The organism is Rathayibacter sp. RFBD1, assembly GCF_002932915.1.
Taxonomy (GTDB): domain Bacteria; phylum Actinomycetota; class Actinomycetes; order Actinomycetales; family Microbacteriaceae; genus Rathayibacter.
In genome coordinates, this window is the sequence record NZ_PSWQ01000024.1 from 1 (window position 1) to 56,013 (window position 56,013).

Here is a 56,013-nt window from a genome sequence, read left to right on the forward strand (position 1 = left end):
GACCGACGGCAGGATCCTCGCCGACCGGCTGCTGTCGCGGCTGATCAAGTAGCGAGCCGGGCAGGGACCGGCTCGCTACTTGATCAGCCGCGACAGCAGCCGGTCGGCGAGGATCCTGCCGTCGGTCTGGCAGGTGGAGCAGTACTGGAGCGTGGAGTCGTGGAAGACCACCTGGCGGATCGTGTCGCCGCAGACGGGGCACGCCTCTCCTATGCGGCCGTGGACGCGCATGCCGAGCTTCTTCTCGCGCTTGAGGTCGGCCGCGTGCAGGCCCTCGGCGCGGGCGAGCGCCTCCTCGAGGGTGTAGCGGAGAGCCGCGTAGAGGCGGCCCAGCTCGTCGGCGGTGAGCGCGGCGGGCTTGAAGGGCGACATGCGCGCCACGTGGAGGATCTCGTCCGAGTAGGCGTTGCCGATGCCGGCGATGCGGGACTGGTCGCGGAGGACGCCCTTCACCTGCGCCCGGCCCGCCGTGGCGAGGATCGCGCCGAGGATCTCCTCGGTGAACTCCGGGTCCAGCGGATCGGGACCCAGCCGGGCGACTCCCGGGACGTCGAGCGGATCGGCGACGATCGAGAGCGCGAGGCTCTTCTTGGTGCCGGCCTCCGTCACGTCGAACCCCGACCCGTCGTCGAGGACGAGCCGCGCGGCGAGCGGTCCCCGGCCGGGCTTCGCCGGCGCCGTCGGCCGCTCGGGCCGCCAGCGGACCCAGCCGGCGCGGGCGAGGTGCAGGAGGACGTGGGCCTCGCCGACTGCGAGGTCGAGGAACTTGCCGTGCCGCGACACTCCGAGGACGGTCTCGCCGGAGAGAGCCGACGGCGGGATGGCCACGGTCTTGAGGGCGGAGATCGCGAACACGTCGAGCCGCTCGAGGACGCGTCCGCCCAGGCGCGCGTCGAGATCGAGAGCGAGGGCCTGGACCTCGGGGAGTTCGGGCATGCGACCACCCTGGCCCGCGGTTCCCGCACCGTCCACCCCTGGCGGAGGGGACGGCAGCGGGTCAGTCGCCGAAGCGCGTCGCCGCGACCTTCCGCAGGAACAGCTCGTGGAACCGGTAGTCGCCGGTGATCTCGGGATGGAACGCCGTCCCGAGGAGGTTGCCCTGCTCGACCGCGACCACCCGCCCGTCGGCGACGCTGGCGAGAGCGGTCGCCCGCTCCCCCAGCTCCTCCACGACCGGTGCGCGGATGAAGACCGCGTGCACCGGCGGATCGCCGATGGCCGGCACGTCGAGATCGGTCTCGAAGGAGTCGAGCTGGTTGCCGAACGCGTTCCTCCGGACCGACACGTCCAGGCCGCCGAAGCTGCTCTGGCCGTCGATGTGGTCGAGGACCCGGTCGGCGAGCATGATCAGCCCGGCGCACGTCCCGTAGACGGGCATCCCCGCACTGATCGCCTCGACGACCGGCTCCGCGAGGCCGAAGAGTCGCGACAGCTTGTCCATCACCGTGGACTCGCCGCCCGGGATGACCAGCCCCGCGACGGTGGCCAGCTCCTCCGGGCGGCGCACCAGCACCACCTCGGCACCCAGCTCGCGCAGGACGTGCGCGTGCTCGCGGAAGTCGCCCTGCAGCGCGAGGACGCCGACGCGGAGCCCCTCGAGGGACTCCCGCGTCGGTCCTGCGCCGGCGAGCGGCGCGTCGGCGCTACCAGCCACGCTCGGCGAGGCGGTGCGGCGCGGGCACGTCGGCCACGTTGATGCCGACCATCGCCTCGCCCAGGCCGCGCGAGGCCTCCGCGACGACCTTCGCATCGTCGAAGAAGGTGGTCGCCTTCACGATCGCGGCCGCGCGCTTGGCGGGCTCGCCCGACTTGAAGACGCCGGAGCCGACGAACACGCCGTCGGCGCCCAGCTGCATCATCAGCGCCGCGTCGGCCGGGGTCGCGACCCCGCCGGCGGTGAAGAGGACGACGGGGAGCTTGCCGGTCCGGGCGATCTCGACGACCAGGTCGTAGGGGGCCTGCAGCTCCTTCGCGGCGACGTAGAGCTCGTCCTTGGTCATCGCCTTCAGGCGGTTGACCTCGCCGGAGATCGTGCGGATGTGCTTGGTCGCCTCGGAGACGTCGCCGGTGCCGGCCTCGCCCTTCGAGCGGATCATCGCTGCGCCCTCGGTGATGCGGCGCAGCGCCTCGCCCAGGTTGGTCGCTCCGCAGACGAAGGGGACGGTGAAGTTCCACTTGTCGATGTGGTTCACGTAGTCGGCGGGCGAGAGGACCTCGGACTCGTCGATGTAGTCGACGCCGAGCTCCTGCAGGATCTGCGCCTCGACGAAGTGGCCGATGCGCGCCTTCGCCATGACGGGGATCGACACGGCGGAGACGATGCCGTCGATCAGGTCGGGGTCGCTCATGCGTGCGACGCCGCCCTGCGAGCGGATGTCGGCGGGGACGCGCTCGAGCGCCATGACGGCGACCGCGCCGGCGTCCTCCGCGATGCGGGCCTGATCGGCGTCGACGACGTCCATGATGACGCCGCCCTTGAGCATCTCGGCGAGACCGCGCTTGACGCGGCTCGAGCCGAACTGCTCGGGAGCGGACGAGGACGGAGTGGTGGTGTCGGTCATGTTCGCGAGTCCTGTTCTGTGCGGCGACTTCCGCCGACGGCAGCTCCGAGTCTACGAGACGGCGCCCGCCGTCCGCGGCGCTGGACAGGGGGCCGGGCGGCGGTCTAGAGGCTCGGCCAGGCCGCCGCGAGGCTCGCCCGCACGTCGCCGAGCAGCTGCGGGAGCGCCTTCGTGCGGGCGATGATCGGGAAGAAGTTCGCGTCGGTCGCCCAGCGCGGAACCACGTGCTGGTGCAGGTGCGCGGCGATCCCCGCTCCCGCGACCGCGCCCTGGTTCATCCCGAGGTTGAAGCCGTCGTTGTTCGAGACCGAGCGGACGACGCGCATCGCCGTCTGCGTGAGCGCTCCGATCTCGGCCACTTCCTCGGGAGTGGCCTCGTCGTAGAGCGGGATGTGCCGGTACGGGCAGACCAGGAGGTGGCCGGAGTTGTACGGGAACAGGTTCAGCAGGACGTAGGCGTGCTCCCCGCGGGCGACGATGAGGGCCTCCTCGTCGCTCAGCGTCGGCGCCACGCAGAAGGGGCAGTCGTCGGCTCCGGGCTGCCCCTTCTGGATGTAGACCATCCGGTGCGGCGTCCACAGGCGCTGGAACTCGTCGGGAACCCCGGCGAGGTGCGCCGAGCCCTCCGCTCCCTCGGGCACGTTGCCGTCGCTCACGCTCAGACCTGCGCCTTCGAGGCGACGGCCTCGCGGATGCGCGCGACGGCGTCGGCGACCGGGATCCCGTTCTCCTGCGTGCCGTCGCGGAAGCGGAAGCTGACGGCTCCGGCGTCGCGGTCCTTCTCCCCCACGATCATCTGGAAGGGCACCTTCTGCAGCGTGGCGTTGCGGATCTTCTTCTGCATCCGGTCGCTGGAGTAGTCGATCTCGGCGCGGATGCCCGACCGCTTGAGCTCGCCGACGACCTCCTCGAGGTAGGGCAGGTACTCGTCGGCGATCGGAATGCCCACGACCTGGACCGGCGACAGCCAGACCGGGAACGCCCCGGCGTAGTGCTCGGTGAGGATCGCGAAGAAGCGCTCGATGGAGCCGAAGAGCGCGCGGTGGATCATCACGGGCCGCTTCTTCGAGCCGTCCGAGGCCGTGTACTCGAGCTCGAAGCGCTCGGGCTGGTTGAAGTCGAGCTGGATGGTCGACATCTGCCAGGTGCGGCCGATGGCGTCGCGCGCCTGCACCGAGATCTTCGGACCGTAGAACGCCGCTCCTCCCGGATCCGGCACCAGCTCGAGACCGGAGGCGACGGCGACCGCGCGCAGCGACTCGATCGCCTCCTCCCACTGCTCGGGCGCACCGACGAACTTCGGGTTGCCCTCCTCGTTCGTGGACAGCTCGAGGTAGAAGTCGTCGAGGCCGTAGTCGCGCAGCACCTGCAGCACGAACTCGAGGTTGCGGGTCAGCTCGGCCGACACGTCCTCCTGCGCGACGTAGATGTGGGCGTCGTCCTGGGTCAGGCCGCGCACGCGGGTGAGGCCCTGCAGGGTGCCGCTCTTCTCGTAGCGGTACACGGTGCCGAACTCGGCCAGGCGCAGCGGGAGCTCGCGGTAGCTGCGGCCGCGCGAGCGGAAGATCAGGTTGTGGAACGGGCAGTTCATGGGCTTGAGGTAGTAGTCCTGGCCCTGGCGGGTGACGTTGCCGTCCTCGTCCTGCAGCTCGTCGAGGTGCATCGGGGGGAACATCCCCTCGGAGTACCACTGCAGGTGCCCGCTCGTGAGGAACAGGTCGCCCTTGGTGATGTGCGGCGTGTAGACGAGCTCGTAGTCGTGGGCGAGCAGCTGCTCGCGCATGTACTGCTCGATCTCGTAGCGGATGATCCCGCCCTTGGGGTGGAAGACCGCGAGGCCGGAGCCGATCTCGTCCGGGAAGGAGAACAGGTCGAGCTCGTGGCCGAGCTTGCGGTGGTCGCGGCGCGCCGCCTCCTCGAGGCGGGCCTGGTGCTCGCGAAGCTCGTCCTTCGTGGGCCACGCGGTGCCGTAGACGCGCTGCAGCTGCGGGTTCTTCTCCGAGCCGCGCCAGTAGGCGGCAGCGTTGCGGGTCAGGGCGTAGCCGTTGCCGATCATGCGGGTGTTGGGCAGATGCGGGCCGCGGCAGAGGTCCTTCCAGACCGTCTCGCCGGAACGCGGGTCGACGTTGTCGTAGATGGTGAGCTCGGCGCCGCCGACCTCGACGCTCTCGTCCTCGGCTCCCCCGCCCTTGATCCCGATCAGCTCGAGCTTGTAGGGCTCGCCGGCGAGCTCGGCGCGCGCCTCCTCCTCGGAGACGACGCGGCGCACGAACCGCTGGCCCTGGCGGACGATGCGGTCCATCGCCTTCTCGAGCGCCTTCATCGCCTCGGGCGTGAAGGGCTCCTCGACGTCGAAGTCGTAGTAGAAGCCGTCGGTGACGGGCGGGCCGATGCCCAGCTTCGCCTCCGGGTTGATCTGCTGCACCGCCTGTGCGAGCACGTGGGCCGCGGAGTGGCGGAGGATGTTCAGCCCGTCCGGCGAGGAGATGAGCACCGGCTCGATGCGGTCGCCCGGCACGACGTCGGCGGCGAGGTCCTTGAGCTCCCCGTTGACGCGGATCGCGACCACGGCCCGGTCGGTGAAGTGCGTGAATCCCGTGCCCGCCTCGGTGACGACCGAGTGGGACTCGTTCTCTGCGGGATTCGACGGTTCGTTCGACACGTGCGGGCACTCCTCGGGCTCGGTTGACCCCTCGACTGTAGTCGGCGGCGGCCTCTACCCGAGCGCGTCGCGCACGCGGGCGTCGAGCGCGCGCAGAGCGGAGGCGAGCTCGTCCCGGTCGGCGCCGGGGAGCACGAGCGAGCTGCGCTCGAGCTGGTGCAGGAGGACCTCCTCCAGGCCGGGCGGCAGGGAGTCCACGGCGAGCGCCCCCTCGAGTGCGGCGAGCACGGCGACGACGGCCACCGCGTCGCGTGCCGCGAGTCTGCGTGCGCTGATCTCCATGCGTCTCCGTCCGTGTCGTCCGACCCCGTCACCCTGCCGACAGGACGTGCCCCGGAGAGGGGCGCGGGGGCGACCGGTGCGCAATCCGTCCAGGTGGCATCCTGGTCCGATGGGTGCCGGTCCTGCGCTGCAGCGCTTCACGCGCTCCGGGGCCGACCTGGAGGAGGCGCGGCGCTTCTACTCGGACGGCTACGGCGGGTCGGGATTCCGGACGGAACCGGTCGAGCGGCCCTTCTCCTTCCGCTACGACGTCTCCGGGAGCGAGGGCGTGAGCCTGCGGACGTCTGTGTTCCGGGGCTCCGTGTCCGGGGGGCTGCGTCCGGCGGGCGAGTACGTCGTCTCGTGGTTCCTCTCCGGCACGAGCGTGGTGGACCCGGAGGGCGATCGGATCGTCCACCTGCCGGGGCGGCCGGTCGTGTTCCCCAGCGCGCGTCCGTTCGAGTTCGTCAGCCGCGACTTCCAGCAGCGGCTCGTGCACGTGGCCGCCGGCCTCCTCGAGCAGGTCGCGTCCGAGGCCGGCGACGGCGTGCCGCTGCCGCTCGTCTTCGACCACCGCTCGATCGCCTCCGCGTCGGCACTCCCGGGCTGGTGGCGGGCGGTCGACGACTTCGCGGGCGTCCTCCGGTCGGGCCGCGAGGCGACCGCGCTGCAGCTCGTGGCGGCCGAGCGCGGCGTCGCTCTGCACCTGCTCGCGACCTTCGCGCACCGGCCGGTCGTCGTTCCGGCGCAGGTGCTGCGGCCGGGGCTCGAGCACCTGCTGCGTGCCGCCGAGTTCCTGCACGCGTTCGCCGCGTCGCCCGTCACCGTGTCCGACATCGCGACAGCGGCGGGGCTCACTCCGCGGGCGCTGCAGGCCGCGTTCCGGAGGCACTTCGGCGACACTCCGCTCGGCTACCTGCGCGGCGTGCGTCTCGACCGGGCGCGCGTCGAGCTGCGCGAGGGCGCTCCGGGCGAGGAGACCGTGCGCGCCGTCGCCGCGCGCTGGGGCTTCCTCAACCAGGGCCGCTTCTCGGGGGCGTACCACCGCCGCTTCGGCGAGTACCCGGTGGAGACCCTGCGCCGCTGACGCTCAGGCGCCGAGAGCGAGATCGCGGGCGTAGCAGACCGAGTGCTCGGACCCGATGTAGGCGCCGAACGGCGGGATGGCGTGGTAGCCCTCCCGGAGGTAGAACCGCATCGCGTCGGGCTGGAGCGTCCCGGTCTCCAGCACCAGGCGCGTCGTGCCCAGAGCGGCCGCCCGCGCCTCGAGCGCGCGCAGGACGGCCGTGGCCGCTCCGGTGCCGCGGGCGGCGCGGTCGGCGAACATCCGCTTCACCTCGATCGCCCCCGGTCCGAGGACGTCGTCGTCGAGAGGCCGCAGTCCGCCGCAGGCCACCGCCGTGCCGCTCGCGTCGCGGGCGACGAGGAATACGGGCACGTCGTCGGCCGAGGGCGGCGTGCCGGGCTCGTGGTCGTCGTTGCCGTAGCGCTCGTCGAGCTCGCGCCGCTGCGCGTCGCGCAGACGCTCGGCGTCCGGGTGGGTCCACGCCACCTCGTCGATGGTCCAGCTCATGAGGGCTCCTCCCGGCCGCGCGACGGGCACGGCCGAGGCCATTCTGCCGCGCCCGCCCCCTCCGGCCGGCCCGGTGGCAACCCCTTCCGCGCCGGGCCGCAGCGGGCGTCGACTGGAGGCCCACCGACGAAAGGACTCACCGTGCTCTCCGACTCCCCCATCGGCCCCGTTCTGCTCTCCCGCGACCTCGCCGCCTCCCGCGCCTTCTATGCCGGCTCCCTGGGACTGGAGGTCCTCGAGGAGAGCGAGTCGGCGATCGCCTACTCCTGCGGCGGCACCCGGCTCACCGTCACCGCCAGCACCACGGGCTCGAAGGACGAGCAGACCAAGGCCGCCTGGCGGGTGGCCGACCTGCGCGCCGAGCTGGACGCGCTGGCGACTCGGGGCGTGGCTCCGGAGGACTACGACAGCGACGAGCTGCGCACCGAGAACGGCGTGGCCGACCGCGGCAGCGTCTGGGCGGCCTGGATCCTCGATCCCGACGGGAACGCGCTCGGCATCGAGCAGCCCAAGAGCTGATCGGCGCCGCTCTAGACTCGCCCCATGCCCGACGACTCCGCTCCGCTGCCCGCGCCCGGGTGGTACCCGCACCCGGCCGACCTCGGCTCGGAGCTCTACTGGGACGGCACGGCGTGGACCGACCGGTCCCGTCCGTCCTCCTCGGCGCCCGCTCCCGCCTACGGCACGCCCCCGGGCGCTCCGGAGCAGGAGCTGTACGCCTATCCGTCCGCCCCGTCCTCCGCGGCGGGCCGCAACCCCATGGCGATCGCGAGCCTCGTGCTCGGCGTCCTGAGCCTGCTGATCAATCCGCTGCTGATCCCCTCGATCCTCGCCATCGTCTTCTCGGCGAAGGGCCGGGCGGCCGCACCGCTCGTCGGAGGCGGTCGCGGGCTCGCGACGGCCGGACTCGTCACCGGGATCCTCGGTCTGGTGTCGGGCGTCTTCACCATCGTCGGCAACCTCTCGGCCGGGGTCCCCGGCCTGGCCGGCTGACCGGGGTGCCGCGGCCCTCGACGCCCCGATGACCGCGCGCCGGAGCGCTCCCTGGCTCCTCGTCGTGGCGGTCGCCCTGGTCGCGCTGGTCCTGCGCGGTCCGATCGTCGCCGTCGCGCCCATCATCGACGCGGTGCGCGAGGACCTCGCGCTGTCCGCGGGCCAGGCGGGGATCCTCACCAGCATCCCCGTGCTCTGCTTCGCCCTGGCGACTCCGCTCGCCCTCCTGGTGATCCGCCGCGCGGGACCCGACGCCGCCGTGACCGTCACGGTGATCGGCGTCGCGCTCGGCACGATCGTCCGATCGATCGGCGACGTGGGACCGGCCGTGGCGGGCACCATCCTGATCGGCGTCTCCATCACGATCGGCAACGTCGTCCTCCCCGTCGTGATCCGGCGGGACGTCGCTCCCGAGCGCGTCGACCTCACGACGGGCGTCTACACCGCAGCCCTCAACGTCGGCTCGACGATCACCTCGCTCGGCACCGCTCCGCTCGCCCTGGCGCTCGGCTGGCGCGGCGCCCTGCTCGTCTGGCTCGCCCTCAACGCCCTCGCTCTGGCCGGCTGGCTCGTGGCCGTGGGGCCTCGGGCGGCCCTGCGTCCGACTCCCCGCCCGGCCCGCGCCGACCGCGCACCGGCCGCACCGGCTCCGCGGATCTTCCGGAGCGCGACCGTGCTGGCGCTCGCGCTCTGCTTCTCGAGCCAGGCGTTCTCGTACTACGGAGTGACGGCGTGGCTCCCCTCGCTGCTCGTCGACCGCAACGGCTTCTCGATCGCGACCGCGGGCGCGAGCGCCTCCGTGTTCCAGCTCGCCGCGGTCGCCGGCGCCCTCGGCGTCCCGCTCCTGGTCCGGAGGCTCGGACCGCTGGGGAGCATCGTGCTCGTCGGCCTCCTCTGGTGCACGGTGCCGGCGGGGCTGCTGCTCGCGCCGCAGCTCTGGGCGCTCTGGTGCGTGCTGGGCGGCGCGGCCCAGGGCGGAGGATTCACGGTGGTCTTCGTGCTCGTCGTGCGGCTCTCCCGCTCCGACGCCCACGCGTCGCGGCTCTCGGCCACGGTGCAGGGGATCGGCTACGCCGTGGCCGCCACCGCCCCGACCGTCATCGGCTTCGCGCACGACGCGAGCGGCGGTTGGGAGGCTCCCCTGCTGACCGTCCTCGCCGCGACCTGCTCCTTCCTCCTCTTCGGCACCCTCGCCGCCGCGCGCCAGCGCCGGGCCTGACCCGCGACACGACCGGCCGCGCCGTCAAGGGGGCCGTCCGACGACTGTCGGCCCCGTAGCGTGTCCGCATGGCCGAGCAGAGCACGACCCGCGAGAAGACAGCGCCCGATCCCGACGATTCCCGGAAGCCCGACGACGTCACCGACATCACCAAGCGCTCCTGGTTCTACGTCCTCAAGAAGACGGCCCGCGAGTTCGGCGCCGACCAGTGCACCGACCTCGCCGCCGCGCTCACCTACTACGCCGTGCTCGCGCTCTTCCCCGCCCTGCTCGCGATCGTGTCGGTGCTGGGGCTCTTCGGCCAGGCGCAGGCCACCACCGATCTGGTCCTCGACCTGATCGGGAACCTCGCGTCGAGCGAGGTCGTCGACCTGCTGCGCGACCCGATCCAGGCGCTGACCAGCTCCTCCGCCGCGGGTCTCGCCTTCGTCACCGGTGTCGTCGGAGCGATCTGGTCCGCCTCCGGCTACGTCGGCGCCTTCGGCCGCGCGATGAACCGCGTCTACCAGATCGACGAGGGGCGCCCCTTCTGGAAGCTCCGCCCGACGATGCTCGGCGTGACCGTGGTGACGGTCGTCCTGATCGTGATCGCGGCGCTCATCCTCGTGCTCAGCGGACCGGTCGCGACCGCCGTCGGCGACGTCGTGGGCCTCGGCCCCGCCGCCCTCACCGTGTGGAACATCGCGAAATGGCCGGTGCTCGTGGTCATCGCGATCGTGATCGTCGCGATCCTGTACTACTGGGCGCCCAACATCCGCCAGCCGAAGTTCCGCTGGATCAGCATCGGATCGATCGTCGCCCTGGCGATCTGGCTGATCGCCTCGACCGGCTTCGCGTTCTACGTGGCCAACTTCTCCAACTACAACAAGACCTACGGCTCGCTCGGCGCGGTGATCGTCTTCCTCCTCTGGATCTGGATCACCAACATCGCCCTGCTCTTCGGCGCGGAGTTCGACGCCGAGCTCGAGCGCGGACGCGAGCTGCAGGCGGGCATCGAGGCGGAGGAGACCATCCAGCTCCCCCCGCGCGACACCGCCGCGAGCGACAAGAAGGCGGCCGTGCACGAGAAGGACGTCCGCGACGGACGCTGGCTGCGCCTGGCGAGCGAGAACCGCAGCGACGAGGGCGCGGCCCAGGACGACGAGGCCGCGAAGAAGAAGTGACTCAGGACTCGGACGACCAGAGCGCGCGGTAGTAGGCCGCTCGCTCGTCGTCCGGATCCGCTCCGTACTCCGCGAGGAGCAGCGGGGTGTGGCCGGGGCCGTAGTTCCAGCCGAGGCTGACCGCGGCGACCGCCAGATCCGCCCAGCGGTCGCCCACGCCCAGGTCGCCGACGTCGACCGTGCCGCTCCAGCGTCCGTCGTCGTCGACGAGCGTGTTCGGAGCGCACGCGTCGCCGTGCACCACGACGGGGTCCACGAGCTCCGGAGCCGCGCCGAGCGCCGACGGCCGGCGCGCGAACCAGGAGTCGCCGCGCAGCTCCTCGGGCACCGCGTCGACGGGGAGCGCGTGGACCGCCCGCAGGCCGGCCGCGATCGCGCGGACGGCCTCCTCCGGCCGGGCTGTCCACTTCGGATCGACGGCGCTCCGCCCGGGCAGCGGTGCGGTGAGGAGCCACTGCCCCTCCTCGTCCTCGCCCGCCTCCAGGATCCGGGGCGCGTCGATCCGCCCCTCCAGCCAGCGCAGACGCGCGATCTCGCGACGGAGGTCGACGCCTGTGGACCGGGGATTCCACTTCAGGTACCCGGCGTCCACGCGGAAGGTCAGCCCGTCGAGCTCGTTGCGCCAGACGAGCGCCGGATCGGTGCCGCCGTTCAGGCGCCTCGCCGGCGACGGGATCCGGACGCCCTCGAGCGAGGACTGCCGTGCGAGGTCCGGACCGCTCATGCCCTCAGGGTAGGCGCCCCGATCCTGAGAGGATCCGCATGCCGCGGACCGCGCCACCCGCCTCCTCCGAGCAGAGCGCCCTTACCCTGACGGGCGTGCCGGAGCAGCCGCCCGGCGCGATCCGGTGACGAGGGAGCCCCCGTGACGCAGAGCGACGACGACCGCGGGCCCGTGCAGCCCGACTTCTCGAAGGAGCAGGAGGGCTACCGTCCCGGCCTCAAGCCCCGGCAGCTGCAGATGATCGCCATCGGCGGCGCGATCGGCACCGGCCTCTTCCTCGGCGCCGGCGGCCGACTCGCCACCGCCGGTCCCTCGCTCGTCGTCGTGTACGCGGTCTGCGGCGTCTTCGCCTACCTGATCCTCCGCGCGCTCGGCGAGCTGGTCCTGCACCGGCCGAGCTCGGGCTCCTTCATCTCCTACGCCCGCGAGTTCCTGGGCGAGAAGGCCGCCTTCGTCGCCGGCTGGATGTACTTCCTGAACTGGGCGATGACCGCGATCGCCGACGTCACCGCGGTGGCCCTGTACGTGAAGTACTGGTCGCTCTTCTCCTCCGTGCCCCAGTGGCTCCTCGCACTCATCGCCCTGGTCGTCGTGCTCTCGCTGAACCTCGTCTCGGTCAAGGTCTTCGGGGAGCTGGAGTTCTGGTTCGCGCTGATCAAGGTCACGGCGCTGGTGGTCTTCCTGGTGATCGGCGTCGTCGTGCTCGCCGCGGGCTGGCCGCTGCAGTCCGGCGGCGTCGCCGTGGACCCCGGGATCAGCCTCTGGAACGACAACGGCGGCATCCTGCCCGCCGGCCTGATCGCCAGCGTCCTGGTCGTCCAGGGCGTGGTGTTCGCCTACTCCGGAGTCGAGCTGGTCGGCACGGCGGCGGGCGAGACCGCGGAGCCGGCGAAGGTCATCCCGCGCGCGATCAACTCGGTCATCCTGCGCATCGCCGTCTTCTACGTCGGCTCGGTGCTGCTGCTGACGCTGCTGCTGCCCTACACGGCCTACTCGAAGGGCGAGAGCCCGTTCGTCACGTTCTTCAGCTCGCTGGGCGACGGCTCCTCGGGCGAGATCGCCGGATCGATCATGAACTTCGTCGTGCTGACGGCCGCGCTCTCCAGCATCAACGCCGGGCTCTACTCGACCGGCCGCATCCTCCGCTCCATGGCGCTCAACGGCTCCGCCCCCGCCTTCACCGGCCGGATGAACAAGCAGGGCGTCCCCTACGGCGGCATCCTGCTCACGGCGAGCATCACCCTGATCGGGATCGTGCTGAACCTCTTCGTGCCGTCCGAGGCCTTCGAGATCGTCCTCAACGTCTCGGCGCTGGGCATCGTCACGGGCTGGGGCATGATCGTCCTCTGCCAGATGCAGCTGCAGCGCTGGGCGGCCCAGGGGCGCCTGGAGCGCCCGTCCTTCCGGATGCCCGGCGCCCCGGTGACCTCGTGGCTCACCCTGGCGTTCCTGGTGATCGTGGTGGTCCTCATCGCCGTCGACTTCCCGACCGGCACCTGGACCGTGGGGATCGTCGCGGTGGTCGGCGTGCCCACCCTGATCGTGGGCTGGCACGTCGCGAAGCCGCGCATCCTGGCGATCGCGTCCGCCCGGGACGGCTTCACCGGCGCCCACCCCGTGATCGCCGCCCGTCCGGCCTCCGAGGCCAAGCGCGACGGGAACGAGCGGCGCCGCGAGTAGGGCGGGTCAGCGCCGGCGGAGGTAGCGCAGGAGCAGCGTGTCGCCGGCGCTGAGCACGTGCGCCAGGTGCTGCGGGCGCGGTCCGGGGACGTCGCCGCGGGCGAGCCTCCCGGAGTCCCCCGCCTCGAGCGTCGGAGCGACGGTCAGGCAGAGCTCGTCGACGGCGTCCGCGGCGAGGAGGGTCCCGAGCAGCGACGGACCGCCCTCGCAGTGGATCCTGCCGAGCCCCCGCTCCGCGAGCTGCGCCCGCATCCGCGTCGCGTCGAGCTCTGCGTCGCCGCAGACGAGCACGTCGGCGACCTCGGCGAGCTCCGCGCGGCGGCGGGCCGACGAGGAGCCGGTGGTCACGACGATCGGACGCACCGGCGCCTCGGTGAAGATCCGCGAAGCGGGATCGAGGTCGAGCGACCCCGAGACGATCGCGAAGACGGGCTGCGGGGCGAGCCCGGTGCCGAGCCGGGCCCGCACGGACTCGTCGCTCAGCACCATCGGGCCGTAGCCCTCGGTCCGCACCGTGCCGGCCGCGACGAGCACGACGTCGGTGAGCCGGCGGAGCAGGTCGAACACGCGCAGGTCCGCCGCGCCCCCGAGATCGCCCGAGACGCCGTCACGGGTGACCGCTCCGTCGACGCTCGCGACGAAGTTGACCCGGAGCCACTCCTCGCCCGCCCCGTCCGCGTAGAGGGCCAGCAGAGCCTCGTCGGACAGGTCCTGCCCGGCCGGCGACAGGCCGTCGATGCGGGCGCTCACGCCGCCGGCTCCACGTTGTGGCGGAGGAAGGCGGGCGCCCGCCAGCCCAGCACCGCCTCCGTCATCCGCACGGCGTCCACCGCCTGGCGCACGTCGTGCATGCGCACGATCCGCGCACCGTTCAGGATGCAGATCACCGCGGCGGCGAGGGAGCCCTCGAGGCGCTCCCCCTGCGGCCGGTCCAGCGCCTCGCCGATGAAGTCCTTGTTGGACACCGCGGCGAGCACCGGGAAGCCGAGCGCGGCCACCTCGCCCAGCCGGCGGGTGAGCTCGAGCGTGTGCAGGGTGTTCTTGTTCAGGTCGTGACCCGGATCGACGATGATCCTCCCGGCAGGCACTCCACCCGAGAGCGCGCGATCGACGCGGCTCCGCAGATGGTCGACCACGGTCGCCACGACGTCGTCGTACTCGGGTCTCTCCGGCTCGCTGCGGGGGGCGCCCACGCTGTGGGTGATGACGAGCTGGGCGGAGGAGGAGGCGACGACCTCGAGCATCCGGGGGTCGTGCAGCCCGCTCGTGTCGTTGATGACGGAGGCGCCCGCGGCGATGCTCGCGCGCGCGACCTCGGCGCTCGTCGTGTCCACCGAGACGACCACGTCGCTCCGCTCCGCGATGCCCGCCACGACGGGGACCACCCGGTCGAGCTCCTCCTGGAGCGTGACGGCGGGGCCGCGGCCGAACGGCACTCCGCCGATGTCGACCCAGTCGGCGCCGAGCTCCGCGGCGCGCACGGCGGCCGCGATGGCGCTGTCCAGGGCGAAGGTGGAGCCCTTGTCGTAGAAGGAGTCGGGCGTGCGGTTCACGACCGCCATCACGGCCACCTGCCGCTCGAAGTCGAACTCTCGTCCGCCGATGTGCCGCGTGGTCATGGGCGCGTCCCTCCCGCTCGGAGCGCCGGGAGAAGGCCGGCGCCGCTCACCCTAGACGAGCGGAGTCGGCGGAGGCTGGAGCGGGCCGCCCTCGAGCAGCGCCTGGAAGAGGACGTGGTCCTGCCACTCCCCGGCGATCCGCAGATAGCGCCGCGCGACGCCGATCCGCTCGAACCCGTTGCGCTGCAGCACGGTCTGCGATCCGACGTTGTGGAGGAGCGTCCCGGCCTGCACGCGGTGCAGCCCCAGATCCTCCCGCGCGGTGCGCAGGACGGCTCCGACCGCGCGGGTCATCACGCCGCGGCCCTCCAGATCGCTGTCGAGCCAGTAGCCGAGCTCGCCGCTGTCGAAGGCGCCGCGGACGATGTTCGCGAGGGTCAGCCGACCGACGATCACGCCGCCCGAGTCGAGGACGAGCGGGAGCACGCTGCCGGCCCGGTGCGCGGCGAGCGCGTCCGCGACGGCGTCGGTCTGGCCCCCCGCCTCGAAGAAGCGGGTCGAGCGCGTCGGCTCCCAGGGCGCGAGGTGCCGGCGGTTGCGCCGGTACGCGGCGGCGAGGGCCGGTCCGTCGTGCCGCGAGACGAGCCGCAGGAGGGTGCCCTGGTCGTCGACGGGGATCGGGGCGGGCATCCTGCGAGGGTAGCGCCGGAGCCGGGAACGACAGAACCCCCGGCCAGGGGCCGGGGGTTCTCGTGGTGGGCGATACTGGGATCGAACCAGTGACCTCTTCCGTGTCAGGGAAGCGCGCTACCGCTGCGCCAATCGCCCGTTGCTCCGTGCGGAGCGCCTCGTTCGGTGAACGATCGAGGTGGATACGGGATTCGAACCCGTGTATACGGCTTTGCAGGCCGCTGCCTCGCCTCTCGGCCAATCCACCGTGTACGGGATTCGGTGTCGGCGGCCCGAGGGCCGACCAGGTGGGAGGCACCCGAGGGTGCCGTCCCGATGACGCCGGTCCGAGGACCGGTGTTCGAGCGGATGACGAGATTCGAACTCGCGACCCTCACCTTGGCAAGGTGATGCGCTACCGCTGCGCCACATCCGCATGTAGGTCGTACTGATGTTGCCGTCTTGCGTGTCGTGCTGTCGTGCTGTCTGTCCGGCGCTTTCGCTGCCCGGCTCGACCTAGAAGAATGTATACGACAGCGGCGCCGGAATCCAAATCGAGCGGACGCCGATCCCGCCGCTCGGAGTCCGATCCGCGTCTTTCCGCGCGAAACCGGCTCGTCGCCGTCCGTTCACCCGGGCGTGGCGGGCGTCGGCGGTGCATCCGGGCCCCGCGGATCCGCTACGATCGTCTCTCGGGTCGTCCAGCACGTCCCCCTGGGCGATTGGCGCAGTTGGTAGCGCGCTTCCTTCACACGGAAGAGGTCATCGGTTCGAGTCCGGTATCGCCCACCCTCACCCCCGGTCCGTGCTCACGCACTCGGCCGGGGGTTCTCTCGTCCCGCCGCGGCCGTCCTCCGTCGTCGCAGCGCCCAGTCGAAGGAGCCGACCCGCGATGATGGGCCGCTCGCACGCCGTCTCCGGTGCGCTCGCCTGGGCCGTCGCCGCCTCCGTGCCCGCCGTCGCCGGGCCCCTCGGCCTCGCGGGTCTCCCGCTGGATCTCCGGCTGGTCGGCCTCGGAGTCGCCGCCGGCTGGGCCCTGGTGCCCGACGCGGACCACGCGAGCGCGACCGTCTCCCGCTCGGCGCCGGGCGCCTCCCTGCTCACCGCGACCGCGGGCCGGATCAGCGGAGGGCACCGGCACGGGATGCACTCGCTGCTCGCGGTCGCCGTCGTCTGGTACCTGGTGCCGGTGCTCACGGCGCTGCGCTTCCCGGTGCCGATCGTCGGTCCCGTCGCCGTGGCCGCCGTGCTCACGCTGCCCGCCCTCGCGTTCGCCGCGAAGGCCGTCCGGGCCGCCCCCTCCTGGCGCATCGCCTGGGCCGGGGCGACGGTCGTCACGGTCCTGCTCGTCGCGCTCGCCGACGGCACCTGGGCGTGGCTCCGGGTCGCCGCGACGCTGGGCTACCTCGTGCACGTGGCCGGCGACGCCCTCACGACCGGCGGGATCAACTGGCTGTGGCCGCTGCGCGTGCGCCTGCCGCGGCGCCTGCGCCGGACACCGCTGCGCCACGTCTGGACCACCGGAGGCTACGCCGCGCTGCCCGTCCTGGGCTCCGCCGGGTCCTGGCGCGAGACGGTCCTCTACTGGCTCATGTCCGCGGCGACGATCGTGCTCACCGCCTCGATGATCACGGCCGAGCTGCTGTAGCCCGGGGCGCCCTTTTCAGAAGACCTTCCCCGGGTTCATGATCCCCAGCGGGTCGAACACGGCCTTGATCCCGCGCTGGAGCGCCAGCGAGTCCTCGCCCAGCTCCTCCGCCAGCCAGCGCTGCTTGAGCAGTCCCACGCCGTGCTCGCCCGTGAGCGTGCCGCCGAGGGCCAGGGCCGTGCGGAAGAGCTCCGCGGCGGCGTCCCAGACGTCCTCCTCCACGGGTCCGTCCCCCGCGGGCAGCACGAAGTTCGGGTGGAGGTTCCCGTCCCCCGCGTGGGCGACGGTGGGGATGCTGAGCCCCGTCCGCTCCTCGATGCCGCGGATCGCTGCGAACATCGGCGGCAGCGCGGAGCGGGGCACGCAGACGTCCTCGATCAGCACGCGGCCCTCCGCCTCGAGCGCCGGGTGGAAGGCCCGGCGGACGGCCAGCAGAGCCTCACCCTCGGCCGGGTCCTCGGTCGCCTCGGCGGCACCCCCGGAGGCGGTCACGATCTCGAGGACGCGCTGCGACTCCTCCGCCGCTCCTCCGCCGTCCGTCTGGACGAGGAGGTAGGCGGCACCGCGGTCCAGGCTCGCTCCGGTGTAGCGCGAGATCGCGGCGAGCGCCGCCTCGTCCATCAGCTCCATCACCGCGGGACGGAGCCGCGCGGCGGTGATCGCGGCGGAGGCGGCGGCCGCGGCGACGACGCACGGGAAGTACGCGCCGACCGTGACCACGCGCCCGGTCGGGATCGGGCGGAGCTTCACGGTGGCCTCCACGATGACGCCCAGCGTCCCCTCGGAGCCGGTCAGGAGCGCGGTGAGGTCGTACCCGGTGACTCCCTTCACGCTGCGGCGGCCGGTGCGGAGCAGTCGTCCGTCGGGGAGGACGACCGTCAACCCGAGCACCGCTTCCCGGGTCACGCCGTACTTGGCGCACAGCAGCCCCCCGGCGTTCGTCGCGATGTTTCCGCCGATGCTCGAGATCGCGCGGCTCGCAGGGTCGGGCGAGAAGACGAGGCCGTGCGGAGCGACGGCGTCCGACAGCGCCTGATTGATGACCCCGGGCTCGACGACCGCCAGCTCGTCCTCGAGCGACACCTCGAGGATGCGGTCCATCGCGGCGGTCGAGAGGACGAGCGCTCCCTCGCTCGCCACTCCCCCGGCAGCGAGGCCCGTTCCCGCTCCGCGCGGCACGACCGGGAGCCGGTGCTCCGTCGCTATGCGCAGCGCCGCCTGCACGTCCTCGACCGAGCGCGCAGCGACGAGCGCGAGCGCGCGACCCGGTGCGGAAAAGCCCGACTTGTCGGTGTGCACGGCCTCGAACCCGGGGCCCTCGGTCAGGACCGCGTCTCCGAGCGCGTCGCGCAGCTGTCGGAGGATCTCGTGGTCGTGCATGGTTCACTCCGTGCGGTCGCGGGCGGGTCCTGCCGATCCTTCCACGGGCGCGGGGCAGGATGGCGGGATGACCGGAGAGACGCGATGGCCGCGGTGACGAGCGCGGGGATCCTGCTGCACCGCGAGGGCCCCTCCGGCACCGAGGTGTTCCTCGGGCGGATGGGCGGCCCCTTCTGGACCCGGCGCCCCCGCGCGTGGACGATCCCGAAGGGCGTGCACGCGGGCGACGAGACGCCGCTGGACGCCGCGCGCCGCGAGTTCGAGGAGGAGACCGGCGCTCCTCCGCCCGTCGGGGAGCTGACCCTCCTCGGCGCGTTCCGGCAGAGCGCGGCCAAGACCGTCACGGTCTTCGCCGGGCGCGGACACGCGGACACCGCCTTCGTCGCGAGCAACACCTTCGAGCTGGAGTGGCCACGGGGCTCCGGCGTGCTGCGCAGCTTCCCCGAGCTGGAGGACGCCCGGTGGCACCCGCTCGACGAGGCCCGCTCGCTGGTGGTGGCCGGGCAGGTCGCCGCCCTCGACGCGCTGGCCGAACTGCTGGCGGATCCGGACGGCGGGGACCGGGCCGGCACCGCCCCCTAGTCCGCGGTCGCGTAGACCCGCAGGCCCAGCGGCACGATCCGCACCACGGCCTCGTCGAATCCGTCGCGGGAGCCGTCGAAGCGCTCGGTCTCGCCGTCGTGCGCCCACTCGGGGTCGTCCCCGGCGGGTCGGCGCGCGCCGACGGTGATCTCCGGCGTCGAGAACGACTCCACCACCGGTGCCCGCCAGCCGGGCACACGGCCGACCACCGGGGTCGCCGTACGGCCGAGCAGGAGCGAGAACGCTCCCCGGGTGCGAGGAGTCCGTCCTGAGTGCAGGATGCGCACGTCGAGGTGGCCGTCGTCGAGCCGACGCCGGGCGAGCGGGGCGGCCGTGCGCGGGTGCTCCTGGTTCACCCCGACGAAGTACGACCAGACGAGCTGCGTGCGCCCGTCGCGCCGAAGCTCGAACGGATCGGTGCGCCGCACGACCGAGAGGGCCGCGATCACGGCGGCGAGCGGCTTCCCGATCCGCTTCTCGCGCTTCTCGCGGGCCGCGACGAACTCCGGGTAGACGCCGATCGAGACCGTGTTGAGCACCGTGACCGGGTCTCCCCCGTCCGCGACGACCTCGGCCACGTCGACGTCGCGGCGCTCGCCGATCGTCGCCGCGTCGAGCGCGTCCTGGACGGTGAGCAGCCCCAGCGCCTTCGCGAAGTGGTTCATGGTCCCGCCCGGCAGCACGAGCAGCGTCATCCCCTCGGCGCGGGCGAGAGCGGCACCGACCGACATGGTCCCGTCCCCGCCGTAGATCCCGAGCACCCGGGGCGGAGAGTCCCCCGATCGCGCCTCGCGCACCACGTCGGCGAGGTCCTCCCCCTCGGTCAGCCGGTGCACGCGCGCCTTCGGGAACCGGGCTCGGACCAGCGGCTCGGGATCGGGGCGGTGCGAGTCCCGGCCCGCGCCGGGGTTGAGGACCACGAGGAGGGCGGCGCCGTCCCCCAGCGGGCTGCGGTCGACGGGGGGCCGGGTCGCGCGCTCCGAGACGGGCACGTGGCGCGGCTCGGCCGGCAGGACGGCTCGGCCGACAACCGCGACCGCCGCGCCGAGCGCCGCGCCGCCGAGGACGTCCGAGAGCCAGTGGACGCCGACGTGCAGGCGGGAGAAGGCCACGGCGGCGGCGAGCGGGGCGACCGCCGCCCCCACTCGGGGCGACTCGAGCGCGACCCCGGCGGCGAAGGCGGCGGCGCTCGCCGCGTGCCCCGAGGGGAAGGACGCCGACGTCGGCACCGTCGCCAGACGCCGGCCGACCGGGACGTCGACGAGGAGCGGCCGGTCCCCGCCGAACACGCGCTTGCCGACCAGGTTCGCGAGCGCGCTGGCCGCGGCGAGCGAGGCGGTCCCCCGCAGAGCCTCGCGGGGACGGCCCGCCAGGAGCAGCAGGACGCCGACGCCGGCCCAGAGGACTCCGTGGTCCGCGGCCCGGGAGAGCCCCACGAGCGCCCCGTCGACGACGGGCGACGGGCGACGGGCGTTCAGCCGCCGGGCCGCACGAGCGTCCGCCCGGCGCACGACGCGCGGGACGGTGACGAGTCGGCGGAGCAGGACAGACGGGGGTCGGGTTCCGCGGAGGGCCATGCGCTCAGCGTAGGAGGAGGCGCCTCCGCGGTCCCTGGACCGGTCGACGGCGCGCTACACCTCGCCGAAGCCCGACTCGACCAGATCGCCGAGCCGGCCGACCGCCTCGTGGGCCTGCGGCCCCGACGCCGAGAGGACGACCTCGTCCCCGCGGTCGAGCCCCAGCGACATCACGCCGAGCAGGCTCGTGGCGTCCTTGCCGTTCGCGTCGATCCGGGCGTCGAAGGTGGCGGCGAGCGTGACGAAGTCGGCCGCGGGACGGGCGTGCAGGCCGTTCGGGTTGATGAGGCGGACGCGGCGCTGCACGCGCTCGTCACCGGGCGAGGCCTCCTCGGCGGGAGCAGCGAGCGCCTCGCCCCGGGCCGACTCCGCGGCGGCGAGCACCTCGTCCAGCGACGCCCCCGTGCCCGCGGCGACGGCGGCCGCGACCGCCCCCTCCACCAGCGGGGCGTCGGCGATCCGGACCCGGGCGCGCGCGTCGTCGTCGAGGAACTCGACCGCGGTCTCCGCCGTCATGATCGCCGAGCCGAGGTCGCAGAGGACGACGACCCCCTCGCCGGAGTCCGCTTCCGCCAGGGCCGCCGTGATGCGGTCGAAGCTGGTGCCGATGCCGCCGTCGTCCGTCCCGCCCGCGGCGACCAGCGCGACCGAGGCCGCCATCTGCTCCGCGAGCTCGACCAGCCCCTCCGCCAGCTGCGCGCTGTGCGAGACCAGGACCAGCCCGACGCTCACGCCGCCGCCTCGGCTGCTGCGCGGAGCAGGAGCACGGTCGACACGCTGCCGGGATCACGGTGCCCGATGGCGCGCTCGCCGAGGTAGCTGGCGCGTCCCTTGCGGGCGACCAGCGGGTCCGTCGACTCCGCTCCCCTCTGCGCCGCCTCCGCCGCCGCGGCGAGGACGTCGGCCGGAGCCGCTCCCTCCTCGGCGGCGGCCGCGGCCGCGTCGACCGCCGGCGTCCACGCGTCCACCATCGTCTTGTCGCCCACCTCGGCCTTGCCGCGGAGCACGATGCCGTCCCTCGCCGCGGCCAGGAGAGCTGCGACGTCAGCGCCCTCGAGCGCGTCCTCGCCCGCGATCGCGGCGGAGGCCTTCAGGAACGCCGTGCCGAACAGCGGGCCCGAGGCGCCGCCGACGGTGGAGATGAGCGTCGTCGCGACCAGCTTGAGCACGTCCGCCGGGAGCCCCTGCTCCGGCGCCCCGTCCAGCTTCGCGACCACGGCCTGGAAGCCGCGGTCCATGTTCTCGCCGTGGTCCCCGTCGCCGATCGCCCGGTCGAGCGTGATCAGCTCGACCCGGTGCTCCGCGATCGACTCGGCGGCGCGGCGGATCCACGCCGTCGCCCACGCCGCGTCGAGCCCGGCTCCCTGTGCGTCCTGCATGGTCGTCTCCTCCTCGTGGGCCGCTCCTGCGGCTGTCGTTCCGGTCATGGTGTGCGCGCGGGCGCTCAGCGTCCCCACCGCAGCGCCGCGGTCTGCACCGGGGAGTCCCACAGCTCGGTCAGGGCGTCGTCGAGCTTGAGGACGGTGAGCGAGAAGCCCTGCATCTCGAGCGACGTCGTGTAGTTGCCGACGAGGCTGCGTGCGACGGTGATCCCCTTCTCGGCCAGCGCCTCGGCTGCGCGGCGGTAGGCGAGGTACAGCTCGATCTGCGGCGTGCCTCCCATGCCGTTCACCAGGAGCAGCACCTCGTCCCCGGAGGAGAACGGCAGGTCCTCCAGGATCGGGCCGAGGATCCGGTCGACGATGCGGTCGGCCGGCTCCAGCGCGATCTTCTCCCGGCCGGGCTCGCCGTGGATGCCGATGCCGATCTCGATCTCGTCCTCGCCCAGCTCGAAGCTCGGCTCGCCCGCGTGCGGGACGATGCACGGCGTGAGGGCGACGCCCATCGAGCGCACGTTGGAGATCACCGTCTCGGCGATCGTCGCGACCTCGTCGAGGGAGTCGCCCCGCTCGGCCGCCGCGCCCGCGATCCGCTCGACCAGCACGGTGCCGGCCACGCCGCGGCGGCCCGCGGTGTAGAGCGAGTCCTTCACCGCGACGTCGTCGTCGACGATCACGCTGCGCACCTCGATCCCCTCGGCGCCGGCGAGGTCGGCCGCGGTCTCGAAGTTCAGGACGTCGCCCGTGTAGTTCTTCACGATGTGCAGCACACCCGCGCCGCCGTCGACGGCCTGCGTGGCCGCGACGATCGGGTCGGGCGTGGGCGAGGTGAAGACGGGACCGGGGACGGCGGCGTCCAGCATCCCGAATCCGACGAAGCCCGCGTGCAGCGGCTCGTGCCCGCTGCCGCCACCGCTGACGATGCCCACCTTGCCCGAGCGGGGCGCGTCGGCCCGCACCACGAACAGGGGATCCGACACCACCCGGACCAGGTCGGCGTGCGCCAGGCCGAAGCCGGCCACCGACTCCGTGACGACGTTCTTCGGGTCGTTGATGAGCTTCTTCATCGAGGTCTCCTCCAGGATCGGGCCACCACTCGGGCGTCCCGTGACCTGCGGGCGATCCGGCGCGTGGTGGATCGCCGCCCGCACCGTCGCGGACAGCATCCCCACGTTACGCCCTGCGCTCGCGCCTACGGCAGCGGGACGACGGCGCGCTGCGTCTCGCGGACCCACTCCTCGAGCTTGGCCGTGGCGGCCCCGGAGTCGACGGCCTCCGCCGCGCGGTCCATCGACGTCCGCAGGCGCTCCAGGACGGGCTCGCGCACCAGGTCCGGGTCGCGCGCCAGGTCGAACGCCGCGAGGCCTGCGGCCGCGTTCAGAAGGACGATGTCGCGGACGGGGCCGCCGTCTCCCGCGAGCACCGAGCGCACCACGCTCGCGTTGTAGGCGGCGTCTCGGCCGCGCAGGTCGTCGATCCGCGCGCGGGGCAGGCCCAGGTCGCGCGGGTCGAGGTCGTGCTCGACCACGGAGCCGCGCGACACCTCCCAGATGTGGCTGTGACCCGTGGTCGTGAGCTCGTCGAGGCCGTCGTCCCCGCGGAACACCAGAGCCGTCGCCCCGCGCGTCCGGAACACGCCGACGACCAGCGGCACCCGGTCGAGGTGCGCCACCCCGACCGCAGAGGCCTCGGGACGCGCTGGATTGCAGAGCGGGCCGAGGAAGTTGAACACCGTCGGCACGCCCAGCTCGGCGCGCACCGGACCGGCGTGCCGGAAGCCGGGGTGGAAGAGGGACGCGAAGACGAAGGCGATCCCCGTCCGCCGGAACACCTCGGCCACCCGCTCGGGAGAGAGGGAGAGGTCGACCCCGAGTGCCGCGAGCACGTCGGAGGAGCCGGAGGAGGAGGACGCGGCCTTGTTCCCGTGCTTCACGACGGGCGTGCCGGCGGCGGCCGCGATGATCGACGCGGTGGAGGAGATGTTGACGGTCCCGAAGCGGTCCCCGCCCGTCCCGACGATGTCCAGGGCCATCGGGTCCACGTCCAGCGGCACCGCGTGGTCGAGGATCGCGTCGCGGAAGCCGACGATCTCGTCGACGGTCTCGCCCTTCGCCCGGAGGGCCACCAGCAGTCCGGCGAGCTGCGCCGGAGTCGCCGCGCCCTCCATCACCTGCTCCATGGCCCACGTCGCCTCGGAGACGCTCAGATCGGAGGACTCGAGGAGTGCGCTGAGAACGTGCGGCCAGGACAGGGTTTCCGACATGGCTCCCAGATTATGCGACGAGGATCGCCTCCCGGCTAGTGCGACTTCCCTCCCCTGCCATCGGCCATAATGGTCTGTGTGACGAGCACCTCTCTCTCCCCCACGGCCACCGCGCCCGTAGTGAACCGACCCAACCCGGTCGCGGTCGGAACGATCGTCTGGCTGGGCAGCGAGGTCATGTTCTTCGCGGGCCTCTTCGCGATCTACTTCACCCTGCGCAGCACCTCCCCCGAGCTCTGGGGCGCCGAGACCCAGATCCTCAACGTCCCCTACGCGGGCGTGAACACGGTGATCCTCGTGGCCTCGTCGTTCAGCTGCCAGTTCGGCGTGTTCGCCGCCGAGCGGCTGCAGCCGCGTGCGACGGGCCTCAGCCCGTTCAAGTGGGGCATGGTCGAGTGGTTCTTCCTCACCTACGCCCTGGGCGCGGTCTTCGTCTCCGGCCAGGTGCTCGAGTACGCGACCCTCGTCTCCGAGGGCGTCACGCTCTCCAGCAACGCCTACGGCTCCGCCTTCTACCTGACGACCGGCTTCCACGCCCTGCACGTCACCGGCGGCCTCATCGCGTTCCTCCTCGTCATCGGCCGCGGCTTCGCGGTCAAGAACTTCGGCCACAAGGAGGCGACGAGCGCCATCGTCGTCTCGTACTACTGGCACTTCGTCGACGTCGTCTGGGTCGGCCTGTTCGCCGTCATCTACTTCCTCAAGTGACGCGCCCGCCGATGCCCCACTCCACTCCCGACCCCCGCAGGAAGGACGCCTCGATGGCCTCCCCGAAGACGAAGAGCCGAGCCAAGAAGGGTCGCCGCCATCCGCTCGCCACCCTGGCCCTGATCGCCATCGGCCTCGGGCTCACCGGCGGGACCTACGCCGCGGTCGGCGTCGCGACGTCCGCCTCCGCGGAGACGTCGTCCGCCAGCCAGCAGACGATCGACGAGGGCTCGAAGCTCTTCGCCGCGAACTGCGCCACCTGCCACGGCCTCGACGCCGCGGGCACCGACAACGCGCCCTCCCTCATCGGAGTGGGCGCGGCGTCGGTCGACTTCCAGGTCGGCACCGGCCGCATGCCGATGCAGATGCACGGCCCCCAGGCGCTCGAGAAGCCGGTGCAGTTCACCGACGAGCAGGTCGGCGAACTCGCCGCCTACGTCGCGTCGCTGGCCCCCGGCCCCGCGATCCCCGAGGGCGAGGTCCTCGACGGAGAGGGCGACTCGGCGAACGGCGCCGAGCTGTTCCGCATCAACTGCGCCATGTGCCACAACGTGGCCGGAGCCGGCGGCGCGCTCACCGAGGGCAAGTTCGCCCCCCCGCTGGGCGGCGTGACCGAGGCCCACATCTACGAGGCGATGGTCACCGGCCCGCAGAACATGCCGGTCTTCAACGATCTGAACATCTCGCCCGAGGACAAGCGCGACATCATCTCGTACCTCAAGTACATCGAGGCCAACCCGTCCCCGGGCGGATTCGCGCTCGGCTCCCTCGGGCCGGTCGCGGAGGGCCTGTTCCTCTGGATCTTCGGCCTCGGCGCGATCGTGGCCCTGACGGTGTGGATCACCGCCCGATCCAACTAGACGACTGCAGCGCCCTGACGGGCGCGACTGACCCACGGCACCGACTGGTGCCGACACGGCGTGAAAAGGAGAACCATGGCAGAGCACGATGAGGGTGGCACGGACCTCGCCACCTCGTCGGCCACCGGGCACGGAACGGCTCCGGCCGGCACCGCGGTCGTGACGCGGGACCGCGTCCAGGACCCGGGCCTCCCGCCGCACCGCCCCCGGATGACCGACCTCGACCCCAAGGTCGAGAAGCGTGCCGAGCGCACGGTGTACACGCTCTTCTACCTCTCCTTCGCGGGCTCGATCTTCGCGGTCGCCGCCTACATGGCGTTCCCGATCACCGAGGACGTCGCGTCGGTCCGGCTGAACACGCTGTTCATCGGCCTGGGCATGTCCCTCGCGCTCCTGGGCATCGGCATCGCCGCCGTCCACTGGGGCAAGCAGCTGATGTCGGACCACGAGGGCATCGACATCCGCCACCCCGTCCGCAGCGCGGAGCCCACCCGCGCCCGTGCGCTCGAGATCTTCGACCAGTCCGACAAGGAGTCCGGCTTCGGCCGCCGCTCCCTCGTCCGGAACAGCCTGATCGCCTCCCTCGTCGTGTTCCCCCTGCCCGCCGTGATCCTGTTCCGGGGCCTCGGCCCGCAGGACCAGAACCCCGTCGCCCTCCTCAAGACCACCCTGTGGGAAGAGGGCACGAGGCTCACCCTGGACCCGTCGGGAGCGCCGATCCTCGCATCGGACGTCACCCTCGGATCCGCCTTCCACGTCATCCCCGAGGGCCTCAACGACGCCGAGGGCAAGCTGGAGGAGAAGGCCAAGGCCGCCGTCCTCCTGATGCGCCTGAAGCCGGAGGACCTCATCGTCAGTGAGGGTCGCGAGACCTGGAACTACGACGGAATCGTCGCCTACTCCAAGATCTGCACGCACGTCGGCTGCCCTGTGGCGCTGTACGAGCAGCAGACCCACCACCTGCTGTGCCCGTGCCACCAGTCGCAATTCGACATCACGCGCGAGGCCGCCGTCATCTTCGGCCCGGCGAAGCGTCCGCTTCCGCAGCTCCCCATCACCGTCGACGCCGAGGGTTACCTGGTCGCCAGAAGCGACTTCACGGAGCCCGTCGGACCGTCCTTCTGGGAGCGATGACTCACATGTCCACCACCACCCCCTCACGCCCCTCCAGCTCCCCCGCGGAGCCCGAGGACGGCGTCATCCTCGGATCCGGCAAGTTCCAGAAGGGGTACGTCGGAGCGGCGTCGAACTACATCGACGAGCGCACGAGCATCTCCGCGGTCGTCAAGGAGTTCGGTCGCAAGATCTTCCCCGACCACTGGTCCTTCCTCCTCGGCGAGGTCGCGCTCTACAGCTTCGTCATCATCCTGCTGTCGGGCACCTTCCTCACCTTCTTCTTCCAGGCCTCGATGGTCGAGACGCACTACGAGGGCAGCTACCTGCCCCTCAAGGGCATCGAGATGTCGGCGGCGATGTCGTCCTCGCTCGACATCTCCTTCGACATCCGCGGCGGCCTGCTGATGCGGCAGATCCACCACTGGGCGGCACTGCTGTTCGTGGCCTCGATCGGCCTGCACATGCTGCGCATCTTCTTCACCGGTGCATTCCGCAAGCCCCGCGAGCTCAACTGGGTCATCGGCTTCGTCCTCTTCATCCTCGCGATGGCCGAGGGCTTCACCGGCTACTCGCTCCCCGACGACCTGCTCTCGGGCAACGGCCTCCGCATCATCGACGGCATGGTCAAGGGCATCCCGATCGTCGGCACCTGGATCTCGTTCCTGCTCTTCGGCGGCGAGTTCCCGGGCACCGACATCGTCGGCCGCCTCTACACGCTGCACATCCTGCTGCTGCCGGCGCTGGTGCTCGCGTTCATCGCCCTGCACCTCGTGTTCGTGGTCGTCCACAAGCACACCCAGTTCCCCGGTGCGGGCAAGACCGAGCAGAACGTCGTCGGCTACCCGGTGCTGCCGGTCTACGCCGCGAAGGCCGGTGGATTCTTCTTCATCGTCTTCGGCGTCGTCGTCCTCATCGCCTCGCTGTTCACGATCAACCCGATCTGGAACTACGGCCCGTACGACCCCTCGCCCGTCTCCGCGGGAACCCAGCCCGACTGGTACATCGGCTTCGCCGACGGCGCCCTGCGCCTCGTCCCGCCGGGACTCGAGTGGGCCATCCCGGGCATCGGAACCCTGTCGTTCAACATCCTGATCCCGCTCGTCGGTCTCGGACTGTTCATCGCCGTGGTCATGCTCTACCCGTTCCTCGAGGCGTGGATCACCGGTGACAAGCGCGAGCACCACCTGCTCGACCGCCCGCGCAACGCCGCGACCCGCACCGCGATCGGCGCCGCCGGAGTCAGCTTCTACGCCGTCCTCTGGGCCGCCGCCTCGTCCGACCTCATCGCGACGCACTTCCACCTCACGATGGAGGGCGTGATCCACAGCCTGCAGTTCCTGCTCATCGCGGGTCCGTTCATCGCGTACTTCATCACCAAGCGCATCTGCCTGGCGCTGCAGAAGAAGGACCGCGAGATCGCGCTGCACGGCTTCGAGTCGGGCCGCATCGTCCGCCTCCCCGGCGGCGAGTTCATCGAGGTGCACCAGCAGCTCGACGAGTACGAGCGCTGGAAGCTCGTCGGTCAGGACGAGTACGAGCCCCTGATGATCCGTCCGGACTCGCGTGGCCGCATCACCGCCCCGCAGCGCGTCCGCGCCGGCCTCTCCCGCTGGTTCTTCGAGGACCGGATCACCCCCGTCACCCAGAAGGAGCTCGAGAGCTCGCACAGCGAGCACTGATCCTCCCCCGAAGGGCCCGGACGTTCGTTCGTCCGGGCCCTTCGTCGTTCCCGCAGCGGGGAGGCGCCTGTCCTCCGGCGCGGTGGAGGTCGTCGGTGCACCGAGAGCCGGTGAGACCGGATCACAGCGCCTCGACGGCGACAAGCCGGCAGGAACGTGGGGCGATACTCCGGACCTCGAGACCTCCGCTCCTTGAATCACGAGACGCCGTCTCACCGCCGAGCTGGAGACGTCCGCCGCCATCCGATCATGGAGTGAGCCAGCCCCTCTGCGTGCTCGCAGTGTGGTCGTCCGGTGAGGTGCCCGGTCCCCGTACACGTCGAGACGCTCCGGATCGGTTCGAGGGTACCCATTCCCAGCAGGCCTATCAGGACTGCCCTCCCCCACTCACGGTCGAACCCTCTGTGATCGGCGACGGCGACGCTCGCCGGTGAGACCGAGGAGGCCACCTCCGGACATCGACGACCGTCGCTGCAGCGGCGTCTCAGGCTCCCTGCCCTCGCGGCGACCGGCACGACCCGCTAGCCGTACCGAGGAGCTCCGAGAGCCGCAGGGGCGCGCGCGGTTCCGCCGGGGTGCGGGCTCCGCTGGGTTCGGAACGGTGTGCAGACGTCCGCAGGGCGGCGCAGGCGCCAGAACAGGCGCAGCAGCCCCACTACAGCCGCAGGCGCGGCAGTATCCGCGGTCCGTAGCGCGCCACCGCCGTCGGCACGCCCATAGGCGCACCGGAGAGCCGCCACAGGCGTAGCCCGCTCACCCCTGACCAAAGCAGGAGCCGTCGCAGCGCAGACCCGTAGGGGTGATGACGCGGGCCGACGCTCCTGCTCGGCGCCGCCCGCTGCACTGCCCGGCGAGCTTCCACGTCGCGGGCCGTCGGGATGTGCCCAGACGAGTTCCTCCGCGCAGGACGCCTCGGTGTCCCGCCAGCAGGACACCGCGAGAGATCCAGCTCACCTCGTCATCCCTCACTGAGCGATCCCGGCCCTTACCGGGAGGCCCGGCCCTTACCGGGAGGTCCCGGCTCTCACCGGGAGGCTCGATCCGCCACCGATCGGCGAGTGCCGCCCCTGCACGAAGCCGAACGGCCGAGCCGACCGGGCCCCGACCGCGCGTCGCTTCCTCCTGGATAAGCGAAAGGGCCGGGTGCACGGAGCCGAAGCCCTCGTGCACCCGGCCCTCGGCCGTGCGCTGCGCCCTAGCGGGCGAAGTACCCGCGGTAGTACTCGTACACCCAGCCGGCGATGGCGACCAGGAAGAGCCCGACGGCGATGTAGGTGATCCAGAACCCCACGGCAAGGCCGAGGAATCCGAGAGCCGCGGAACCGCCCAGGATCAGCGGCCACCAGCTCCACGGGCTGAAGAAGCCCAGCTCGGGGTCTCCGTCGTCGATGTCCGCATCGAGGCGGTCCTCGGGGAGCTCAGCACCCTGCGCCTTGTGGACGCGGCCGACGTAGAACGCGATGAACGCGCCCAGCACGGCCGAGAGGCCGATGCCGACGGTGCCGACCCACTCCACCTGGCCCGTGTCGAGCAGCGACCACACGATGTACGTGATGTCGGCGAGGAGGAAGAAGCCCGCGAGGAGCCAGAAGAGATTGACGTTGGCGCGCATGGCCCTACTTCACCGTGCCTTCGGACTTGTCGTACGTGGGGGCGTCCGGAGCGTCCTTCGCCGGACCGATTCCGACGGGGATGCCGGCCTCGGGGTGGTTGAGGTCGAACGCCGGGGCCTCGCTGCGGATGCGCGGGATCGAGGTGAAGTTGTGGCGGGGCGGCGGGCACGAGGTGGCCCACTCGAGCGACCGGGAGAAGCCCCACGGGTCGTTCACCGTCACCTTGGGCGCCTTGCGGGCCGTGATGTACACGTTCAGGAAGAACGGGATCAGCGACACCGCGAGGATCATCGCTCCGACCGTCGACACCTGGTTCATCCAGGTGAAGCCGTCCTCGGGCAGATAGCTGGCGTAGCGGCGCGGCATGCCGACGACGCCCAGCCAGTGCTGGATGAGGAAGGTGGTGTGGAAGCCGATGAACAGCAGCCAGAAATGCCACTTGCCCAGCGTCTCGTTCAGCATCTTGCCGGTCCACTTGGGCCACCAGAAGTAGAAGCCCGAGAACATCGCGAAGACGACGGTTCCGAACACGACGTAGTGGAAGTGCGCCACCACGAAGTACGAGTCCGAGACGTGGAAGTCGAGCGGGGGCGACGCGAGGATCACGCCGGTGAGTCCACCGAAGGTGAAGGTGATCAGGAAGCCGATCGCCCAGATCATCGGGGTCTCGAAGGTCACCGATCCGCGCCACATGGTGCCGACCCAGTTGAAGATCTTCACGCCGGTCGGAACCGCGATGAGCATGGTCATCAGCGAGAAGAACGGCAGCAGGACCGATCCGGTGACGTACATGTGGTGCGCCCACACCGTCACGGAGAGGGCGGCGATCGCGATGGTCGCGTAGATCAGCGTCTTGTAGCCGAAGATCGGCTTGCGGCTGAAGACCGGGAAGACCTCGGACACGATGCCGAAGAACGGCAGCGCGATGATGTACACCTCGGGGTGGCCGAAGAACCAGAACAGGTGCTGCCAGAGCAGGACACCGCCGTTGGCCGCATCGTAGATGTGGGCGTCGAACACCCGGTCGGCGCCGAGGGCGAACATCGCGGCGGCGAGCACCGGGAACGCGAGCAGCACGAGGATCGACGTCACCAGGATGTTCCAGGTGAAGATCGGCATCCGGAACATCGTCATGCCCGGGGCGCGCATCGTGATGATCGTCGTGATGAAGTTCACCGCGCCGAGGATCGTGCCGAAGCCCGAGAGCGCGAGGCCGAAGACCCAGAGATTGCCGCCGAGCCCTGGTGAGAACGTCGTGCTCGACAGTGGCGCGTACGCGAACCACCCGAACGACGCCGCACCCTGCGGGGTGACGAATCCGGCGACCGCGATGAGCGAGCCGAAGCTGTAGAGCCAGTACGCGAAGGCGTTGAGGCGGGGGAACGCGACGTCGGGGGCGCCGATCTGCAACGGCATCAGGACGTTGGCGAACCCGGCGAAGAGCGGCGTCGCGAACATCAGCAGCATGATCGTGCCGTGCATCGTGAACAGCTGGTTGTACTGCTCGCGCGTCTCGACCACGTTCAGGCCGGGCTCGAACAGCTGGGCGCGGATGACCAGGGCCATCACGCCGGCGATGCAGAAGTAGATGAACGACGTGATCAGGTACATGTACCCGATGACCTTGTGGTCGGTCGACGTCATCCAGCGGACGAGGACGTTCGCCTTGCGCTGGACCGGCGGAGTGCCGGCGGTGCGCGTCGGGCGGGGTGCCGTGGCGGTGCTCATGCTCCCTTACTCCTCGTTCTCGCGGGCCGGCGCGCCGGTTCCGGGAAGGTTCGAATTGCGGTTGTACTCGGCGCCGAGCTGACCGGTCTGGCCCGCGTCGCGCAGCGACTGGATGTAGTCGTCGTACTCGCCCTGCGAGACGACCTTGACGTTGAAGAGCATCGCGGAGTGGTACTCGCCGCAGAGCTCGGCGCACTTGCCCGCGTAGGTCCCCTCCTTGAGAGGCGTGACGTACATGTAGTTCGTCTTGCCGGGGATCATGTCCTTCTTGTAGAGGAAGTCGACGACCCAGAAGGAGTGGATCACGTCGCGCGCGTCGAGCTGGATCTTGATCTTCTGTCCGACGGGCAGGTAGAGCGTGGGGATCTCGGACTCGACGAGCGAGCCGGCGGCGTCTCCGCCCTCCTGGTACTGGCCCTGGATACCGGCGGAGTAGACGTCCTCGTCGACGTAGTTGAAGTCCCACGCCCACTGCTTGCCGTACACCTGGATGGTCTCGTCCGGGTCGTCGTAGGGCTGCTCGATGGCGGCCTGGTCGCGCGCGGTGAAGGCGAAGAAGCCGATCACGAGGATCAGCGGCACGATCGTGTAGAAGATCTCGATCGGCATGTTGTAGCGCAGCTGGACCGGCAGGCCGGTCTGCCCCTTGCGACGGCGGTAGACGACCACCGCCCAGATGGTGAGACCCCACGTGACGACGCCGACGGCGAGCAGGACGATCCAGGAGGTGACCCAGAGTCCGATGACGCGGTCGACGTGGTTCGTCGTGCCGGGTTCGGTGGGGAGCCAGCCCTGGAGCTGCTCTTGCGTGCAGCCCGCGAGGACGAGGGCGAGGGCTCCTGCGACGGGGGCAGCGACCCATCTGCGGATTCGGCGATTGAAGCGCACCGGTGACCTTTCGGAAGACTGGGGACCAGTTCACACGAAACTGTATTAGACCGGCTCCAGCCTACCCTTCCGCTCCGGCGGCCCGGTGCACGACGACCCGCTCTTGACGTCCCGGCCGAGTGGTGCAGTCATGACGAACGGCGCCCGACGGGCCACCAGAGTGGACTGTCGGACGCCGTTCGGATGCGCTGCGGCCCGGGGCCGCGCGGCGTCAGTGGAAGCTGTCGCCGCAGGCGCAGCTGCCGCCCGCGTTGGGGTTGTCGATGGTGAAGCCCTGCTTCTGGATGGTGTCCTCGAAGTCGATCGAGGCGCCGTCGAGGTAGGGGACGCTCATCTTGTCGACGACGAGGCCGACGCCCTCGAACTCCACCGCGGCGTCGCCGTCGAGGGTGCGCTCGTCGAAGTAGAGCTGGTAGATGAGGCCGGAGCAGCCGCCGGGCTGCACGGCGACGCGCAGGCGCAGGTCGTCGCGGCCCTCCTGCTCGAGCAGGCTCTTGACCTTGGCGGCGGCGGTCGGGGTCATCGAGACGCCGTGGGCCGCGCTGGGCGGGGTGGCGAGGGGGGTCGCCGTCTGGTCGGTCAGTGTGTCTGACATGTCACTCCTCAGGGGACGGGCGGAACGGTCGTCGTGCCTTCCGGGATTCTACGGCTGCAACCCGGGTGGTCACCCGGGTATTCCACGACCGGTGGTCAGTCGCGGTGAGCGGCGGCGCGGAGCAGGAACAGCGCCTCGGTCTGCGCGGCGCGCTTGAAGACGCCCAGGTGCAGCGACTCGTTGGGGCTGTGCGCGCGCGAGTCGGGGTCCTCGACACCGGTGACGAGGATCTGCGCCTCGGGGAACTCGCGCACGAGGTCGGCGATGAACGGGATGCTCCCGCCGATGCCGGTCTCGAGGGGCTCGCGTCCCCACGCGTCGGCCATCGCGCCCTTCACCAGGTCCACGGCCCAGCCGGTCGCGTCGACCAGGAACGGGCTGCCGGTGTCGACGTCCTCGATCGCGAGGTTGGCGCCGAACGGGGAGTTCGCCCGCAGGTGGCTCTCGATGGCGGCGAACGCCTCCTCCGCGTCCTGGCCGGGGGCGATGCGGGCGCTGATCTTCACGCGCACGGACGGGACGAGGGTGTTGGAGGCGTCGACGACGCTGGGCGCGTCGATCCCGGTGACCGTGACGGCCGGCTTCGACCACAGGCGCGAGAGGATCGCGCCGGTGCCGATCGGCGAGACCCCGTCGAGCAGCCCGGAGTCGCGGCGGAGGTCCTCCTCGGTCGTCTCGGGCACCGCTCCGTCGTGCTCGGTGAGGCCTGCGACGGCGACCGAGCCGTCCTCGTTCCAGAGCGTCGCGAGCAGGCGGACCGCCGCGAGCATCGCGTCCGGGACCGCTCCGCCGAGCATGCCCGAGTGCGAGGCGTGCGCGAGAGTGCTGACGGTGAGGGTGAAGGTGACGTTGCCGCGCAGGCCCACCGTCAGCGCGGGGGTGTCGACGTCCCAGTTGTCGCTGTCGGCGACGATGATCGCATCCGCGCGGAGGGCGTCGTGGTGCTCGCGGAGGAAGGTGGGGAACGAGCGCGACCCGAACTCCTCCTCCCCCTCGATGAAGAGGACGAGCCCGAGGTCGTGGTCCTCGCCCGCGACCTCGCGGAGTGCGCGCACCGCGGCGAGGTGGGACACGACTCCCGCCTTGTCGTCGGCGGCACCGCGCCCGTACAGGCGGTCGCCGCGCACGGTCGGCTCGAACGGAGGCGTCTCCCACGCCGACTCCGCGCCCTGCGGCTGCACGTCGTGATGGGCGTAGAGGAGGACGGTCGGCGCTCCGTTGCGGGCGGCGCGGGTGGCAAGGACGGCAGGCTGGCCGAGCACGTCGGTGCCGTCGATCGTGGCGCTGTGGATCGCGACGTCGTCGAAGACGCCCGTCTCGCGCGCGAGCTCGGCGATGGCCTCGGCGCTGGCGGCCACGCGAGTGGCGTCGAAGCCGTCCCACGAGACGGACGGGATCCGCACGAGCTGCCCGAGCTGGGCGAGCGAGCGCGGCAGATCGTCACGGACGGCGGCGAGGACGGCCTCCTCGTCGGAGGAGAGTGCGGGCGGAGTCGGAGCGTCGTGAGCCATGGAGGTAATCTTAAGAGACCCCCGATTCCAAGGACGTTCCCCGTGGCCAAGCACCCGATCGCAACCGACACGCCCGACGACGCCGGCTCCCCCGGCTCCGGGAAGGGCCGGCCGACGCCGACCCGGCGCGAGCAGGAGCTGGCCCGCAAGCGTCCGCTGGTCGTCACCGACCGCAAGCAGGCCGCCCGCGACGCCCGCGAGAAGGCCGCCGTGTCACGCGAGCAGGCCCGCATCGGCCTGGCCGCCGGCGACCAGCGCTACCTGCCGCTGCGCGACAAGGGTCCTCAGCGCAAGTTCGTGCGCGACTGGGTCGACGCACGCTTCAGCCTCGGCGAGTTCCTCATCCCGGTGATGGTCGTCGTCCTGCTGCTGAGCTTCTTCCCGCAGCCGGAGCTGCAGTACGCGACGCTCGTCATCCTCTGGGTGTTCTTCCTCCTCGCGGTGATCGACTGCATCCTCCTCGGCATGCGGATGCGCCGGAAGCTCGCCGAGCGCTACGGCGCCGACAAGGTCGAGAAGGGCATCCGCTGGTACGCCGCGATGCGCGCCCTCCAGCTGCGCGTCATGCGACTGCCGAAGCCCCAGGTCAAGCGCCGCGCCTTCCCCGAGTAGTCGGACGGCGGACCACGAAGGGCCCCTGCGGTCGCGCCTCGCGCGGCTCCGGGGCCCTTCGTCGTGCACGGCGGGTCAGGAGGCGCGGGCCAGTCCCCGGTTGATGTCCCGAGCCCACAGGGGCCCGCGGTAGATGAAGGCGGTGTAGCCCTGGACGAGGGTGGCGCCCGCGTCGAGGCGCTCGCGCACGTCCTCGGCCGTCTCGACTCCTCCGACGGAGATCACGCAGAAGGCCGCGGGGACGACGCCGCGGATCACGCGGAGCACCTCGAGCGAGCGCGCGGCCAGCGGGGCACCGGAGAGGCCGCCGGCGCCGGCCGCCTCGACCACGGCACGATCGGTCGAGAGGCCCTCCCGGGAGAGCGTCGTGTTGGTCGCGATGATCCCGTCCAGACTCAGGCGGACGGCGAGCTCGGCGACCCGGCCGACCTCGTCGTCGGAGAGGTCGGGGGCGATCTTGACCAGCAGGGGCGTCGTGTCGGCGGCGTCCTTGACGGCCGCGAGGAGCGGCTCGAGGCGGTCGATCTCCTGCAGGCCGCGGAGCCCGGGGGTGTTCGGCGAGCTGACGTTCACGACGAGGTAGTCGGCGAGCGGCGCGAGAAGGCGCGTGCTGATCAGATAGTCCTCGATCGCGTCGTCCACCTCGACCACCCGGCTCTTGCCGATGTTGACGCCGATCACGGGGCGGCGGCGCGCGCTGCGCAGCCGGATCAGCCGCAGCGCCGCGGCCTCGGCCCCGTGGTTGTTGAAGCCCATCCGGTTGACGACGGCGCGGTCCGCGATCAGCCGGAAGAGGCGCGGCCGGTCGTTGCCCGGCTGCGCCCGAGCGGTCAGGGTCCCGACCTCGACGTGTCCGAAGCCGAGCGCGCCGAAGCCCAGGACCGCGGTGGCGTCCTTGTCGAAGCCGGCCGCGACGCCGAACGGGGTCTCGAAGCGGAGGCCGAGCGTCTCGACCGCGGGCGTTCCGCGCGGGACGGTGGTCCGGCGCAGGACCGGAGCGAGGGCTCCGAGGGCCCGGATCACCGGGAAGCTCAGGTGGTGCGCCCGCTCCGGGTCGAGGCGGCGCAGGACGGTGCGGAACAGGAGCGGGTACACCCGGGCCTCAGATCTCATCGGCGCTGTGGGGCACGGAGGTGCGCTCGGCGCGGAGCAGGGTGATCGCAGACTCGAAGTCGTCCAGCGAGTCGAACGCCTGGTAGACGCTCGCGAAGCGGAGGTAGGCGACCTCGTCGAGCTCGCGCAGCGGCGGCAGGATGGCGAGGCCGATGTCGTTCGCGTCGATCTGCGACGCGCCCGTGGAGCGGATGCTCTCCTCCACCCGCTGCGCGAGCACGGCCAGATCGGTGTCGGTGACGGGCCGGCCCTGGCAGGCCTTCCGGACGCCGCTGACGATCTTCTCGCGGCTGAACGGCTCCACGACTCCGCTGCGCTTGATCACGACGAGGCTCGCGGTCTCGGTCGTCGAGAAGCGCCGGCCGCACGACGGGCACTGCCGGCGGCGGCGGATCGAGAGGCCGTCGTCGCTCGTGCGCGAGTCGATCACTCGGGAGTCGGGGTGCCGGCAGAAGGGGCAGAACATCGAGGGCCTCTCGGTCTCAGGCGAAGCGGGCGTCGACGGCGTCGCCGTGGGCGGGCAGCGCCTCGGCGTCGCTGAGAGCGCGGATGTGCGGGGCGACGCGCTCGAGCGCACCGCGGTCGTAGGAGATCAGCTGCTGCGGCCGGAGGAAGGTGTAGGCGCCGAGCCCGGAGGAGAAGCGCGCCTGCCCCAGCGTCGGGAGCACGTGGTTGGAGCCGGCGAGGTAGTCGCCCAGGCTCACCGGGGTGGTCGGGCCGAGGAAGATCGCGCCGGCGTCGTGGATCCGCTCGGCCGTCGCGACGGGGTCGGCCGTGTGCAGCTCGAGGTGCTCGGGGCCGTAGGCGTCGCTGAACGCGCAGGCGAGCTCGAGGTCGTCGACGATCACGAGCGCGGATTGCGGGCCGTCGAGTGCGATGGCCACGCGCTCCGCGTGGTGGGTGGCGGCGGCCTGGACGGCGACCTCGCGCTCGACGGCGGCGGCGAGCTCGGCGCTGTCGGTGACCAGGACCGCGGAGGCGGCCTCGTCGTGCTCGGCCTGGCTGACCAGGTCGGCGGCGACAAGGCGCGGGTCGGCGGAGTCGTCGGCGATCACGAGGATCTCGGTCGGGCCCGCCTCGGAGTCGATGCCGACCTGGCCGAGCACCTGGCGCTTCGCGGTGGTGACCCAGACGTTGCCCGGCCCGGTGATGATGCTGACGGGATCCAGCCCGATCGAGTCGACGCCGTAGGCCAGTGCGGCGACGGCTCCGGCGCCCCCGACCGCGTAGACCTCGTCGATGCCGAGCAGAGCGGCCGCCGCGAGGATCGTGGGGTGGACGGAGCCGCCGAACGCCTTCTGCGGCGGCGAGACCAGGGCGATGGAGGCGACTCCGGCGGCCTGCGCGGGCACGGCGTTCATGACGACGCTCGACGGGTAGACCGCCTTGCCGCCGGGGACGTACAGCCCGGCGCGGGCGACGGGCTGCCAGCGCTGGGTGACCGTGGCGCCGTCGTCGAGCTCGGTGGTGCGGGGCGGGGGGATCTGTGCGGCGCTGGCGCGGCGGACGCGCGCGATCGCCTCCTCGAGTGCGCTGCGGATGGCCGGGTCGAGGCGGTCGAGCGCCTCGGCGATCTGCCCGGCGGGCACGCGGAGGTGCGGGGGGCGCACGCCGTCCAGCCGCTCCGCCTGGTCCAGGAGCGCTTCCGCGCCGCGTTCGCGGACGTCGGCGATCAGCTCGGCGACGACGGGCCCGACGGAGGCGGACGTGCCCGGATTGCGGGGCACGAGGGCGAGGAGCTCGGCGGAGGAGGGACGACGGCCGCGGAGGTCGAGAGTCTGGATCATGGCCACCCCAGTCTACGCGCCGCCCTCCGATCCGCCACCCTCTCGCCCGACCCTCCGAGGCGAACCGGCGATCCGCGTGCGAGCGGATCGTCGTAGCCGTACGCAGGACGCCCTTGAGAACCCGGCCACCCTCCCCAGCCGACCGCGCCGAGCCGGTCGGGGACCGGCTCGGAATTCAATACAGACAGTTCGGCCCCAGCAGGCTCTTCAGCTCGCCGAAGAGGTCCGGGGTGATGCGCACGGGGAACGGCACCTCGAACACGCGGGCAGTGTCGCCCTTGATGAGCTTCAGCCGCACCTCGGTCTGGCCGGAGTGGCGGATGAGCACGTCGCTGAGCTGCGAGACCGTGTCGGTGGTCGCGCGCGATTCGGGCATCGAGACGGTGAGCGGTCCCGAGTCGCCGTCCTGGCTCATCTCGGGGGCGAACAGGCTGAACGCGTGCAGGTTCATCCCGTCGTCGCGCATGCTGACGCGGCCTCTGACGACGACGATGGAGTCGTTCGTGAGCGCCGGGGCGAACTCCTGGTACGCCTTCCCCATGAACATGCAGGTGATCTCGCCGCCGAAGTCCTCGACCTGGATCATCCCGTACTGGTTGCCGGAGGCCTTGGCCATGCGGTGCTGGACGCTCGTGACGAGGCCCGCGACGACCACGGTCTCGCCGTCGGCGATCGTCTCCGAGATCAGCAGGTCGGCGATCGTGGTGCTGTAGTGCTTGGCGAGCTCGGTCTCGAGTCCGGCGAGCGGATGGTCGGACACGTAGAGCCCGAGCATGTCGCGCTCGAAGGCGAGCTTGTCGCGCTTGGCCCATTCGGGCCGCTCGGGCACCTGGATCGCGGCCTGCGGCTCGTCCCAGAGGCTGTCGAAGTCGAAGCCGACCTGGCCGTTCGCCTCGTTGCGCTTCTCCCCCACCGCCGCCTCGACGGCGTCCTCGTGCACCTCGACCAGGGCGCGGCGCGTCGAGCCGAGCGAGTCGAAGGCGCCGGCCTTGATCAGCGACTCGATGGTGCGCTTGTTGGTCACCTGCAGCGGCACCTTGCGGAGGAAGTCGTGGAACGTCTCGAAGCGGCCCTTCTCCTCGCGGGCGGCCCGGATGCCCTCGACGACGTTCATGCCGACGTTGCGGACGGCGCCGAGGCCGAAGCGGATGTCGGTGCCGACGGCGGTGAAGAAGCCGATCGACTCGTTGACGTCCGGCGGGAGCACCTTGATCCCCATCCGCCGGCACTCGTTGAGGTAGGCGGCCATCTTGTCCTTGGAGTCGCCGACGCTGGTGAGCAGCGCGGCCATGTACTCCGCGGGGTAGTGCGCCTTGAGGTACGCCGTCCAGTAGGAGACGACGCCGTACGCCGCCGAGTGCGCCTTGTTGAAGGCGTAGTCGGAGAAGGGCAGCAGGATGTCCCAGAGGGTCTTGACGGCCTCCATCGAGTAGCCGTTGGCGATCATGCCGCCCGAGAAGCCCTCGAACTGCTTGTCCAGCTCGGACTTCTTCTTCTTGCCCATCGCGCGCCGCAGCAGGTCGGCCTGCGCGAGCGTGAAGCCCGCGAGCTTCTGCGCGATCGACATGACCTGCTCCTGGTACACGATCAGGCCGTAGGTCCCTCCGAGCACCTCCGAGAGCGGCTCCTCGAGCTCCGGGTGGATCGGGGTGATCTCCTGCACGCCGTTCTTCCGCAGCGCGTAGTTGGTGTGGGAGTCGGCGCCCATCGGGCCCGGCCGGTAGAGCGCGAGGACTGCGGAGATGTCCTCGAAGTTGTCGGGCTTCATCAGTCGGAGAAGCCCGCGCATCGGGCCGCCGTCGAGCTGGAAGACGCCGAGCGTGTCGCCACGCGCGAGGAGGTCGTAGGCGGCCTGGTCGTCGAGCTCGAGGTCCTCGAGCACGAGGTCCTGTCCGCGGTTGGCGCGGATGTTGTCGAGGGCGTCGTCGATGATCGTGAGGTTCCGCAGCCCCAGGAAGTCCATCTTGATCAGCCCGAGCGACTCGCACGCGGGGTAGTCGAACTGCGTGACGATCTGGCCGTCCTGCTCCCGCTTCATGATCGGGATGATGTCGAGCAGCGGATCGCTGGACATGATGACGCCGGCCGCGTGCACGCCCCACTGGCGCTTGAGGTTCTCGAGTCCGAGCGCGGTGTCGAAGACCAGCTTGGCCTGCGGGTCCTCGGCGATGACGTTGCGCACGTCGAGCGCTTCCTTGTAGCGCGCGTGGGCGGGGTCGTTGATGCCGCTGAGCGGGATGTCCTTGCCCATGATCGCGGGCGGCATGGCCTTCGTCAGCTTCTCGCCCATCCCGAACGGGAAGCCGAGGACGCGCGAGGCGTCCTTGAGAGCCTGCTTCGCCTTGATGGTGCCGTAGGTGACGATCTGCGCGACGCGCTCGTCGCCGTACTTCTCGGTGACGTAGCGGATGACCTCGCCGCGGCGACGGTCGTCGAAGTCGACGTCGAAGTCGGGCATGGACACGCGGTCGGGGTTGAGGAAGCGCTCGAAGATCAGGCCGTGGCGCAGCGGATCGAGGTCGGTGATCTTCATGGCGTAGGCCGCCATCGAGCCGGCACCGGAGCCGCGGCCGGGACCGACGCGGATCCCGTTGCGCTTGGACCAGTTGATGAAGTCGGCGACGACGAGGAAGTAGCCGGGGAAGCCCATCTGCAGGATGACGCGGGTCTCGTAGTCCGCCCGGTCGCGCACCTCCTGGGAGATGCCGTCCGGGTAGCGCTCGCGCAGTCCGGCCTCGACCTCCTTCACGAACCAGGTGTCCTCGGTCTCGCCCTCCGGCACCGGGAAGCGGGGCATGTAGTTCGCCGAGGTGTCGAACTGGACGTCGCAGCGCTCCGCGATGAGGAGCGTGTTGTCGCAGGCCTCGGGGTGGTCGCGGAAGACCTGGCGCATCTCGCGCGGCGACTTGAGGTAGAACTCGTCCGCGTCGAACTTGAAGCGCTTGGGGTCGTCGAGGGTGGTTCCGGACTGCACGCAGAGCAGCGCCGCGTGCGAGGTCGCGTCGTGCGCGTGCGTGTAGTGCAGGTCGTTGGTGGCGACCAACGGGAGGTCGAGGTCCTTCGCGAGCCGGATGACGTCGCCGATCACCCGCCGCTCGATGTCGAGGCCGTGATCCATGATCTCGGCGAAGAAGTTCTCCTTGCCGAAGATGTCGCGGTAGTCGGCGGCCGCCTGGCGGGCCTCCTTGTACTGGCCGAGACGCAGGCGCGTCTGGACCTCGCCGCTCGGGCAGCCCGTGGTGCCGATCAGGCCCTCGGAGTACTGCGAGAGGATCTCGCGGTCCATGCGCGGCTTGAAGTAGTAGCCCTCGATCGACGCGCGCGAGGAGAGGCGGAAGAGGTTGTGCATGCCCGTCGTGGTCGAGCTGAGCAGCGTCATGTGGGTGTACGCGCCGGAGCCGGACACGTCGTCCCCTCCGCCGTCGCCCCAGCGGATGCGGGTCTTGTCGGAGCGGTGCGTCCCCGGTGTGAGGTAGGCCTCGGTGCCGATGATCGGCTTGATCCCCGCCGCCGTCGCGGTGCGCCAGAAGTCGAAGGCGCCGAACACGTTCCCGTGGTCGGTCACGGCGATGGCCGGCATGCCCTCCTCGACCGCCGCGTCGATCAGCGGCTTCACCCGCGCTGCACCGTCGAGCATCGAGTACTCGCTGTGCACGTGGAGGTGGACGAAGGAATCGTTACTCGGCAAGGATGCGCCTCCGGCGGACTGCGGGCAGGGGAGGGATGGCCGGCGACAAGGGAGGGCCCGTGGACACGGCGGGAAGAAGTCTAACCGCGCCGGACGCGGGTCCGGCCGGGAGAGCGCGGATCACTCCCCGCGCAGCACCTCGAGGGCGTGCACCAGGTCCTCGGGGTAGGACGCCTCGAACTGCGCCCACTCCCCCGAGCCCGGGTGGGTGAAGCCGAGCCGGACCGCGTCGAGCCACTGGCGGGTGAGGCCGAGCCGCTTCGAGAGGGTCGGATCGGCGCCGTACATCGCGTCGCCGACGCACGGGTGGCGCTGGGCGGCCATGTGCACGCGGATCTGGTGGGTGCGGCCGGTCTCGAGGTGGATCTCGAGGAGGGAGGCGAACGGGAAGGCCTCGATCGTCTCGTAGTGGGTCACCGAGGGCTTGCCGTCGGCGCGGACCGCGAACTTCCAGTCCGAGGACGGGTGGCGGCCGAGCGGGGCGTCGATCGTGCCGGCGAGCGGGTCGGGGTGGCCCTGCACGACCGCGTGGTAGACCTTCTCGACCGTGCGGTCGTGGAACGCGCGCTTGAGGTGCGTGTAGGCGCGCTCGGACTTCGCGACGACCATGAGGCCGCTCGTGCCGGCGTCGAGCCGGTGCACGATGCCCGCGCGCTCGGCCGCACCGGAGGTCGACACGGTGAAGCCCGCGGCGGCGAGGGCGCCGAGCACCGTCGGCCCCTCCCAGCCCACGGCGGGGTGCGCGGCCACTCCGACGGGCTTGTCGATCACCACGATGTCGTCGTCGTCGTGCACGATGCCGAGGCCGGGGACCGCCATCGGCACGATCCGCGGCTCCTCGCGCGGGCTCCACTCGACGCTCAGCCAGGTTCCGGCGTGCACGCGGTCGCTCTTGTCGAGGACCCGTCCGTCGGCGCTCACTCCGCCCGCCTCGGCGACCTCGGCCGCGAAGGTGCGCGAGAAGCCGAGCAGCTTCGCGACGGCCGCGTCCACGCGGAGGCCGTCGAGCCCGTCCGGGACCGGCAGCTCTCGGGACTGCGCCATCAGCGTCCGCCGGGGCGGTCGGCGTCGCGGGCCGCCTCCTCGACGGAGGAGGCCGCTGCGGGGGCGCCCGCTCCGGGGGTGGCGGGAGCGCCGTCCTCGGACGCGACCTGCTCCTGCTCGTCGCGGCCCGCGCGCTCGCGGGTGCCGTCGAGGCCGACGCCCCGCACGCTCAGGAGGACGAACAGCGCCATCGCCGTGCAGATCGCGATGTCGGCGACGTTGTAGATCGCCGGGAGCAGCCACGGCGTGAAGAGGAAGTCGACGACGTGTCCGAGCCCGAAGGAGGGCTCTCGGAACAGCCGGTCGAAGAGATTGCCGAGGGTGCCGCCGAGCAGCAGGCCGAAGAAGACGCCCCACGCGGTGGAGCGGATCCGGCGCGAGAACCAGATCACGGCGACGACGACGCACGCCGCGATGATCGAGAAGATCCAGGTCGACCCGCTCGCGAGGGAGAAGGCGGCACCCGGGTTCTTCACGTAGTGCAGGATCAGGACGTCGCCGAGGACGTGGACGTCCTCGCCCAGGGTCAGGTTCGTCGTGACCAGGAACTTCGCGGTCTGATCGATCGCGAAGACCGCGAGCGCGACGAGGCCGAGGGTGACGAGCACCCTCGGCCTGACGTCCGCTGCGGCGGGACTACGCCCCAAAGCCCGACAGCGAGGACTCCGTCGACGCCGGCTGGGTGTCGAGGTCGCGGAGCTGGCCCTCGATGTAGCTCTTCAGCTTCTGGCGGTACTCGCGCTCGAAGGTGCGGAGCTCGTCGATGCGGTGCTCGACCGTCGCGCGCTCCTCCTCGAGCTTCGCGACCTGCTGGCGCTGCTTGGCCTCGGCCTCGGCGACGATGCGGGCGGCCGTGGCACGGCCCTCGGCGACGAGCGCGTCGCGCTTCTCGGCACCCTCGCGCACGTGCTCCTCGTGGAGGCGGCGGGCGAGCTGCAGGAGTCCGCTGGAGCTCTCGGCCTCGTCGACCGGAGCCGACTGCGAGGAGCTGACGGGAGCGACGACCGGTGCGGGAGCCGGGGTGGGCTCGGGCTCGGGCTGCGGCTCCGGCTCGGGTGCCTCGTCGACCACCGGGGCGGGAGCAGGAGTGCTCTCGCGCGGGGCGTCGGAGACTCGGGCGTCCGAGGGGCGGCTGTCGCCGGAGGACAGGCGCTGACGAAGCTCCTCGTTCTCCTGGTTCAGGCGGCGGAGCTCCACGACGACCTCGTCGAGGAAGTCGTCGACCTCGTCCTGGTCGTATCCCTCACGGAACTTGGTCGGCTGGAACCGCTTGTTGACAACGTCTTCGGGAGTGAGCGCCATGGCTTTCCACCTTCGATTTCAAGTAGGTACACGTTTAACAACGCGCGACTAAAGCTAGCAACTTCAGGCGCACGGCGCAGTGCTGACACCGCGGGGAACGTCCGGACGTGCCAACGATACAGGGACGGTCAGGCGCGCTGGAGCCACGTGGCGATGTACATGCCCACGATGACGCAGAGCATGGTGAGGCTCCAGCCGAAATCGAGGGCGATCGGACCGATCGAGACCGGCTTGATCAAGCGTCGGAAGAAGCCGATCGGCGGGTCCGTGACGGTGTAGACGCCCTCCGCGGCGACGAGGCCGGCACCGCGGGGGCGCCAGTCCCGTCGGATCACGCGGACGAGGTCGAGCACGAACCGCGCCCACATCGCGAAGAAGTAGAGCAGCAGCACGAAGTACAGGACGCTCCCGAGGAGCGAGACGACGGAGGTCACCGGGGGCCAGGGCTCCCCGGGATCAGGACTTCGCGAAGAACGACGCGTCGGCGTCGCTCTCGGCGGAGGCGGAGTCGCCGGCGACGGTGATGTGCGACGGCGAGAGCAGGAAGACCTTGCTCGTCACGCGCTCGATGCGGCCGTAGAGGCCCTGCGAGAGTCCGCTCGCGAAGTCGATGAGGCGGCGGGCGTCCGCATCGCTCATCTGCGAGAGGTTGATGATCACGGGGATGCCGTCGCGGAAGTTCTCCGCGATGACCTGCGCGTCGCGGTACTGCTTCGGGTGGACGGTGAGGATCTCGTTCATCTCGGCGGGTGCCGTCGCCTTCGGGGTCTGGGGGGTGGGCTTGCGGAGCGGGGTGACCGTCGCGCGGGGCTGCTGCACCGGCTCGACGGGAGGGACGGGCTGCACCGGGGAGACCGGTGCGCGGTGGGCCGTCGCCGGGGCCGCCTCGACGGGCTCTGCGCGCTCGTACTCGACCTCTTCGTCGGCGAGTCCGAGGTAGACCATCGTCTTCTTCAGCGGGTTGGCCATGGGGTGTCCTCCGTGTCGTGTGTGCTCCCACAGGTGGGTCACCACGAGGTTAGGTGCGGGCGGGGCGTTCTCCGGTGATTGCCGATCCGATTCGCAGGTGTGTCGCACCCTCCGCGATCGCCTCGGCGAAGTCGTTCGACATGCCCGCCGAGATCGCCGTGGCGGAGGGCTCGACGGCGCGCACGCGGTCGGAGATCGACCGGAGCCGGGCGAAAGCCGGACGGGGCTCCTCGTCCAGCGGAGCGACCGCCATCACGCCGCGCAGCGTGAGGCCGTGCGCCCCGGCGAGAGCCTCGGCGAGGGGCTCGACGTCGGCGGGCGACGCTCCCCCGCGGTCGGGATCCTCGGTGAGGTTGACCTGCAGGAACACGTCGAGCGGCTCCTCCCCCGCCTCCAGCAGCGGGACGAGCGCGAGCCGGTCGACGGAGTGGACCGCGTCGGCGTAGCGGCGCACCTGGCGCGCCTTCTTGCTCTGGAGCTGCCCGATGAAGTGCCAGCGCGCAGCGGTCCCCGCCAGCTCGGCCGACTTCTCCTGCGCCTCCTGGTGCCGGTTCTCGCCGAAGTCGACGACGCCCAGCTCGAGGAGGTCGCGGAGCAGCGACACGGGGTGGAACTTGGTCACCACGATGGTCGTGACCGAGGACGCCTCGCGACCGGCCGAGCGGGTCGCGTCGGCGACCCGCTCGGAGACCTCGGCCCAGCGCGCGGCCAGCTCCGGATCCGGCACGACTACTTGAGGAAGTCGGGGATGTCCAGGTCGCTGTCGTCGTCGTCGAAGGACGGGTCGGCGACAGGGGCCGGGGCGGCGACGGGGGTGCTCGACCAGATCGAGCCGGCCGCAGGGGCGGCGGCGGGAGCCGGGACGGGCTCGGCGGCCGACTCGCTCGCCGAGCTCTGCTGCTGGCGCGGCTGGGCGATCGCGGCCTGAGCGGTCCCGCCCGGCTCTCCGCCGTCGAAGCCCGCGGCGATGACGGTGACGCGCACCTCGTCGCCGAGCGTGTCGTCGATCACGGCACCGAAGATGATGTTCGCCTCGGCGTGCACCGCCTCCTGGACGAGGCGCGCCGCGTCGTTGATCTCGAAGATGCCGAGGTTCGAGCCGCCCTGGATCGAGAGGAGCACGCCGTGCGCGCCGTCGATGCTGGCCTCGAGCAGCGGTGAGGCGACGGCCAGCTCGGCCGCCTTGATCGCGCGATCGGCGCCGCGCGACGAGCCGATGCCCATCAGCGCCGAGCCCGCGCCCTGCATGACCGACTTCACGTCGGCGAAGTCGAGGTTGATCAGGCCGGGCGTGGTGATCAGGTCGGTGATGCCCTGGACGCCGGCGAGGAGCACCTGGTCGGCGGTCGCGAAGGCCTCGAGCATCGAGATGCCGCGGTCGCTGATCTCGAGCAGGCGGTCGTTCGGAACGACGATGAGCGTGTCGACCTCGTTCTTCAGCGTCGCGACGCCGGCCTCGGCCTGCGTCTGCCGACGGCGTCCCTCGAACCCGAAGGGCTTGGTCACGACGCCGATGGTGAGGGCGCCGATCGACTTGGCGATCCGCGCGACGACGGGCGCGCCGCCGGTGCCGGTGCCGCCGCCCTCGCCCGCGGTGACGAAGACCATGTCGGCCCCCGCGAGGACCTCCTCGATCTCCTCGGCGTGGTCCTCGGCGGCGCGGCGGCCGACCTCGGGGTCGGCGCCGGCGCCGAGTCCGCGGGTCAGCTCGCGGCCCACGTCGAGCTTGACGTCGGCGTCGCTGAGCAGGAGCGCCTGGGCGTCCGTGTTGATCGCGATGAATTCGACACCGCGCAGGCCGAGCTCGATCATGCGGTTGACGGCGTTGACGCCGCCACCGCCGATGCCGACGACCTTGATCACGGCGAGGTAGTTCTGGTTTGAAGTCACGTCTCCGGCCTCCGGGCTGAACCTTAAACCTGTAGTTGAGGCTTAAAGTTATGCTGAGTATGCATTTGGGGTTCGGCTCCGACGGTAGGCGGAGTCCGGTCGCGCTCCCAGCAGACACGCCCGCAACGCTCGAAAGAACGCGCGGATCCGCCGCCGGTCAAGGCCGGGGCGCCACGACGGCGGCCTGGGGCGAGGACACGTCGTAGGTGCCGACGACGGCGGGGTCGGTCGCGGCCATCAGCTTCTCGAGCACGACGGCTTTGAGCGCCGACTCGTCCGACCCGCCCCAGACGACTTCCGTGCCGTTCTGCAGGGTGAGCGAGACATCGTCGCCGGTCGTGGCCGTCGCTGCCGTCACCTGCGGAGCGAGCGATGCGGGCAGGGAGCGCAGCACCCGCGCGGTCGCGCGGAAGCCGGCTCCCGAGGCGTCGCCGGACGCGGTGGTGAGGACCGGGTAGCCGGGCTGCGCCGAGTCCGCCGTCTCGATGACGACTCCGGCCGCGTCCACGAGCTCGAAGCGGCCCCCCGCCGCGATCACGCCGAGGGGCGTGCGCTCGACGATCGACACCACGAGGGTGCTCGGCGGCCGGGTCTGCACCGAGTAGCTCTGGATGAGCGGGGACGCGCCCAGCACGCGGCCGACCTCGTCCCGGTCCACCAGGGTGAGCGGGACGCCGAGCTGGTCGTCGAGCTCGCTCTGCAGGGCGGCGGCGTCGACGCGCTGGGTGCCCGAGATCTCGATCGTGCGCACGGCCATGAGCGGCGAGAAGGCCGCGACTCCGACGATCAGGGCGAGGGCGACGAGCGACCCGGCCACGACCAGGGCGATCAGGCGGCGCCGACGCGCGCGCTTCGTGAAGCGGCGGACCTCCCCCCGCTCGTAGCGCCTCCGCTCGCGGGCGGCCCGGGAGACGGCCCGGTTCTCGGCTCCGGGCAGGCGCAGGCCCGAGAGGGTGCGGCGGACCGCGCCCGCGCGCCACGGAGTGCGCTCGGCCGGCTCCGGGTCCACGCGGATCGCGGTGACGATCCGGATCGGCTCGGTGTCCGGCTCCGGCTCGCCGCCGCGCGCGGGGACGCTCCGACCGGGCGCCGGAGGGCGTCCGCCGTCGGGCCGCTTCACGGCCGCTCCCCCGCTTCGGGCGCGAGGACCGCGGTCATCGTGCGACCGGCGCGGCCTCGCTCGCGCCGAGCGACTCGAGCACCTGCGGGATGATCCGGTAGACGTCGCCGCAGCCGAGGGTGATGACGAAGTCGCCCTCGCGCGCGATGCCGGCCGTGAGGCGGGCCGCCTCCGCCCAGTCCGGGACGAACGAGACGTGCGACGGGTCGGCGAACTTCTCGCTGACCAGCGCTCCGGTCACTCCGGGCTCCGGATCCTCGCGCGCCCCGTAGACGTCGAGGACGATCGTCTCGTCGGCGTAGCGCTCGAGCGTCTCGGCGAACTCGCGGGCGAAGAGGCGGGTGCGGCTGTAGAGGTGCGGCTGGTGCACGGCGATGATGCGGCCCTCGCCGACCACGGTGCGCGCGGCGGAGAGGGCGGCGGCCACCTCGGTGGGGTGGTGGGCGTAGTCGTCGTAGACGCTGACTCCGCGGACCGCTCCGTGCAGCTCGAAGCGGCGCTCCGTGCCTCCGAACGCCGACACGGCCTCGAGCGAGGCGGCCGGATCGAAGCCCAGGCCCACCAGCACTGCGAACGCGCCGGCCGCGTTGATCGCGTTGTGCCGGCCGGGGATGCGGAGGCGGGCCGAGTAGCGCCTGCCCTCGTACTCGACCGAGAAGCCGACGGGGCCGACGAGGTCGAGGTCGACGACGCGGACGTCCGCCCCCTCGGCCTCGCCGAAGGTCAGCACCCGTCCGCCGTCCAGCCGCTCGGTGACGCGGACGGCGCCGGGATCGTCGGAGGAGATGACGACGAGCTCGCTCGCGGAGGAGGCGAAGGTGACGAAGGCCTCCTCGAACGCCTCCAGCGATCCGTAGTGGTCGAGGTGGTCCGGGTCGACGTTCGTGATGAGGGCGACCGCGGTGTCGTAGAGGAGGAAGCTGCCGTCCGACTCGTCGGCCTCGACGACGAAGACCTCGCCGGAGCCGGCGGCGGAGGAGGTGCCGAGGCTCTCGATGATGCCGCCGTTGACGAAGCTGGGGTCGGCGTCGACGCCGAGCAGGCCGGTGACGATCATGCCGGTCGACGTGGTCTTGCCGTGCGCTCCGGCCACCGCGACCAGGCGCTTGCCGCGCACCAGCCAGGCGAGGGCCTGCGAGCGGTGCAGCACGGGCAGGCCGCGCTCCTTCGCGAGCAGGTACTCCGGATTGTCGGGCCACAGGGCGGAGGTGACGACGACCGCCTCGGCGTCCCCGAGGTTCGCCGCGTCGTGGCCGATGGCGACCGGGACGCCGAGCTCCCGCAGCTGCTCGATGGGGTGGGACTCGCGGACGTCGGAACCGGTGACCCGGTGCCCGGCGTGGTGGAACAGCCGGGCGATCCCGCTCATCCCGGAGCCGCCGATGCCGATGAAGTGGACCGAGCCGAGCTCGTCGGGGACGGTGATGCCGAGGTCGGGCTTGATCACGGGGCTCTCGCTTTCGGGTGGGTCGCGGCGGGCGGGAGGGGCCTCCCGCGGTGCGCCGGATCAGTGTAGACGGTGGGCGGGAGTGCTCTCCCGAGCCGCGCGGAGCGGGCTCAGCGCGGCTCGGAGAGGGTCGACTCGATCAGGTCGACGAGCCGCCCGGAGCCGTCGCGGACTCCCACGCGGGCGGCCCGGCGCGCCATCTCGTCGCGACGGGCGGTGTCGCCCAGGAGCGGTACGAGCTCCCGCTGGACCCAGCCGGGGAGGAAGGCGGCGTCCTCGACGAGGACCGCTCCCCCGGCGTCGACGACGCCGCGCGCGTTGTAGCGCTGCTCGCCGTTGCCGACCGGGTACGGGACGTAGACCGCGGGCAGGCCGAGGGCTGTCAGCTCGCTGACCGTCGCTGCCCCCGCGCGGGAGACGGCCACGTCCGCGGCGGACAGCGCGAGGTCCATCCGGTCGCAGTAGGCGAGGAGGTGGTAGCCGGCCACCCCCGGGTCCGTGATCTCGGCGCGGTCGCCCGTGATGTGGAGGACCTGGAAGCCGGTGGCGACGAGATCCCGGGCGGCGGCGTGCACCGTCGCGTTGATCCGTCGAGCGCCGAGGGAGCCGCCGGTCACCAGGAGGGTCTGCCGGGACGGGTCGAGGCCCAGCGCCGCCATCGCCTCGTCGCGGCGCGCGGCCCGGTCGAGCTCGGCGATCTCGCGGCGCAGCGGCATGCCGACGACCCGCGCGTACGGCAGGGGCGTGCCCTCGAAGGCCACGCCGACCGAGCGGGTCGCGCGCGCGCCGAGGCGGTTGGCGAGCCCGGGGCGCGCGTTGGCCTCGTGGACGGTGAAGGGGACGCCGGCGCGGCGCGCCGCCAGGTAGGCGGGTGCTGCCGCGTACCCGCCGAAGCCGACCACCGCGTCGATCCGCCGGTCGCGGATCGTCCGGACGATGCCGGCGATGGTCGCACGGAAGGCTCCGGGGAACCGCAGCGCAGCCGCGTTCGGACGGCGCGGGAACGGCAGCCGCGGGATCACCGAGAGCTCGTAGCCGCGGAGGGGGACGAGGCGGGCCTCGAGCCCCTCGGCGGTGCCGAGCACGAGCACCTCGTCGTCCGGGTTCCGCCTGCGGATCTCGTCGGCCGTCGCGAGCAGCGGATTGACGTGGCCGGCGGTGCCGCCGCCGGCGAGGAGGTAGCGGGTCACTCCGCCGCCGCCTTCCTGCGGCGCAGCACGCCCGCGCCGGGCAGGGGCGCGGTCTGAGTGCGGGCGAAGGAGAGGACGACGCCGATGGCGAGGAGCGAGCTGAGCAGGGCGGTGCCTCCGGAGGAGATCAGCGGCAGCGGGACCCCCAGCACCGGGAGCACCCCCAGGACGACGCCGATGTTGACGAACGCCTGGCCGATCAGCCAGACCATGATCGCGCCGGTGCTGATCCGCACGAACGGATCGGAGGACGCGTGGATGACGCGGAAGAAGGCGACCGCGAGGACCACGAACAGCGCCAGGACGACGATCGCTCCGATCAGCCCGAGCTCCTCGCCGATGATGGCGAAGATGTAGTCGTTGTCCGCGGCGGGCAGCCAGGACCACTTGGCCTTGGAGTTGCCGAGGCCCACGCCGAAGATCCCGCCGGAGGCCATCGCCCAGGTGCCGTGCACCGGCTGCCAGCACGAGTTCTGGTACTCCTCGACGTTGGAGCAGTCGCCGAGGAAGGACATGATCCGGGTGAGGCGGTTGTCGCTGGAGACGGCGAAGAGCACCGCTCCGATCGCACCGACCACCACGATCGGCACGAGGACCTTCATCTGGACGTTCGCGTAGAAGAGTGCGGCGAGGACGATGCCCGCCATGATCACGACCGTGCCCAGGTCGCCTCCGATGAGGACCAGTCCGATCGCCGCGCCGCCGACGATCAGGACGGGGATGAGCGCGTCCTTCCAGTCCTTCGGCGACCGGTAGCGGCGGGCGAGCAGGAGCCCCAGCCAGAGGGCGAGCGCGAGCTTGATGATCTCGGAGGGCTGCATGCTGAAGGCGCCGAGGCGGATCCAGTTGCGGTTCCCGCCGACGGAGTCGCCGAGCGGTGTGAAGAGCACGAGGCACTGGAGGACGCAGCCGGCGATGAGCAGGATCGGCGTCACGCGCTTCCACACGCCGAGGGGCAGCCGCGAGACCACCAGCATCATCGGGATCCCGAGGAGGGCGAACCCGCCCTGGCGCAGGAAGCCCCCGAAGGAGTCGTCGCTCGACACGTAGGAGGTGACCGACGAGGAGGAGAGCACCATCGTCAGTCCGAACAGCACCAGGAAGAGCGTGGTTCCGAAGAGGAGGTAGAAGTTCGGCGAGTGGGAGGCGAAGACCTTCGAGAGGACGATCCGCGCGGAGCGGGCCCCGCTCCGGTCCTTCCCGCGCGGCTCAGTGCGCGAGCGGCCCGCGGGGCGGCTCGTCGTCGGAGCGGTCATCGGCTCCCCCTCCCAGGTGTGTCGCCACGGCGGCCGCGAAGGAGCGGCCCCGAGCCGCGTAGTCGAGGAACTGGTCCATCGAGGCCGCGGCGGGTGCGAGCAGGACGACGTCCCCCGAGCGGGCGAGCGTCGCGGCCGCCTCGACGGCCGCCTGCATCACCGCACCAGTGTCGTCCGGCACCGCCTCGCTCACGGGGAGGGCGGGCGCGTGTCGTCGGAATGCCGCGAGCAGCGCCGAGCGGTCGGCGCCGATCACCACGGCGCCCCGCAGGCGGCCGACGTGCGCGGCCACGAGGGCGTCCACGTCGACGCCCTTGAGCAGGCCGCCGACGACCCAGACGACCGACGGGTACGCGCGCAGCGAGGCGTCGGCGGCGTGCGGGTTCGTGGCCTTGGAGTCGTTCACCCAGGTCACCCCGTCGTGCTCGGCGACGACCTGGATGCGGTGGGCGTCGAGCTCGAAGGACGCCAGCGCGGCGCGGACGGCCGTGACCTCGATCCCGAACGCTCGGGAGAGCGCTGCCGCGGCGAGCACGTTCTGGACGATGTGCGGAGCGGCGAGGTTCCGAGCGGCGAGCTCGTCCACGGTGGTGATCTCGAGGGCACTGGTGCGGCGGTCCTCGAGGAAGGCGCGGTCGCAGAGGATGCCGTCGACGATCCCGAAGTCGCTCGGCCCGGGCACGCCGAGGCCGAACCCGATCGCCCGGGCGCCCTCCACCACCTCGGCGTCGAGCACCATCTGCTCGGTCGCCGCATCGGCGCGGTTGTACACGCAGGCGACGCGGGTGCCGGCGTAGACCTTGCCCTTGGCCGCGCGGTAGGCGTCGAACGAGCCGTGCCAGTCGAGGTGGTCGTCGGCGATGTTGAGGCACGCGCTCGCGATCGGCTCGATCGCGCCCAGGTAGTGCAGCTGGTAGCTCGAGAGCTCCACGACGAGGACGTCGAAGCCCTGCGGGTCGCGGACCGCGTCGAGCACGGGCACGCCGATGTTGCCGCAGGGTGCGGCGCGGAGGCCGCCGGCCACGAGCATCGTCGCCGTGAGCTGGACGGTCGTGGTCTTCCCGTTGGTGCCGGTGACGGCCACCCAGTCCGCCGGAGTGCCGTCGGCGCGCACGACCTTGTCGCGGACACGCCAGGCGAGCTCGACGTCGCCCCACACGGGGATCCCGGACTCCGCCGCCCACACGAGGATCGGGTGCGTCGGCCGGAAGCCGGGCGACACCACGACCAGCTCCGGTGCGAACGCGTGCAGCTCCTCCGGAGCGGAGTCGAGGCGGTCGGCCCGGTGCAGGCGGGCGCCGATCACCTCGAGGAGGCGCTCGCGCTCCTCGTCGGCGCGGTCGGCGAGGACCAGCACCTCGGAGCCGAGCTCGGTCAGGGTGTCGGCCACCGAGAACCCGGTGACGCCCAGGCCCAGCACGGCGACGCGCAGGCCGCGCCAGTCCGAGTGCCAGCTGCGGAGGGAGTCGGGACGGGCGGGATCGGTCATGCCAGCGACAGCCATTCCAGGTAGAAGAGCCCGACTCCGGCGGCGACGAAGATGCCGGCGATGATCCAGAACCGGACCACGACGGTGATCTCGGCCCAGCCCTTGAGCTCGAAGTGGTGGTGGAGCGGGCTCATCAGGAAGATGCGCTTGCCCCGGGTCAGCTTGAAGTAGATCCGCTGGAGGATGACCGAGCCGGTCACGATGACGAACAGGCCGCCGATGAGGATGACCAGCAGCTCGGTGCGGGTGAGGATCGCCAGGGCCGCGAGCGCGCCGCCGAGGCCGAGCGAGCCGGTGTCGCCCATGAAGATCTGCGCCGGCGAGGTGTTCCACCAGAGGAAGCCCACCAGGGCACCGGAGACGGCCGCCGCGATGATGGCCAGGTCGAACGGGTCGCTCACCTGGTAGCACTTGTCGACGACCTCGGGGTTGAGGTGCTGGTCGAAGCACCACTGGTTCGACTGCCAGAACCCGATGATGACGTAGGAGCCGATCGCGAGGATCGAGGACCCGGTGGCGAGTCCGTCGAGCCCGTCGGCGACGTTCACGCCGTTCGACGTGCTGGTGACGATGATGCAGATCCACAGCACGAACAGGCCGATGCCGATCCAGCCGAGGGAGGCGAAGTCGAACGGCAGGTCGCGGATGAACGAGATCGAGGTGGACGCGGGGGTGAGCCCGTTGGAGTCGCGGACCATGATCGCGATCACCGCGAAGGCCGCGGCGACGATGACCTGGCCGGCGATCTTCGCCCAGCCGCCGAGGCCGAGGCTGCGCTGGTTGCGGGTCTTCAGGAAGTCGTCGACGAAGCCGACGAGTCCGAGCCCGACCATCATGAAGAGCACCAGCAGGGCCGACGGCGCGATCGCCCGGTTGCCGAACAGCATCCCGAGGAAGTAGCCGACCACGGTGCCGATGATGATGACGATGCCGCCCATCGTCGCCGTGCCGTGCTTGACGTGGTGCGACTTCGGTCCGTCCTCGCGGATGAACTGGCCCCACTGCAGGCGGTGGAAGAGGCGGATGAACAGGGGCGTCATCAGGAGCGTGAAGGCTCCCGAGAACGCGCCGGACAGGAGGAGTGCCCTCATCGGTGACGCTCCCCGAGACGGTCGGCGAGGAAGCGCAGCCCCGCGGAGTTGGACGACTTGACCAGCACGGTGTCGCCGGGTCGCAGGTAGTCCTCGAGGAGGTCGAACGCCTCGTCGGAGGTCTCCGCGAAGACGGACTCGCCGCTCCACGATCCCTCGCGCTCGGCCGCGACGTGGATCCGGCGGGCGCCTCGGCCCACCACCACGATCTGGGAGATGTTGAGGCGGACGGCCAGCAGGCCCACGCGCTCGTGCTCCTCGTCGGCCCACTCGCCGAGCTCGCTCATCTCTCCCAGGACGGCGACGGTGCGCCCCCCGGGCTTCGCGATCTGGGCGAGGGTGCGCAGGGCGGCCGCGGTGGAGTCGGGACTCGCGTTGTACGCGTCGTTGATGACGCGGACGTCCTCGCCGCCCAGGACCTCCATGCGGCCGCGCTCGGCGAGGGTGACGGTCGCGAGAGCCTCGACGATCGCGGGCAGCGCCACTCCGACAGAGAGCGCGGCGGCGGTCGCCGCGAGGGCGTTCATCACGTGGTGCTCGCCGAGGACGCGCAGCAGGAGCTCGGCGCGAGCGGCCTCGCGGCCCTCCCCCGCCGAGACCTCGATGGCGAAGCGGGTGCCGTCGGCGGTCGCGTCGATGTCGACGGCGCGGACGTCCGCGCTCTCGCCGCGGCCGAACCAGAGGACCCGGGCGGCGGTGCGGCCCGCCATCGAGGCGACCCGGCCGTCGTCGGCGTTCAGCACGGCGACGTCGTCGGCGGTGAGGTCGGCGACCATCTCCGTCTTGGCCTCGAGCGTGCGCTCGATCCCGCCGAACTCGCCGGCGTGCGCGAGGCCCACGGCGAGGACGACGCCGACGTCGGGCCTGGCCATCCGGACGAGGCGGCGGATCTCGCCGACCGCGCTCGCGCCCATCTCGGCGACGAGGAAGCGCGTCGACTCGGACACCTGGAGCATCGTGATCGGCGCGCCGACCTCGTTGTTGAAGGATCCGCGCGGAGCGACCGTCTCGCCGACCCGCTCGAGGACAGTGCGGAGGAGGTTCTTGGTCGTCGTCTTGCCGTTCGAGCCGGTGACGCCGATGACGGTGAGCCCGCCCTTCGCGCGGACGCGCCGGACGACCTCGGTCGCCAGCGCTCCGAGCGCCTCGACGGAGTCGTCGACGAGGACCTGCGGCACGTCGAGGTCGAGCGGGCGCTCCACGATGAGGAGCGCGGCACCGCGCTCGAGAGCGGCGGGAGCGAAGAGGTGGCCGTCGGTGTGCTCGCCGCGCTTGGCGACGAAGATCCCGCCGGGCGCGATCTCGCGGGAGTCGGTCTCGGTCGCTCCGTCGATCACGGTGGCGGCCGTGGCGGACGAGCCGGCCAGGTGGAGGCGTCCGGAGACGGCCTCGGCGATCTCGGTGAGGGTGAGGGCGATCATCTA

The 56,013-nt window shown here is 71.6% G+C and carries 54 protein-coding genes and 4 tRNA genes (1 of these 58 only partly in view); 14 read left to right on the plus strand and 44 right to left on the minus strand.

What is annotated here, in order from left to right; genetic code table 11:
* Positions 1-75: 75 nt before the first annotated feature.
* The 6 genes from C5D50_RS13220 to C5D50_RS13245 all read right to left on the minus strand — a co-directional run bounded on the left by C5D50_RS13220 (position 76) and on the right by C5D50_RS13245 (position 5,505).
* Complete coding sequence (locus C5D50_RS13220; RefSeq protein WP_104283705.1) at positions 76-936, minus strand: DNA-formamidopyrimidine glycosylase family protein; 861 nt, start codon at positions 934-936, stop codon at positions 76-78.
* A gap of 61 nt (positions 937-997) precedes the next feature.
* Entirely contained in the window at positions 998-1,654 is a 657-nt protein-coding gene (gene pdxT, locus C5D50_RS13225) for a pyridoxal 5'-phosphate synthase glutaminase subunit PdxT (RefSeq protein ID WP_258069630.1), read from the minus strand.
* Positions 1,644-2,561, minus strand: coding sequence for a pyridoxal 5'-phosphate synthase lyase subunit PdxS (gene pdxS, locus C5D50_RS13230; RefSeq protein ID WP_104224629.1), 918 nt, complete (start codon positions 2,559-2,561; stop codon positions 1,644-1,646). Before pdxS ends, pdxT begins: the two co-directional genes overlap by 11 nt.
* Positions 2,562-2,665: 104 nt before the next feature.
* Positions 2,666-3,217: an HIT domain-containing protein gene (locus tag C5D50_RS13235; RefSeq protein ID WP_258065371.1), complete on the minus strand. Its 552-nt coding sequence runs from the start codon at positions 3,215-3,217 to the stop codon at positions 2,666-2,668.
* 2 nt (positions 3,218-3,219) lie between these two features.
* Positions 3,220-5,130: a threonine--tRNA ligase gene (gene thrS, locus C5D50_RS13240; RefSeq protein WP_244230674.1), complete on the minus strand. Its 1,911-nt coding sequence runs from the start codon at positions 5,128-5,130 to the stop codon at positions 3,220-3,222.
* Between the two features lie 147 nt (positions 5,131-5,277).
* Positions 5,278-5,505, minus strand: a complete 228-nt coding sequence (locus C5D50_RS13245) for a hypothetical protein (protein ID WP_104261680.1) — start codon at positions 5,503-5,505, stop codon at positions 5,278-5,280.
* 109 nt (positions 5,506-5,614) lie between these two features.
* On the opposite strand from C5D50_RS13245, the gene C5D50_RS16375 reads away from it, so the two are divergent.
* Positions 5,615-6,571: an AraC family transcriptional regulator gene (locus tag C5D50_RS16375; RefSeq protein ID WP_219814721.1), complete on the plus strand. Its 957-nt coding sequence runs from the start codon at positions 5,615-5,617 to the stop codon at positions 6,569-6,571.
* Between the two features lie 3 nt (positions 6,572-6,574).
* Here C5D50_RS16375 and C5D50_RS13255 read toward each other — a convergent pair whose 3' ends face one another.
* Complete coding sequence (locus tag C5D50_RS13255) at positions 6,575-7,057, minus strand: GNAT family N-acetyltransferase (RefSeq protein WP_104283724.1); 483 nt, start codon at positions 7,055-7,057, stop codon at positions 6,575-6,577.
* Between the two features lie 141 nt (positions 7,058-7,198).
* On the opposite strand from C5D50_RS13255, the gene C5D50_RS16610 reads away from it, so the two are divergent.
* From C5D50_RS16610 to C5D50_RS13275, 4 genes are all read left to right on the plus strand, one after another.
* On the plus strand, positions 7,199-7,576 hold the full coding sequence (locus tag C5D50_RS16610; protein WP_104283707.1) for a VOC family protein: 378 nt from the start codon (positions 7,199-7,201) through the stop codon (positions 7,574-7,576).
* Positions 7,577-7,600: 24 nt separating this feature from the next.
* A complete protein-coding gene (locus C5D50_RS13265) occupies positions 7,601-8,050 on the plus strand; it encodes a DUF2510 domain-containing protein (RefSeq protein WP_104283708.1) in 450 nt (149 codons plus the stop codon).
* Between the two features lie 28 nt (positions 8,051-8,078).
* The gene (locus tag C5D50_RS13270) at positions 8,079-9,269 is read left to right on the plus strand and encodes a CynX/NimT family MFS transporter (protein ID WP_104283709.1); all 1,191 of its coding nucleotides are present in this window, start codon (positions 8,079-8,081) and stop codon (positions 9,267-9,269) included.
* A gap of 68 nt (positions 9,270-9,337) precedes the next feature.
* Complete coding sequence (locus C5D50_RS13275) at positions 9,338-10,432, plus strand: YihY/virulence factor BrkB family protein (RefSeq protein WP_104239455.1); 1,095 nt, start codon at positions 9,338-9,340, stop codon at positions 10,430-10,432.
* 1 nt (position 10,433) lies between these two features.
* Here the strand turns inward: C5D50_RS13275 and C5D50_RS13280 are convergent, their stop codons facing one another.
* A complete protein-coding gene (locus C5D50_RS13280) occupies positions 10,434-11,156 on the minus strand; it encodes an aminoglycoside 3'-phosphotransferase (RefSeq protein ID WP_104256166.1) in 723 nt (240 codons plus the stop codon).
* Positions 11,157-11,297: 141 nt separating this feature from the next.
* On the opposite strand from C5D50_RS13280, the gene C5D50_RS13285 reads away from it, so the two are divergent.
* Positions 11,298-12,836 (plus strand): amino acid permease, encoded by a 1,539-nt coding sequence (locus C5D50_RS13285; RefSeq protein WP_258069631.1) that lies wholly within the window; start codon positions 11,298-11,300, stop codon positions 12,834-12,836.
* Between the two features lie 6 nt (positions 12,837-12,842).
* Here C5D50_RS13285 and C5D50_RS13290 read toward each other — a convergent pair whose 3' ends face one another.
* The 6 genes from C5D50_RS13290 to C5D50_RS13315 all read right to left on the minus strand — a co-directional run bounded on the left by C5D50_RS13290 (position 12,843) and on the right by C5D50_RS13315 (position 15,500).
* Positions 12,843-13,586 carry a pyrimidine reductase family protein gene (locus C5D50_RS13290; protein ID WP_104283710.1) on the minus strand — a complete coding sequence of 248 codons (744 nt, stop codon included), beginning with the start codon at positions 13,584-13,586 and terminating at the stop codon, positions 12,843-12,845.
* Positions 13,583-14,455: a dihydropteroate synthase gene (gene folP, locus C5D50_RS13295; protein WP_104224638.1), complete on the minus strand. Its 873-nt coding sequence runs from the start codon at positions 14,453-14,455 to the stop codon at positions 13,583-13,585. The genes C5D50_RS13290 and folP overlap by 4 nt, the downstream gene beginning before the upstream one ends.
* Before the next feature lie 51 nt (positions 14,456-14,506).
* Positions 14,507-15,085: a GNAT family N-acetyltransferase gene (locus tag C5D50_RS13300; RefSeq protein WP_104283712.1), complete on the minus strand. Its 579-nt coding sequence runs from the start codon at positions 15,083-15,085 to the stop codon at positions 14,507-14,509.
* A 63-nt stretch (positions 15,086-15,148) separates the two neighbouring features.
* Positions 15,149-15,223: transfer RNA gene (locus C5D50_RS13305), tRNA-Val, on the minus strand.
* A gap of 38 nt (positions 15,224-15,261) precedes the next feature.
* Positions 15,262-15,332: transfer RNA gene (locus C5D50_RS13310), tRNA-Cys, on the minus strand.
* A gap of 96 nt (positions 15,333-15,428) precedes the next feature.
* A tRNA-Gly gene (locus C5D50_RS13315) sits at positions 15,429-15,500 on the minus strand.
* Positions 15,501-15,780: 280 nt separating this feature from the next.
* On the opposite strand from C5D50_RS13315, the gene C5D50_RS13320 reads away from it, so the two are divergent.
* Both C5D50_RS13320 and C5D50_RS13325 read left to right on the plus strand, forming a co-directional pair.
* Positions 15,781-15,853, plus strand: a tRNA-Val gene (locus tag C5D50_RS13320).
* Between the two features lie 103 nt (positions 15,854-15,956).
* Positions 15,957-16,712 carry a metal-dependent hydrolase gene (locus tag C5D50_RS13325; protein ID WP_104283713.1) on the plus strand — a complete coding sequence of 252 codons (756 nt, stop codon included), beginning with the start codon at positions 15,957-15,959 and terminating at the stop codon, positions 16,710-16,712.
* Between the two features lie 15 nt (positions 16,713-16,727).
* Here C5D50_RS13325 and C5D50_RS13330 read toward each other — a convergent pair whose 3' ends face one another.
* Complete coding sequence (locus tag C5D50_RS13330; protein ID WP_104283714.1) at positions 16,728-18,092, minus strand: FAD-binding oxidoreductase; 1,365 nt, start codon at positions 18,090-18,092, stop codon at positions 16,728-16,730.
* Positions 18,093-18,176: 84 nt separating this feature from the next.
* On the opposite strand from C5D50_RS13330, the gene C5D50_RS13335 reads away from it, so the two are divergent.
* Entirely contained in the window at positions 18,177-18,674 is a 498-nt protein-coding gene (locus C5D50_RS13335) for an NUDIX domain-containing protein (RefSeq protein WP_104283715.1), read from the plus strand.
* On the opposite strand, the gene C5D50_RS13340 is transcribed toward C5D50_RS13335, so the two are convergent.
* The 5 genes from C5D50_RS13340 to trpD form a co-directional block, all read right to left on the minus strand.
* Complete coding sequence (locus C5D50_RS13340) at positions 18,671-20,251, minus strand: bifunctional phosphatase PAP2/diacylglycerol kinase family protein (RefSeq protein WP_104239316.1); 1,581 nt, start codon at positions 20,249-20,251, stop codon at positions 18,671-18,673. The genes C5D50_RS13335 and C5D50_RS13340 overlap by 4 nt on opposite strands.
* 54 nt (positions 20,252-20,305) lie before the next feature.
* Positions 20,306-20,983 carry a dihydroxyacetone kinase phosphoryl donor subunit DhaM gene (gene dhaM, locus C5D50_RS13345; protein ID WP_104225354.1) on the minus strand — a complete coding sequence of 226 codons (678 nt, stop codon included), beginning with the start codon at positions 20,981-20,983 and terminating at the stop codon, positions 20,306-20,308.
* Positions 20,980-21,630, minus strand: coding sequence for a dihydroxyacetone kinase subunit DhaL (gene dhaL / locus C5D50_RS13350; RefSeq protein WP_104283716.1), 651 nt, complete (start codon positions 21,628-21,630; stop codon positions 20,980-20,982). Before dhaL ends, dhaM begins: the two co-directional genes overlap by 4 nt.
* A 65-nt stretch (positions 21,631-21,695) precedes the next feature.
* Positions 21,696-22,697 carry a dihydroxyacetone kinase subunit DhaK gene (dhaK, locus tag C5D50_RS13355; protein ID WP_104283717.1) on the minus strand — a complete coding sequence of 334 codons (1,002 nt, stop codon included), beginning with the start codon at positions 22,695-22,697 and terminating at the stop codon, positions 21,696-21,698.
* Positions 22,698-22,822: 125 nt separating this feature from the next.
* Positions 22,823-23,893 (minus strand): anthranilate phosphoribosyltransferase, encoded by a 1,071-nt coding sequence (trpD, locus tag C5D50_RS13360; RefSeq protein WP_104283718.1) that lies wholly within the window; start codon positions 23,891-23,893, stop codon positions 22,823-22,825.
* Positions 23,894-23,962: 69 nt separating this feature from the next.
* Between trpD and C5D50_RS13365 the strand changes: the two genes are divergently transcribed.
* From C5D50_RS13365 to C5D50_RS13380, 4 genes are all read left to right on the plus strand, one after another.
* On the plus strand, positions 23,963-24,601 hold the full coding sequence (locus C5D50_RS13365) for a heme-copper oxidase subunit III (protein ID WP_104224647.1): 639 nt from the start codon (positions 23,963-23,965) through the stop codon (positions 24,599-24,601).
* A gap of 53 nt (positions 24,602-24,654) precedes the next feature.
* Entirely contained in the window at positions 24,655-25,461 is an 807-nt protein-coding gene (locus C5D50_RS13370) for a c-type cytochrome (RefSeq protein ID WP_104283719.1), read from the plus strand.
* A 75-nt stretch (positions 25,462-25,536) separates the two neighbouring features.
* Positions 25,537-26,595: a ubiquinol-cytochrome c reductase iron-sulfur subunit gene (locus tag C5D50_RS13375; RefSeq protein WP_104225358.1), complete on the plus strand. Its 1,059-nt coding sequence runs from the start codon at positions 25,537-25,539 to the stop codon at positions 26,593-26,595.
* A 5-nt stretch (positions 26,596-26,600) separates the two neighbouring features.
* Positions 26,601-28,256 (plus strand): ubiquinol-cytochrome c reductase cytochrome b subunit, encoded by a 1,656-nt coding sequence (locus C5D50_RS13380; RefSeq protein ID WP_104224650.1) that lies wholly within the window; start codon positions 26,601-26,603, stop codon positions 28,254-28,256.
* Between the two features lie 1,195 nt (positions 28,257-29,451).
* On the opposite strand, the gene C5D50_RS13385 is transcribed toward C5D50_RS13380, so the two are convergent.
* The 5 genes from C5D50_RS13385 to C5D50_RS13405 form a co-directional block, all read right to left on the minus strand.
* On the minus strand, positions 29,452-29,868 hold the full coding sequence (locus C5D50_RS13385; protein WP_104224651.1) for a cytochrome c oxidase subunit 4: 417 nt from the start codon (positions 29,866-29,868) through the stop codon (positions 29,452-29,454).
* A gap of 4 nt (positions 29,869-29,872) precedes the next feature.
* Positions 29,873-31,597: a cytochrome c oxidase subunit I gene (ctaD, locus tag C5D50_RS13390; RefSeq protein WP_104224652.1), complete on the minus strand. Its 1,725-nt coding sequence runs from the start codon at positions 31,595-31,597 to the stop codon at positions 29,873-29,875.
* Positions 31,598-31,603: 6 nt separating this feature from the next.
* On the minus strand, positions 31,604-32,485 hold the full coding sequence (gene coxB, locus C5D50_RS13395) for a cytochrome c oxidase subunit II (protein WP_104224653.1): 882 nt from the start codon (positions 32,483-32,485) through the stop codon (positions 31,604-31,606).
* Between the two features lie 211 nt (positions 32,486-32,696).
* Positions 32,697-33,080, minus strand: a complete 384-nt coding sequence (erpA, locus tag C5D50_RS13400) for an iron-sulfur cluster insertion protein ErpA (RefSeq protein ID WP_104224654.1) — start codon at positions 33,078-33,080, stop codon at positions 32,697-32,699.
* 95 nt (positions 33,081-33,175) lie between these two features.
* Positions 33,176-34,591: a dipeptidase gene (locus tag C5D50_RS13405; protein ID WP_104283721.1), complete on the minus strand. Its 1,416-nt coding sequence runs from the start codon at positions 34,589-34,591 to the stop codon at positions 33,176-33,178.
* Between the two features lie 42 nt (positions 34,592-34,633).
* On the opposite strand from C5D50_RS13405, the gene C5D50_RS13410 reads away from it, so the two are divergent.
* The gene (locus tag C5D50_RS13410; RefSeq protein WP_181027102.1) at positions 34,634-35,203 is read left to right on the plus strand and encodes a DUF3043 domain-containing protein; all 570 of its coding nucleotides are present in this window, start codon (positions 34,634-34,636) and stop codon (positions 35,201-35,203) included.
* A gap of 75 nt (positions 35,204-35,278) precedes the next feature.
* Here the strand turns inward: C5D50_RS13410 and C5D50_RS13415 are convergent, their stop codons facing one another.
* The 19 genes from C5D50_RS13415 to C5D50_RS13505 form a co-directional block, all read right to left on the minus strand.
* The gene (locus tag C5D50_RS13415) at positions 35,279-36,298 is read right to left on the minus strand and encodes a quinone-dependent dihydroorotate dehydrogenase (RefSeq protein WP_104233339.1); all 1,020 of its coding nucleotides are present in this window, start codon (positions 36,296-36,298) and stop codon (positions 35,279-35,281) included.
* Between the two features lie 7 nt (positions 36,299-36,305).
* Positions 36,306-36,782, minus strand: coding sequence for a transcriptional regulator NrdR (nrdR, locus tag C5D50_RS13420; protein ID WP_104224657.1), 477 nt, complete (start codon positions 36,780-36,782; stop codon positions 36,306-36,308).
* A gap of 16 nt (positions 36,783-36,798) precedes the next feature.
* A complete protein-coding gene (gene hisD, locus C5D50_RS13425) occupies positions 36,799-38,103 on the minus strand; it encodes a histidinol dehydrogenase (RefSeq protein ID WP_104283722.1) in 1,305 nt (434 codons plus the stop codon).
* A 175-nt stretch (positions 38,104-38,278) separates the two neighbouring features.
* Positions 38,279-41,740: a DNA polymerase III subunit alpha gene (gene dnaE / locus C5D50_RS13430; RefSeq protein ID WP_244229655.1), complete on the minus strand. Its 3,462-nt coding sequence runs from the start codon at positions 41,738-41,740 to the stop codon at positions 38,279-38,281.
* 171 nt (positions 41,741-41,911) lie between these two features.
* Positions 41,912-42,835, minus strand: a complete 924-nt coding sequence (locus tag C5D50_RS13435; protein WP_104283726.1) for an RluA family pseudouridine synthase — start codon at positions 42,833-42,835, stop codon at positions 41,912-41,914.
* Positions 42,835-43,443, minus strand: a complete 609-nt coding sequence (lspA, locus tag C5D50_RS13440) for a signal peptidase II (RefSeq protein ID WP_104283727.1) — start codon at positions 43,441-43,443, stop codon at positions 42,835-42,837. The genes C5D50_RS13435 and lspA overlap by 1 nt, the downstream gene beginning before the upstream one ends.
* Positions 43,444-43,471: 28 nt before the next feature.
* Positions 43,472-44,137 (minus strand): DivIVA domain-containing protein, encoded by a 666-nt coding sequence (locus C5D50_RS13445; RefSeq protein WP_104222600.1) that lies wholly within the window; start codon positions 44,135-44,137, stop codon positions 43,472-43,474.
* Positions 44,138-44,265: 128 nt separating this feature from the next.
* Entirely contained in the window at positions 44,266-44,571 is a 306-nt protein-coding gene (locus tag C5D50_RS13450; RefSeq protein WP_258059242.1) for a YggT family protein, read from the minus strand.
* A 22-nt stretch (positions 44,572-44,593) separates the two neighbouring features.
* Positions 44,594-45,106 carry a cell division protein SepF gene (locus C5D50_RS13455; protein WP_104222599.1) on the minus strand — a complete coding sequence of 171 codons (513 nt, stop codon included), beginning with the start codon at positions 45,104-45,106 and terminating at the stop codon, positions 44,594-44,596.
* A 49-nt stretch (positions 45,107-45,155) separates the two neighbouring features.
* Positions 45,156-45,833, minus strand: a complete 678-nt coding sequence (locus tag C5D50_RS13460; RefSeq protein WP_104283728.1) for a YggS family pyridoxal phosphate-dependent enzyme — start codon at positions 45,831-45,833, stop codon at positions 45,156-45,158.
* Between the two features lie 2 nt (positions 45,834-45,835).
* A complete protein-coding gene (gene ftsZ / locus C5D50_RS13465; RefSeq protein WP_104222597.1) occupies positions 45,836-46,996 on the minus strand; it encodes a cell division protein FtsZ in 1,161 nt (386 codons plus the stop codon).
* Between the two features lie 157 nt (positions 46,997-47,153).
* Positions 47,154-48,116: a cell division protein FtsQ/DivIB gene (locus tag C5D50_RS13470; protein ID WP_104283729.1), complete on the minus strand. Its 963-nt coding sequence runs from the start codon at positions 48,114-48,116 to the stop codon at positions 47,154-47,156.
* 34 nt (positions 48,117-48,150) lie between these two features.
* On the minus strand, positions 48,151-49,563 hold the full coding sequence (gene murC, locus C5D50_RS13475; RefSeq protein ID WP_104233346.1) for a UDP-N-acetylmuramate--L-alanine ligase: 1,413 nt from the start codon (positions 49,561-49,563) through the stop codon (positions 48,151-48,153).
* A gap of 110 nt (positions 49,564-49,673) precedes the next feature.
* Positions 49,674-50,753, minus strand: coding sequence for an undecaprenyldiphospho-muramoylpentapeptide beta-N-acetylglucosaminyltransferase (gene murG / locus C5D50_RS13480; RefSeq protein WP_104283730.1), 1,080 nt, complete (start codon positions 50,751-50,753; stop codon positions 49,674-49,676).
* On the minus strand, positions 50,750-52,009 hold the full coding sequence (ftsW, locus tag C5D50_RS13485) for a putative lipid II flippase FtsW (RefSeq protein ID WP_104222593.1): 1,260 nt from the start codon (positions 52,007-52,009) through the stop codon (positions 50,750-50,752). Before ftsW ends, murG begins: the two co-directional genes overlap by 4 nt.
* Positions 51,963-53,498: a UDP-N-acetylmuramoyl-L-alanine--D-glutamate ligase gene (gene murD, locus C5D50_RS13490; RefSeq protein ID WP_104283731.1), complete on the minus strand. Its 1,536-nt coding sequence runs from the start codon at positions 53,496-53,498 to the stop codon at positions 51,963-51,965. Before murD ends, ftsW begins: the two co-directional genes overlap by 47 nt.
* The gene (mraY, locus tag C5D50_RS13495) at positions 53,495-54,589 is read right to left on the minus strand and encodes a phospho-N-acetylmuramoyl-pentapeptide-transferase (RefSeq protein WP_104222591.1); all 1,095 of its coding nucleotides are present in this window, start codon (positions 54,587-54,589) and stop codon (positions 53,495-53,497) included. The genes murD and mraY overlap by 4 nt, the downstream gene beginning before the upstream one ends.
* Positions 54,586-56,010 (minus strand): UDP-N-acetylmuramoyl-tripeptide--D-alanyl-D-alanine ligase, encoded by a 1,425-nt coding sequence (murF, locus tag C5D50_RS13500; protein ID WP_104222590.1) that lies wholly within the window; start codon positions 56,008-56,010, stop codon positions 54,586-54,588. The genes mraY and murF overlap by 4 nt, the downstream gene beginning before the upstream one ends.
* On the minus strand, positions 56,011-56,013 hold the end of the coding sequence (locus tag C5D50_RS13505) for a Mur ligase family protein (protein WP_104283732.1). The gene runs 1,560 nt beyond the window's last position; 3 of the gene's 1,563 nt are visible here — the last part of the coding sequence; its start codon lies beyond the right edge, outside the window; the stop codon is at positions 56,011-56,013.

Bases quoted from the DNA above. Each gene is read 5' to 3' on its own strand.
- C5D50_RS13220 (WP_104283705.1), bottom strand. From the start codon at position 936: ATGCCCGAACTCCCCGAGGTCCAGGCCCTCGCTCTCGATCTCGACGCG.
- pdxS (WP_104224629.1), bottom strand. From the start codon at position 2,561: ATGACCGACACCACCACTCCGTCCTCGTCCGCTCCCGAGCAGTTCGGC.
- C5D50_RS13245 (WP_104261680.1), bottom strand. From the start codon at position 5,505: ATGGAGATCAGCGCACGCAGACTCGCGGCACGCGACGCGGTGGCCGTC.
- C5D50_RS16375 (WP_219814721.1), top strand. From the start codon at position 5,615: ATGGGTGCCGGTCCTGCGCTGCAGCGCTTCACGCGCTCCGGGGCCGAC.
- C5D50_RS13255 (WP_104283724.1), bottom strand. From the start codon at position 7,057: ATGAGCTGGACCATCGACGAGGTGGCGTGGACCCACCCGGACGCCGAG.
- C5D50_RS13265 (WP_104283708.1), top strand. From the start codon at position 7,601: ATGCCCGACGACTCCGCTCCGCTGCCCGCGCCCGGGTGGTACCCGCAC.
- C5D50_RS13270 (WP_104283709.1), top strand. From the start codon at position 8,079: ATGACCGCGCGCCGGAGCGCTCCCTGGCTCCTCGTCGTGGCGGTCGCC.
- C5D50_RS13275 (WP_104239455.1), top strand. From the start codon at position 9,338: ATGGCCGAGCAGAGCACGACCCGCGAGAAGACAGCGCCCGATCCCGAC.
- C5D50_RS13280 (WP_104256166.1), bottom strand. From the start codon at position 11,156: ATGAGCGGTCCGGACCTCGCACGGCAGTCCTCGCTCGAGGGCGTCCGG.
- folP (WP_104224638.1), bottom strand. From the start codon at position 14,455: ATGACCACGCGGCACATCGGCGGACGAGAGTTCGACTTCGAGCGGCAG.
- C5D50_RS13300 (WP_104283712.1), bottom strand. From the start codon at position 15,085: ATGCCCGCCCCGATCCCCGTCGACGACCAGGGCACCCTCCTGCGGCTC.
- C5D50_RS13325 (WP_104283713.1), top strand. From the start codon at position 15,957: ATGATGGGCCGCTCGCACGCCGTCTCCGGTGCGCTCGCCTGGGCCGTC.
- C5D50_RS13330 (WP_104283714.1), bottom strand. From the start codon at position 18,092: ATGCACGACCACGAGATCCTCCGACAGCTGCGCGACGCGCTCGGAGAC.
- C5D50_RS13335 (WP_104283715.1), top strand. From the start codon at position 18,177: ATGGCCGCGGTGACGAGCGCGGGGATCCTGCTGCACCGCGAGGGCCCC.
- C5D50_RS13340 (WP_104239316.1), bottom strand. From the start codon at position 20,251: ATGGCCCTCCGCGGAACCCGACCCCCGTCTGTCCTGCTCCGCCGACTC.
- dhaL (WP_104283716.1), bottom strand. From the start codon at position 21,630: ATGCAGGACGCACAGGGAGCCGGGCTCGACGCGGCGTGGGCGACGGCG.
- dhaK (WP_104283717.1), bottom strand. From the start codon at position 22,697: ATGAAGAAGCTCATCAACGACCCGAAGAACGTCGTCACGGAGTCGGTG.
- trpD (WP_104283718.1), bottom strand. From the start codon at position 23,893: ATGTCGGAAACCCTGTCCTGGCCGCACGTTCTCAGCGCACTCCTCGAG.
- C5D50_RS13365 (WP_104224647.1), top strand. From the start codon at position 23,963: ATGGTCTGTGTGACGAGCACCTCTCTCTCCCCCACGGCCACCGCGCCC.
- C5D50_RS13370 (WP_104283719.1), top strand. From the start codon at position 24,655: ATGGCCTCCCCGAAGACGAAGAGCCGAGCCAAGAAGGGTCGCCGCCAT.
- C5D50_RS13375 (WP_104225358.1), top strand. From the start codon at position 25,537: ATGGCAGAGCACGATGAGGGTGGCACGGACCTCGCCACCTCGTCGGCC.
- C5D50_RS13380 (WP_104224650.1), top strand. From the start codon at position 26,601: ATGTCCACCACCACCCCCTCACGCCCCTCCAGCTCCCCCGCGGAGCCC.
- C5D50_RS13385 (WP_104224651.1), bottom strand. From the start codon at position 29,868: ATGCGCGCCAACGTCAATCTCTTCTGGCTCCTCGCGGGCTTCTTCCTC.
- ctaD (WP_104224652.1), bottom strand. From the start codon at position 31,597: ATGAGCACCGCCACGGCACCCCGCCCGACGCGCACCGCCGGCACTCCG.
- erpA (WP_104224654.1), bottom strand. From the start codon at position 33,080: ATGTCAGACACACTGACCGACCAGACGGCGACCCCCCTCGCCACCCCG.
- C5D50_RS13405 (WP_104283721.1), bottom strand. From the start codon at position 34,591: ATGGCTCACGACGCTCCGACTCCGCCCGCACTCTCCTCCGACGAGGAG.
- nrdR (WP_104224657.1), bottom strand. From the start codon at position 36,782: ATGTTCTGCCCCTTCTGCCGGCACCCCGACTCCCGAGTGATCGACTCG.
- hisD (WP_104283722.1), bottom strand. From the start codon at position 38,103: ATGATCCAGACTCTCGACCTCCGCGGCCGTCGTCCCTCCTCCGCCGAG.
- dnaE (WP_244229655.1), bottom strand. From the start codon at position 41,740: ATGCTCGACGGTGCAGCGCGGGTGAAGCCGCTGATCGACGCGGCGGTC.
- C5D50_RS13435 (WP_104283726.1), bottom strand. From the start codon at position 42,835: ATGGCGCAGTCCCGAGAGCTGCCGGTCCCGGACGGGCTCGACGGCCTC.
- C5D50_RS13445 (WP_104222600.1), bottom strand. From the start codon at position 44,137: ATGGCGCTCACTCCCGAAGACGTTGTCAACAAGCGGTTCCAGCCGACC.
- C5D50_RS13455 (WP_104222599.1), bottom strand. From the start codon at position 45,106: ATGGCCAACCCGCTGAAGAAGACGATGGTCTACCTCGGACTCGCCGAC.
- ftsW (WP_104222593.1), bottom strand. From the start codon at position 52,009: ATGACCGCTCCGACGACGAGCCGCCCCGCGGGCCGCTCGCGCACTGAG.
- murD (WP_104283731.1), bottom strand. From the start codon at position 53,498: ATGACCGATCCCGCCCGTCCCGACTCCCTCCGCAGCTGGCACTCGGAC.
- mraY (WP_104222591.1), bottom strand. From the start codon at position 54,589: ATGAGGGCACTCCTCCTGTCCGGCGCGTTCTCGGGAGCCTTCACGCTC.
- murF (WP_104222590.1), bottom strand. From the start codon at position 56,010: ATGATCGCCCTCACCCTCACCGAGATCGCCGAGGCCGTCTCCGGACGC.